Annotated in this window: 52 protein-coding genes and 1 pseudogene; 8 read left to right on the forward strand and 45 right to left on the reverse strand. The window is 54.7% G+C overall.

Annotation, left to right across the window (positions count from 1 at the left end; translation table 11 throughout):
• The 18 genes from PEL01S_RS21250 to PEL01S_RS21335 form a co-directional block, all read right to left on the reverse strand.
• Positions 1-2,073: glycoside hydrolase family 2 TIM barrel-domain containing protein (locus PEL01S_RS21250; RefSeq protein WP_127461732.1), on the reverse strand; the 2,073-nt coding region annotated here is incomplete at its 3' end.
• A gap of 134 nt (positions 2,074-2,207) precedes the next feature.
• Positions 2,208-3,017 (reverse strand): carbohydrate ABC transporter permease, encoded by an 810-nt coding sequence (locus PEL01S_RS21255; protein ID WP_127461733.1) that lies wholly within the window; start codon positions 3,015-3,017, stop codon positions 2,208-2,210.
• A complete protein-coding gene (locus PEL01S_RS21260; RefSeq protein WP_063185983.1) occupies positions 3,014-3,973 on the reverse strand; it encodes a carbohydrate ABC transporter permease in 960 nt (319 codons plus the stop codon). Before PEL01S_RS21260 ends, PEL01S_RS21255 begins: the two co-directional genes overlap by 4 nt.
• Positions 3,974-4,007: 34 nt before the next feature.
• Complete coding sequence (locus PEL01S_RS21265) at positions 4,008-5,291, reverse strand: ABC transporter substrate-binding protein (protein WP_127461734.1); 1,284 nt, start codon at positions 5,289-5,291, stop codon at positions 4,008-4,010.
• Between the two features lie 165 nt (positions 5,292-5,456).
• Positions 5,457-6,644 (reverse strand): response regulator transcription factor, encoded by a 1,188-nt coding sequence (locus tag PEL01S_RS21270; RefSeq protein ID WP_127461735.1) that lies wholly within the window; start codon positions 6,642-6,644, stop codon positions 5,457-5,459.
• The gene (locus PEL01S_RS21275; protein ID WP_239551224.1) at positions 6,641-8,359 is read right to left on the reverse strand and encodes a sensor histidine kinase; all 1,719 of its coding nucleotides are present in this window, start codon (positions 8,357-8,359) and stop codon (positions 6,641-6,643) included. The genes PEL01S_RS21270 and PEL01S_RS21275 overlap by 4 nt, the downstream gene beginning before the upstream one ends.
• Positions 8,360-8,574: 215 nt before the next feature.
• The gene (gcvPB, locus tag PEL01S_RS21280) at positions 8,575-10,152 is read right to left on the reverse strand and encodes an aminomethyl-transferring glycine dehydrogenase subunit GcvPB (protein WP_127461737.1); all 1,578 of its coding nucleotides are present in this window, start codon (positions 10,150-10,152) and stop codon (positions 8,575-8,577) included.
• A gap of 33 nt (positions 10,153-10,185) precedes the next feature.
• Positions 10,186-11,577, reverse strand: a complete 1,392-nt coding sequence (gene gcvPA, locus PEL01S_RS21285) for an aminomethyl-transferring glycine dehydrogenase subunit GcvPA (protein ID WP_127461738.1) — start codon at positions 11,575-11,577, stop codon at positions 10,186-10,188.
• A gap of 22 nt (positions 11,578-11,599) precedes the next feature.
• Entirely contained in the window at positions 11,600-12,382 is a 783-nt protein-coding gene (locus PEL01S_RS21290; protein ID WP_063185992.1) for an SDR family NAD(P)-dependent oxidoreductase, read from the reverse strand.
• 45 nt (positions 12,383-12,427) lie between these two features.
• Positions 12,428-14,122 (reverse strand): amylo-alpha-1,6-glucosidase, encoded by a 1,695-nt coding sequence (locus PEL01S_RS21295; RefSeq protein ID WP_127461739.1) that lies wholly within the window; start codon positions 14,120-14,122, stop codon positions 12,428-12,430.
• A 474-nt stretch (positions 14,123-14,596) separates the two neighbouring features.
• Entirely contained in the window at positions 14,597-15,766 is a 1,170-nt protein-coding gene (locus PEL01S_RS21300) for a M20 family metallopeptidase (protein WP_127461740.1), read from the reverse strand.
• Positions 15,767-15,792: 26 nt separating this feature from the next.
• Complete coding sequence (locus PEL01S_RS21305) at positions 15,793-16,899, reverse strand: alanine racemase (protein WP_127461741.1); 1,107 nt, start codon at positions 16,897-16,899, stop codon at positions 15,793-15,795.
• A complete protein-coding gene (locus PEL01S_RS21310) occupies positions 16,883-18,547 on the reverse strand; it encodes a response regulator (RefSeq protein WP_127461742.1) in 1,665 nt (554 codons plus the stop codon). The genes PEL01S_RS21305 and PEL01S_RS21310 overlap by 17 nt, the downstream gene beginning before the upstream one ends.
• The gene (locus tag PEL01S_RS21315; RefSeq protein ID WP_127461743.1) at positions 18,522-20,276 is read right to left on the reverse strand and encodes a sensor histidine kinase; all 1,755 of its coding nucleotides are present in this window, start codon (positions 20,274-20,276) and stop codon (positions 18,522-18,524) included. The genes PEL01S_RS21310 and PEL01S_RS21315 overlap by 26 nt, the downstream gene beginning before the upstream one ends.
• 108 nt (positions 20,277-20,384) lie before the next feature.
• Positions 20,385-21,206, reverse strand: coding sequence for a carbohydrate ABC transporter permease (locus PEL01S_RS21320; protein WP_127461744.1), 822 nt, complete (start codon positions 21,204-21,206; stop codon positions 20,385-20,387).
• A complete protein-coding gene (locus tag PEL01S_RS21325) occupies positions 21,203-22,084 on the reverse strand; it encodes a carbohydrate ABC transporter permease (RefSeq protein WP_127461800.1) in 882 nt (293 codons plus the stop codon). The genes PEL01S_RS21320 and PEL01S_RS21325 overlap by 4 nt, the downstream gene beginning before the upstream one ends.
• Before the next feature lie 79 nt (positions 22,085-22,163).
• The gene (locus PEL01S_RS21330; protein WP_127461745.1) at positions 22,164-23,489 is read right to left on the reverse strand and encodes an ABC transporter substrate-binding protein; all 1,326 of its coding nucleotides are present in this window, start codon (positions 23,487-23,489) and stop codon (positions 22,164-22,166) included.
• 212 nt (positions 23,490-23,701) lie between these two features.
• Entirely contained in the window at positions 23,702-24,475 is a 774-nt protein-coding gene (locus PEL01S_RS21335) for a DeoR/GlpR family DNA-binding transcription regulator (protein WP_127461746.1), read from the reverse strand.
• Between the two features lie 157 nt (positions 24,476-24,632).
• Here PEL01S_RS21335 and PEL01S_RS21340 point away from each other — a divergent pair, with 157 nt between their 5' ends.
• Positions 24,633-24,965: a low molecular weight protein tyrosine phosphatase family protein gene (locus PEL01S_RS21340; RefSeq protein WP_174806985.1), complete on the forward strand. Its 333-nt coding sequence runs from the start codon at positions 24,633-24,635 to the stop codon at positions 24,963-24,965.
• A 142-nt stretch (positions 24,966-25,107) separates the two neighbouring features.
• On the opposite strand, the gene PEL01S_RS21345 is transcribed toward PEL01S_RS21340, so the two are convergent.
• A complete protein-coding gene (locus PEL01S_RS21345) occupies positions 25,108-26,067 on the reverse strand; it encodes a 2-hydroxyacid dehydrogenase (RefSeq protein WP_127461748.1) in 960 nt (319 codons plus the stop codon).
• Positions 26,064-27,212, reverse strand: a complete 1,149-nt coding sequence (locus tag PEL01S_RS21350) for a pyridoxal phosphate-dependent aminotransferase (protein ID WP_127461749.1) — start codon at positions 27,210-27,212, stop codon at positions 26,064-26,066. The genes PEL01S_RS21345 and PEL01S_RS21350 overlap by 4 nt, the downstream gene beginning before the upstream one ends.
• 168 nt (positions 27,213-27,380) lie before the next feature.
• On the opposite strand from PEL01S_RS21350, the gene PEL01S_RS21355 reads away from it, so the two are divergent.
• From PEL01S_RS21355 to PEL01S_RS21365, 3 genes are all read left to right on the forward strand, one after another.
• Entirely contained in the window at positions 27,381-28,484 is a 1,104-nt protein-coding gene (locus tag PEL01S_RS21355) for a UDP-N-acetylmuramoyl-tripeptide--D-alanyl-D-alanine ligase (RefSeq protein WP_127461750.1), read from the forward strand.
• A gap of 147 nt (positions 28,485-28,631) precedes the next feature.
• Positions 28,632-31,220: a tetratricopeptide repeat protein gene (locus PEL01S_RS21360; RefSeq protein WP_127461751.1), complete on the forward strand. Its 2,589-nt coding sequence runs from the start codon at positions 28,632-28,634 to the stop codon at positions 31,218-31,220.
• Entirely contained in the window at positions 31,204-31,911 is a 708-nt protein-coding gene (locus tag PEL01S_RS21365) for a DUF1266 domain-containing protein (protein WP_239551226.1), read from the forward strand. The genes PEL01S_RS21360 and PEL01S_RS21365 overlap by 17 nt, the downstream gene beginning before the upstream one ends.
• A gap of 90 nt (positions 31,912-32,001) precedes the next feature.
• Here PEL01S_RS21365 and PEL01S_RS21370 read toward each other — a convergent pair whose 3' ends face one another.
• The 16 genes and pseudogenes from PEL01S_RS21370 to PEL01S_RS21445 form a co-directional block, all read right to left on the reverse strand.
• A complete protein-coding gene (locus tag PEL01S_RS21370; RefSeq protein WP_127461752.1) occupies positions 32,002-32,709 on the reverse strand; it encodes a DUF1361 domain-containing protein in 708 nt (235 codons plus the stop codon).
• Positions 32,710-32,732: 23 nt separating this feature from the next.
• Positions 32,733-33,320, reverse strand: a complete 588-nt coding sequence (locus tag PEL01S_RS21375; RefSeq protein ID WP_127461753.1) for a TetR/AcrR family transcriptional regulator — start codon at positions 33,318-33,320, stop codon at positions 32,733-32,735.
• 103 nt (positions 33,321-33,423) lie between these two features.
• Positions 33,424-34,037, reverse strand: a pseudogene (gene yqeK / locus PEL01S_RS21380) (bis(5'-nucleosyl)-tetraphosphatase (symmetrical) YqeK).
• Between the two features lie 237 nt (positions 34,038-34,274).
• Complete coding sequence (locus PEL01S_RS21385; protein WP_127461754.1) at positions 34,275-34,754, reverse strand: GNAT family N-acetyltransferase; 480 nt, start codon at positions 34,752-34,754, stop codon at positions 34,275-34,277.
• Entirely contained in the window at positions 34,739-35,428 is a 690-nt protein-coding gene (locus PEL01S_RS21390) for an HAD family hydrolase (RefSeq protein ID WP_255320146.1), read from the reverse strand. The genes PEL01S_RS21385 and PEL01S_RS21390 overlap by 16 nt, the downstream gene beginning before the upstream one ends.
• Positions 35,385-35,909 (reverse strand): GrpB family protein, encoded by a 525-nt coding sequence (locus tag PEL01S_RS21395; protein ID WP_127461756.1) that lies wholly within the window; start codon positions 35,907-35,909, stop codon positions 35,385-35,387. Before PEL01S_RS21395 ends, PEL01S_RS21390 begins: the two co-directional genes overlap by 44 nt.
• A 63-nt stretch (positions 35,910-35,972) precedes the next feature.
• A complete protein-coding gene (locus tag PEL01S_RS21400) occupies positions 35,973-37,106 on the reverse strand; it encodes a C45 family autoproteolytic acyltransferase/hydrolase (RefSeq protein WP_127461757.1) in 1,134 nt (377 codons plus the stop codon).
• Positions 37,107-37,228: 122 nt separating this feature from the next.
• Entirely contained in the window at positions 37,229-37,825 is a 597-nt protein-coding gene (locus PEL01S_RS21405) for a DUF3238 domain-containing protein (RefSeq protein ID WP_127461758.1), read from the reverse strand.
• 20 nt (positions 37,826-37,845) lie between these two features.
• Positions 37,846-38,820 carry a hypothetical protein gene (locus PEL01S_RS35335; RefSeq protein ID WP_164824303.1) on the reverse strand — a complete coding sequence of 325 codons (975 nt, stop codon included), beginning with the start codon at positions 38,818-38,820 and terminating at the stop codon, positions 37,846-37,848.
• 267 nt (positions 38,821-39,087) lie between these two features.
• On the reverse strand, positions 39,088-40,128 hold the full coding sequence (locus PEL01S_RS21415; RefSeq protein WP_108531864.1) for a zinc-dependent alcohol dehydrogenase: 1,041 nt from the start codon (positions 40,126-40,128) through the stop codon (positions 39,088-39,090).
• Positions 40,129-40,152: 24 nt separating this feature from the next.
• Positions 40,153-41,391 carry an aspartate aminotransferase family protein gene (locus PEL01S_RS21420; protein ID WP_127461759.1) on the reverse strand — a complete coding sequence of 413 codons (1,239 nt, stop codon included), beginning with the start codon at positions 41,389-41,391 and terminating at the stop codon, positions 40,153-40,155.
• 122 nt (positions 41,392-41,513) lie between these two features.
• Positions 41,514-42,722 (reverse strand): MFS transporter, encoded by a 1,209-nt coding sequence (locus PEL01S_RS21425; protein ID WP_127461760.1) that lies wholly within the window; start codon positions 42,720-42,722, stop codon positions 41,514-41,516.
• Between the two features lie 48 nt (positions 42,723-42,770).
• Positions 42,771-43,433, reverse strand: coding sequence for an HAD family hydrolase (locus PEL01S_RS21430; RefSeq protein WP_204343484.1), 663 nt, complete (start codon positions 43,431-43,433; stop codon positions 42,771-42,773).
• 482 nt (positions 43,434-43,915) lie between these two features.
• A complete protein-coding gene (locus PEL01S_RS21435; RefSeq protein ID WP_127461761.1) occupies positions 43,916-44,314 on the reverse strand; it encodes an SRPBCC family protein in 399 nt (132 codons plus the stop codon).
• Positions 44,315-44,419: 105 nt separating this feature from the next.
• The gene (locus tag PEL01S_RS21440; RefSeq protein ID WP_127461762.1) at positions 44,420-44,839 is read right to left on the reverse strand and encodes a ribosomal maturation YjgA family protein; all 420 of its coding nucleotides are present in this window, start codon (positions 44,837-44,839) and stop codon (positions 44,420-44,422) included.
• Entirely contained in the window at positions 44,826-45,194 is a 369-nt protein-coding gene (locus tag PEL01S_RS21445) for a winged helix-turn-helix transcriptional regulator (RefSeq protein WP_063186043.1), read from the reverse strand. The genes PEL01S_RS21440 and PEL01S_RS21445 overlap by 14 nt, the downstream gene beginning before the upstream one ends.
• Positions 45,195-45,405: 211 nt before the next feature.
• Here PEL01S_RS21445 and PEL01S_RS21450 point away from each other — a divergent pair, with 211 nt between their 5' ends.
• The gene (locus PEL01S_RS21450; RefSeq protein ID WP_127461764.1) at positions 45,406-45,966 is read left to right on the forward strand and encodes an NAD(P)H oxidoreductase; all 561 of its coding nucleotides are present in this window, start codon (positions 45,406-45,408) and stop codon (positions 45,964-45,966) included.
• 18 nt (positions 45,967-45,984) lie between these two features.
• On the opposite strand, the gene PEL01S_RS21455 is transcribed toward PEL01S_RS21450, so the two are convergent.
• A complete protein-coding gene (locus tag PEL01S_RS21455) occupies positions 45,985-47,238 on the reverse strand; it encodes an alpha/beta fold hydrolase (protein ID WP_163767761.1) in 1,254 nt (417 codons plus the stop codon).
• Positions 47,238-47,768 carry a PadR family transcriptional regulator gene (locus PEL01S_RS21460; protein WP_127461766.1) on the reverse strand — a complete coding sequence of 177 codons (531 nt, stop codon included), beginning with the start codon at positions 47,766-47,768 and terminating at the stop codon, positions 47,238-47,240. The genes PEL01S_RS21455 and PEL01S_RS21460 overlap by 1 nt, the downstream gene beginning before the upstream one ends.
• Positions 47,769-47,969: 201 nt before the next feature.
• Here PEL01S_RS21460 and PEL01S_RS21465 point away from each other — a divergent pair, with 201 nt between their 5' ends.
• Positions 47,970-48,554 (forward strand): LysE family transporter, encoded by a 585-nt coding sequence (locus PEL01S_RS21465; RefSeq protein WP_127461767.1) that lies wholly within the window; start codon positions 47,970-47,972, stop codon positions 48,552-48,554.
• 35 nt (positions 48,555-48,589) lie between these two features.
• Here the strand turns inward: PEL01S_RS21465 and cyoE are convergent, their stop codons facing one another.
• From cyoE to PEL01S_RS21485, 4 genes are all read right to left on the reverse strand, one after another.
• Positions 48,590-49,456, reverse strand: coding sequence for a heme o synthase (gene cyoE / locus PEL01S_RS21470; RefSeq protein ID WP_127461768.1), 867 nt, complete (start codon positions 49,454-49,456; stop codon positions 48,590-48,592).
• Positions 49,457-49,484: 28 nt separating this feature from the next.
• Positions 49,485-50,168, reverse strand: coding sequence for an MOSC domain-containing protein (locus PEL01S_RS21475; RefSeq protein WP_127461769.1), 684 nt, complete (start codon positions 50,166-50,168; stop codon positions 49,485-49,487).
• A gap of 99 nt (positions 50,169-50,267) precedes the next feature.
• Positions 50,268-52,337, reverse strand: a complete 2,070-nt coding sequence (locus PEL01S_RS21480) for a HelD family protein (protein ID WP_127461770.1) — start codon at positions 52,335-52,337, stop codon at positions 50,268-50,270.
• Between the two features lie 242 nt (positions 52,338-52,579).
• A complete protein-coding gene (locus PEL01S_RS21485; protein ID WP_127461771.1) occupies positions 52,580-53,302 on the reverse strand; it encodes a carbon-nitrogen hydrolase family protein in 723 nt (240 codons plus the stop codon).
• Positions 53,303-53,410: 108 nt separating this feature from the next.
• Between PEL01S_RS21485 and PEL01S_RS21490 the strand changes: the two genes are divergently transcribed.
• On the forward strand, positions 53,411-53,743 hold the full coding sequence (locus tag PEL01S_RS21490) for an antibiotic biosynthesis monooxygenase family protein (RefSeq protein WP_127461772.1): 333 nt from the start codon (positions 53,411-53,413) through the stop codon (positions 53,741-53,743).
• Positions 53,744-54,340: 597 nt separating this feature from the next.
• Here PEL01S_RS21490 and PEL01S_RS21500 read toward each other — a convergent pair.
• The 3 genes from PEL01S_RS21500 to PEL01S_RS21510 all read right to left on the reverse strand — a co-directional run bounded on the left by PEL01S_RS21500 (position 54,341) and on the right by PEL01S_RS21510 (position 56,910).
• Positions 54,341-54,751, reverse strand: a complete 411-nt coding sequence (locus tag PEL01S_RS21500; protein WP_127461804.1) for a RidA family protein — start codon at positions 54,749-54,751, stop codon at positions 54,341-54,343.
• Positions 54,752-54,764: 13 nt separating this feature from the next.
• Positions 54,765-55,253 (reverse strand): cysteine hydrolase family protein, encoded by a 489-nt coding sequence (locus PEL01S_RS21505; protein WP_127461773.1) that lies wholly within the window; start codon positions 55,251-55,253, stop codon positions 54,765-54,767.
• Between the two features lie 73 nt (positions 55,254-55,326).
• Positions 55,327-56,910 carry a hypothetical protein gene (locus PEL01S_RS21510; protein WP_127461774.1) on the reverse strand — a complete coding sequence of 528 codons (1,584 nt, stop codon included), beginning with the start codon at positions 56,908-56,910 and terminating at the stop codon, positions 55,327-55,329.
• Between the two features lie 148 nt (positions 56,911-57,058).
• Here PEL01S_RS21510 and PEL01S_RS21515 point away from each other — a divergent pair, with 148 nt between their 5' ends.
• Positions 57,059-57,655 (forward strand): pentapeptide repeat-containing protein, encoded by a 597-nt coding sequence (locus PEL01S_RS21515; protein WP_063186066.1) that lies wholly within the window; start codon positions 57,059-57,061, stop codon positions 57,653-57,655.
• Positions 57,656-57,671 lie beyond the last annotated feature (16 nt).

The following is a 57,671-nucleotide window of genomic DNA, read 5'->3' on the forward strand; positions in this document are numbered from 1 at the left end:
GAGCCGGTACTCCGCGCCGGGCAGCAGGCGCGCCGGTCTGTGCAGCGGAAGCGTTAGCGGCGCTGTGCCGCCCGGCGGCACGTCCGGCAGCGGCGCGCTGCCGCTCACAAGCGGTGCCCCGTCCGCCGAGACAGTCCAGACAAGCTGCAGATGGCTCAGGTCGCGGAAATCGTACCTGTTCCGGATCGTAACCATCCCTTGCCCGACGTCAAACGCTTCTACCGTTACCGGTTCGATGATCTTTTTGTATTCCAGCAATCCGGGCGAAGGGGTGCGGTCCGGCGTGACCAGCCCGTCGATAACGAAATTGCCGTTGTTCGGCTCGTCGCCGTAATCGCCTCCGTAGGCATAGTACGTCCGACCATCCGCTGTTTTGCGGCTGAGGCCGTGGTCGATCCACTCCCATACGAAGCCGCCGACGAGCCGGGGATAGGTGCGGAACGCTTCCTCGTATTCGAGCAGCCCGCCGGGGCCGTTGCCCATCGCATGCGCGTATTCGCACAGCACATGCGGCTTTTCCTCGTTTTCGCGCTGTCCGAAGCCGATCATTTTCTCCACGGTCGAATACATCGTGCTGAATACGTCGCACACCTTCGCCTCACGGTCGCCTTCGTAGTGAATGAGCCGCGTCGGATCGGCGCTGCGGCACCAGGCGGCCATCGCCTCGTGATTGCAGCCGAAGCCGGATTCGTTGCCGAGCGACCAGAACAGAATGCTCGGATGATTTTTATCCCGCTCGACCATCCGGCGCATCCGCTCGACATAAGCTTCCTCCCACACGGGATCGTTGCTCAGCCGGTCGGCATCCCCTACAAGCTCGAAGCCGTGCGTCTCCAGGTCGGTCTCGTCCATGACGTACAGCCCGTACCGGTCGCACAGATCGTAAAACCGCGGATCGTTCGGGTAATGCGCCGTCCGCACCGCGTTGATGTTGTGCCGTTTCATCAGGATGATGTCCTGTTCCATCGTCTCCACCGTGACCGCCCGGCCGCGCTCCGGATGATGATCGTGGCGGTTCACGCCGCGCAGCCGGATCGGCTTCCCGTTGACAAGCAGCCTGCCGCCCCGCGCTTCCACCCGGCGAAAGCCGACGCGCGTCGGCACGACTTCGAGCGTGTCGCCGTCCGCCGTCTGGAGTGTGAGCAGCAGATCGTACAAAGCGGGCGTCTCCGCCGTCCACGGGCGGACGTCGCTCAGCTGCGCCTGGAAGTGCACCTGCGCTGCGTCCCCCTCCTCGCTCCAGCTCTCCACGGAACAAACGCCGGAAGCGGCCTCCGTTCCTTGTTCCCCGTCCATCAGCCGCCACTCCAGCACGACGTTTCCCGTCGTCGTCCGCTCTTTAGCGACCTGCACCCGCACATGGAGCAAACCGGTGCGGCCGTCTGCATCCAGATCGGCGACGACCGTGTAATCTTCGAGATACGTCTTCGGCTGAGCAACCAAGACGACATCGCGAAAAATGCCGCTCAGCCACCACATATCCTGATCCTCCAAATAGCTGCCGTCCGACCATTGATATACCTGCACCGCCAGCACGTTCTCGCCCTCGCGCACAAACGGGGCAACCGCGAACTCCGACGGCAAGCGGCTGCCTTGGCTATAGCCGACATAGCTGCCGTTCAGCCAGACGTGAAAAGCGCTGTCCACGCCTTGAAATTGCAAGAACACGTTCCGGGACAGCCAGCCCTCCGGCAGCGCAAATGTCCTCCTGTACGTTCCGGTCGGATTATCTGCCGGCACCTCGGGCGGACAGACCGGGAACGGATAATACAAATCCGTATAATGCGGCGCGCCGTACCCGTGAAACTGCCAGTGGCTCGGCACGACGAGCCGATCCCAGCCGCTTTCGTCGAATTCCGGCATGTAGAACGAAGCCGGAGCCTCCTCGGGGCGTCCGGCGTAATGAAACGCCCACTCGCCGTTCAGCAGCATGAACCGGTCCGAGCTGCCCCGGTCGTACGTCAGCGCCGTCTCCGCAGCGCGGTACGGAACGAACGAGGCGCGGGCAGGCAGCCGGTTCCGCTCCAGCACGTTCAAATTTTGCCAATCCCGTCTTACCAGATGGTCGCTCATGATAAACCTCCTAGTATATACACCTGATTACTTTGTTTTATTGATGCTGTGCGGCAGGGATCAGTGTTGTTTCTTTCACTGTGGTATAGAACGGAGCTATTTCCTTCCCTGCCGCATTCCTCGCAGCCGTCCCGCTATTTTATCCCCGTCTGCGCAATGCCTTCCACGATGTACCGCTGCGCGCCGAAAAATACGAGTAGCGGCGGCAGGCAGATAATTGACGTCACCGCCATCACGGACGTCATATCGACGCCGTGCACCCCTTTGAACTGGGCGAGTCCTAGCGTCAGCGTATATTTGCTGGAGTCGTTCAGGAAAATGAGCGGCCCGAGATAATCGTTCCACGTATCAAGCATGTTGAACACGCTCACGAGAATCAAGGCGGGCAGCATCAGCGGGACGATCACCCGGATGAAAATGCCGAAATCGCTCGCCCCATCGATTTTCGCCGCCTCCTCCAGCTCGGTCGGAATCGTCATAATGAACTGCCGCAGCAGAAAAATATAGAACGCCGATCCGAACCAGGCCGGGACGATCAAAGGCTTGAGTGTATTGATCCAGCCGAGAAAGTTGAATTCCATATACAGCGGAATCATCGTCACGTCCCACGGAATCATCATCGTCGCCAGCACGATCAGGAACAGCGCGTCGCGTCCCGGAAACCGGAAGCGCGCAAAGCCGTACGCCACCAGCGAGGAGGAAATCAGCTGCCCGATATTGCACAGGATCGTCACGGTCAACGAATTTTTCAAAAACGTATTGAACGGCTGAATCGTCCAAGCTTTGACGAAGTTGCCCCACTGAATTTCCGACGGAATCCATTTGGGCGGGTACATGTAGATTTCATTCGGCGCTTTCACGGCCGTCGTCACGAGCCAGAAGAACGGCATCAGAAACAGCAGCGAGAATAAGACGAGCAGTGCGTACGTGAGCGTTTTTTTCATCTCCGGTCCCTCCGCTTGCCCGCCCGTTTTGCCTTCACTTCGCCCTCGTAGTACACCCACATGCCAGTCGAGCGGAAGACGAGCATCGTCAGCGTCAAGATGATCAGGAACATGATCCACGCATTCGCTGCGGCGTAGCCCATATGAAAATACTTAAAGGCGTTTTCATAAACGTACATCGCGTAGAAATACGTCGAGTTCGACGGCCCCCCGCCGGTCAGCGTCAATGCCAGCGTCAGCTGCTGGAACGCGCCGATGATCGAGGTGACGAGGTTGAACAGCAGCGTCGGGCTAAGCATGGGCAGCGTGATCCGGAAAAATCGGATGAACACGCCGGCCCCGTCGATGGAGGCAGCTTCGTACAGATCGCCCGGTATGTTCTTGAGCCCGGCCAAAAAGATCAGCATCATCGAGCCCTGCGCCCATAGGCTCGCGCCGACCATCGCCGCCAGCGCCCAGCCCGGCTCCCGCAGCCAATCCGGTCCGGAAATGCCTACGAGCGATAAAAAGTAATTCAGGATGCCGTACTCGCCACTGTATACCCACGCCCAGATCATCGCGAGCGCGACGCCGGAGATGACGGACGGCAAATAAAAGATCGTGCGGAATATCCCGCTTCCCCGCACCTTTTGATTCAGCAGCACGGCGAGCAGCAGCGCTACCGACAAATTCAGCGGCACAAAGATCGCGGCGAATTTCAGCGTGACGCCCAGCGACTCCCAAAAAAGCGGATCGTCGGTGAACATCCGGGTATAATTTTGCAACCCGACAAACGTACGCTCTCCTGCAATCGGCCAGTCGTACAAGCTGATCACCAGCGAGAACAGCAGCGGCCCCAGCGTGAAGGAAACGAAACCGATCATCCAAGGAAGGACGAAGAGGTAAGGCGTGAGCCAGCCTCTTCGTTTCAGTCGGATGCCCGGCCTGGCTGCCTGTTGAACGGCGGTCGTATCCATAGGTCCATCCTTCTTCCGTTTTTCGCCTGCCGGCTTATTTGAAAAATTTCTCCGAGTCCTTGACGGCCTTATCAAGCGAATCCTTCGCATTCTGGCCGAGCATAATCGTATTGATCGCCGACGTAAGGTTGCGGTTCACTTCGTTCCATTTCGGATTCAGCAGGAACGCCGGCGTGTCGTCGCAAGCCTCCAGCATTTTGTAGAACGATTGGTAGAGCGGGTCTTGGTCGAGCTTTTTCTCGGCAACGACGCTTTTGCGCACCGGCAGGTCGGAGGTCCGCAGCTTGATCGCCTCGTCGGACGCGTAGTATTTTACAAACTCCCAAGCCATTTCCTTATTCTTGGACGATTTGGAGATCGAAACCGCCGATTCGGCGATGACGCCCTTGAGCTTCTTGCCCGGGAAGGCCGGCATGACGACCGTGCCGACGTCGATTTTGGCCTCTTTGAAGCCGTCCAGCGGCCATACGCCGCTTTCCCACATGGCGATTTTGCCGGCTTTGAAGACGTCGTCTCCGGACTGCTGATTTTTGCCGCCGACGATGACGGCCGTTTTATCCTTGACGAGGCTGCCGAACATTTGCAGCACGTCCGCCGTTTCTTTGCCGTTCATGAACCCGTCAATCGACTTGCCGTCCGGGCTGATGAAGCTGCCGCCGTTGCTCCAGATGAAGCCCTGCAGATCGTACGGATCGTTCTCCGCCCGGATGCCGAAGCCGTACTGCTTCTTGGCGGGGTTCGTCAGCTTCTTGGCCGTTTCCTTGAAGTCGTCCCACGTCCAGCCCGCTTTCGGGTACGGCACGTTCGCTTCGTCGAACAGCTTCTTGTTATAGTACATCACGCGGGTCGTAAACCCGGCCGGCATGCCGTACGTTTTGCCGCCGATCTTCACGTAATTGAACAGCCCGGGATAAAAATCGTCCGGCTTGAGGCCGGCATCGGCGGACATCATCGCATCCAGCGGTTCGAGGTTCTGCGAATAGGTCGGAAAATCCCACATGTACATCACGTCAGGCGCATTGTTTGCCCCGATTGAAGCGGCCAGCTTCTGGTCGAAGCCATCCCCGTACGCCTCCACCTGCACCTTGACGCCGGGGTGCTTCGCTTCGAATTGCCGCGCGATCGTCTCCTGGATTTTGAGCAGATCGCCCGTATCCCACGTGGCAAAACGCAGCGTCACCTGCTTGCCCGGTTCGGACGATGGCGTCTGTGCCCCAGCCGCGCTGCTTTGAGGCTCGCTTGCCGGCTTGCCGCATCCGGCGGCCAGCAAAGAAACGGAAAATATCGCTGTCGTAGCAAGAAGCATCCTTCGTTTCATTTCGAATTCCCCCTGAACGTCTGTTAGTTAACCGCTTACATGCTTATTGTAACGGGAGTAAAGCGCATACAAAACGGAGGGATGTTCGGAAAATCGTGCATCATCGGCTGCACGAACGGCCTCTGCCGGGCAAAGGTGTCTTTTCGTTCGATGATCGCCGTGTTTTTAGATGACGCTCCTTTCCTCGCGCCGCTCGCTGCGGTATTGGCTCGGCGTTTTGCCGGTGCAGCGCTTGAACCATTTGCTGAAATACTTGGCGTCGGGCATGCCGATTTTATCTGCGATCTCTTGAACGGTAATCCCTTGGGCGGCAAGCAGCTCGCAGGCGATTTTCAGCTTCGCCCGGTACGTGAACGAGACGAAGCTTTCGCCGACCGTCTTCTTGAACAGCGTGCTGAAATGGCTGCGGCTCAGCCCCACCTCGTGCGCCACCTCGGATACGGACAGTTGGGTATCCGTATGCCGGACGATCAACTGCACCGCTTCGGCAATCGGAGTAGGCCACTGCCCGACGCTGATGCGGTACCGCTTCTCCAGCTCCATCTGCCCGCGGGCTTTGCGCACAGCATCAATCCACGCCTCGCGCCCGGCCAGCGGCGCCAACCGGGACCAATGCAGCTCCGGCCGCTCGGCCTTGCGCTCGCTCAGCCGGCTGTCCCATTCGCGCTGCAAGACTTCGGGCACAAACAGCAGCAGGTGCCCTTCCCCGAAGGGCAGCACCTCGCAGGGCTCGCCCGACGCGCAGCCGCGCAGCTCATGCTCCAGCGTCCCGCCGCATTTGCCGGGGGCGGAGATCAGATACAGCGCGGTCGGCGCATTCATCCAGTTCCACGCTCCTTGAAGCAGCCGGTCCAGCTCGGCCGGAAACCGGTCGCCGACGCCGTAAAGCCATTCGAACAGCAGCCCGGAGATCGCGGGAGCGGTGTGATTGGCGGCGGCGTGCAGCGGAGTCTCGGTGCCGTTCGCGCCGAGCTCCTGACGAAAAGCGGCCAGAAACTCCTCCAGCTCCTCGTCGTTGAACGACGTTTTCAGCAAATAGCCGGAAGCGCCCAGCTTGATCCCCTGCTGCGCATATTCGAAGTCGCGATGGCAGCTGAGCAGCAATATTTTGGTCCGGGGCTCACATGCCTTCACCTTGCGGGCAAGCTCGATTCCGTCCATCTCGGGCATCACGATGTCGGTGATAACAACATCCGGCCGGTGCTCCAGAAACGCTTCCCAGCCCCGCCTGCCGTTGGGCACGTCCGCTACGACGGTCATCCCGTACTTATCCCACGGCACCGTCGAGATCAACCCCCGGCGGATGATCACCTCGTCGTCGGCAATCAACACTTTAATCGGTTTGGCATTCATGCGATCCCCTCCTTGGTTTTGATCGGCAATCGGATAACGATGCGGGTCCCCGCTCCCGGCGCGGACTGAACGGACAGCCCGTAAGCTTCGCCAAAATGCAGCTTGATGCGCTCCTCCACATTGCGCAGGCCGATGCTCCGGCGTTTGCGGACGCCGTCCAGGTGCGGCTGAAACAGTTGCTGACGCGTATGCTCGCTCATGCCTTTTCCGTCGTCGATCAGCGAGACGAGCATGTCCGCGCCGTCCGCTTCGATGCGCAGCGCGATCGTCCCCTCCCCGTCCTCAAACGCGTGAAAAAATACATTTTCCACCAGCGGCTGCAGCGTCATCCGAGGAATGTCCACGGCGGACAGATCAACTCCGGCGGCTTCGATCCGGTAGGCGAACACGCTGCCGTACCGCAGCTCCTGCAAATTCAAATAATGATCGATCACCTCAAGCTCCCGCTCCAGCGTGACGACCTCTCGGTCGACATTCAGGTTGCCGTCCAACACGTTGGTTAAATGATAAATCATTTTGTTGACATCGGCGGCTCCTGCCAATCTGGCCTTCCATTGAATGGAAGCGAGCGTGTTGATGAGCAAATGCGGGTTGATCTGATGATGCAGCGCGCGGAGCTCGGCTTCTTTTTTCTGGCGTTCGACTTGTTTCATCTCGTGAAACAGTGTTTGAAGCTGCCCCACCATCCGGTTGAAGCTGTGGCCCAGCAGCCCGAGCTCGTCTTCGGACTCCACGTCGATTCGCGTATCGAGCTTCCCGAGGCTGACGCGGCGGATCGATTCTTTCATTTTCTTGACCCGCTTGAGCAGCGGGGCCGAACACATATAGGCCAACACGAACGCCAACACAATCGACAGGCTGACCGCAGAGAACGTAAAGGTGCGGATCAGCAGCGACGGCTTGTAAAATTGCTCGTACGGCGTCCGCACCTCAATCGTCCAGTCCGTCTCGTCGGAATGCTTCGTCCAGACGACATCGTCGTCCCGTTTAACAAACGAGCCCTGCGTCTGGTAAACGGTTTTGCCACCGCCGGTAATCGTCAACTGGGAGCCGGTGTCCTGCTCGAATTCGCGAAACATCCGCAGAAGCTTGTCGGCATTCGTCTCGATCAAAATGCTGCTGTTTTCCAGCACCCCCACCTGATTGCGGATGCGGAACAGCAGGCCGATCACTTTTTCCCCGGGAACGCGGGCCGTGTCATTGTAATGCTTCGGCTCATACAGGTCGAAGCGGTAGCCGTCGGCATCGTCGCGAAACCAAGGCTCCGCCTGAAGCAGATCGAAGCGGATAATCCGTTCGCCGTAATAGTAGCCCGATTTTGTAATCAGGAAAATGCCTTTCATATCCAGAGATTTATGGGCTTTCAAATACTGTTCAAGCTGCTGCTCCTCCTGGAAGCCCTTGTACGTCGTCGGCACCTCTTCATGCAGCACCGTAAACTTCGGATCGAGCAAGTACGACAAAATGTCGCTGACCGTGTACTTCATTTGTCCCAAGGTGGAATCGATCTGAAATTGCAGCTGCGAGGCGGAGTTTTCCCCATAACGGCCGAATTGCTCGTTGATCGTTCCCGACGATTTGTGATACAGCACGTACCCGAGCGTCAGCAGCGGAATCGCTGCGGCAAGCGCAATGAGCAGCATCAGCTTGGTCTGCAGGGTGCTACGGAACCCCCGCGGCAGCTTCAATCCGTTTCTTGGCAGCATGGATAGCATGGACATCCCCCGCAAGCAGTTGTTGTTTTCGCAATCGCGTAAGCGCTTTCCACGTTTATTATACCACGCCCCCAAGACCGCCAACATCAAGCGCAGGACCTGCATCCGCCGGAAACTTTACCCTTTGCGGCCCGCGTCTTATGAAGCAAAAAGCCGGACTCCAAGGCGGATTCCGGCTGCTGCTCACATGGTCGGGATTCCCCGGCTTTATTGGCTCAAGACTCGATACCGGCCTCAAGCGGGGCGGTCTTTTTGAGATAAGCCCGCCAAGTGATGCACCACTTCGCCGGGTCGTCGAAGCTCGATTCGTCGATCCGGTGCACGGTGCTGTTGTGCGGGGCGCTGCGGACGATGTCCGGCTGCTCGTAGGCTTCCTTGGCGATCTGCTCCAAGGCGTTCACGTATTCGTCCAAGTCTTCCTTGGAATACGACTCAGTCGGCTCCAATGTGAACGGCTGCGGCACGATGTACGGATGGTGGCTGGTCCAGTAATGGAGCCCGAAGTCGCACATGCGGCGCTGTACGTCTTCCGTCGTAATGCCCGTTTCCTTGGTCAGCCGCTCCCAGCTGTAGCGCACCTGCTCTAGCCTTCCGCCCTCCACATACGGAGCGCTGGCGCCCGGGATTTTCAGGATGCGGCTGTACAAATAGTTGTTGTTCAGCACCGCCACCTTGGCCGCGTCCAGCAGCCCATCCGGCCCCAGCGCGCGAATCCAAGCGTACGAACGGAGCACCGTCTGGGCCACGCCTTGGAACATACGGACTTTGCCGATGCTTTGAGCGGGCGAATGGTTCAGCGTGTAGCGGGTTCCGTCCGTTTCGACGAGCGGGCCGGGCAGGAACGGGGCCAACCGCTCCGTCACGCCGAGCGCTCCCGTCGCCGGGCCTCCGCACATATGAGGCGCGGCAAACGTTTTGTGCAGGTTGAAAAAGCACATGTCGAAGCCCGCTTCCTTCGCCCGGGTGATGCCGAGCAGTCCGTTCGCGTTTGCTTGGTCATAATAGCATATCCCGCCTGCGGCGTGCACGAGGTCGGTAAACTCGCGAATCCGCGGGTTGAAGATGCCCGTGTCCTCCGGGTTGGCTACGACGAAGCCCGCCGTCCGCTCGGAGATCGCCCCCCGCAGCGCTTCCAAATCCGGGAATCCGTCCTTGTCAGGGTACAGCGTAATGATTTTATACCCCTTTACGGCAGCGGTCGCCGCTTGCGATGGGTGGGAAAATATGGTGGTTATGATTTCGTCCCTTATGTCGCCTTCCCCGTTCGCCTCATGATAAGCCCGCACGATCGACGCCATCGCGAACAGTGCCTGCGTCCCGCTCCCCGGCTGGAACGTGAACCGATCCATGCCCGAAATCTCGCGCATCGCGAGGTCTAGGCGGTGGTACACCTCCAGCATCCCCTGCACGGTCGACTCGTCCTGCAGCGGGTGCAGCTCGGTCATTTTCGGATTGCGGATCAGCATTTCGTTGACCCGCGGAATGTATTTCATCGTGCAGGTACCCTGCCCAATCTCGACGTTGAAATCCGAGCCCAGCGTCTCCTGCGACAGACGCAGATAATGGCGCAGCACCCGGGCTTGCCCGATCTCCGGTAAAGCCGGAGCTTGGCTGCGCAGCATGCCTTGCGGCACGCAGGCTTCGGCGTCCCCCACGGCCGCTGCCACTTCCTCGCTGACGGACGGCGGGATGACGCCCCGCTCGCCCGGCTGATGCAGCTCAAAAATGACCGGTTCATCCCATTTGGCCTGATGAAATAGACGCACGTTCCGGTTTCTAGGTATCCGTTTCATAGGTATTCGCATGGCTCCCTTCTGCCCTCGGGCTTACAGGACCGCCTTCAGAGCGGCCGCAAGCGCGTCGATATCTTCTTTCGTATGAATTTCGGTGACGCAGTAGAGCGCGCATTGGCCCCACGCCGGAAACTCCCCGGACAAATCGTTGCCTCCGAAGATGCCGTGCTCCAGCAGCCGCTTGTTGATGTCGCTCACCGTGCGCCCCGTCCCGTTGAAATCGACAACGAATTCTTTGAACGACGACGCCTGAAACCGAATCCGCACGCCCTCCAGCTCCACCAGTCTATCAGCCGCATAGCGTGCCTGCCGGATGATCGTTTCGCCAACCTCGCGCATGCCGTGAGGCCCCATTAAGGCCAGGTAGACGCCCGCCGTGATTCCCCACAGCGCGGTCTGGGTCCCGACCGATTCCTTCCCCTTCTCCCGCTTGGCAAAAGAAGTCCGCTCATAAGCGACGTCCCCGAAACCGTACTCGCCTTCGACCGTCGTCGGAGCAATGCCGAACAGGCGGGACGGATATTCCATGACGAATTGCTCCTCGTCGCGCGTGGCGATAAAGCCCGCTTGACCGCCACCGTACTGCATGCGGATGCCGAGCGGCTGCAGGTCGCCGCAGACGATGTCCGCGCCGTACCGGGACGGCGGCTCAAGCAGTCCGAGCGAGATCGGATCGACGCCGACGACAAAGAGCGCACCCGCCGCATGCACGAGTTCGGCGATTTCGCGGCCCTGTGTCTCGATATGCCCGATGTAGGACGGATTCTCGATATACACGGCGGCCGTATCGGCGGACAGCTTCGCCTTCAGGTCGGCCATGTCGAGGAGGCCGGTGCCGGGCATGTAATCGACAAGCACGCAGTCCATCTGCGGCGACAAATAATTGCGGATGACCCGGAGCCGCTCGGGATGCATCGTCACCGGAAGCAGCGCCGTACGGCGGCCGGTGATGCGGCCCGTCATCCGCAGCGCGGTGGAAGCGGCCTGCGCCCAGTCGAACGTCGGCACGTTCACGACGTCCATGTCGACCAGCTCCGCCAGCAGGCTCTGGTACTCGAACAACGCCTGGAAGCGGCCATGGTCCTCGTAAGGCTCGCCCGCATACGCGGTGACGAACTCCGAGCGCTGGTTGATTTCGTCGCAAACGGCCGGCACGAAATGCTGCCAGCAGCCCGCGCCGAGAAAGCTGATCGTTTCCTTCGCGCTCCTGTTGCGCTCCAGCAGCTGATCGACGTGACGCTGCAGCTCGTACTCGGACAGCGCGGGCTCTACCTTTAGCGGGCCCGTTAGCCGAAGCTCCTTCGGCACCATTCGGTACAGCTCGTCGATATCGGAGACGCCGATTTCCTCAAGCATCGCCTGCTGGACCTTGGGCACGGTATTAGGGATATACGGATGAGACGTTGTTTTTTTAAGCGTAGCCATGCGTCGCAATTCCTCCTTTTCGTTATGCCAGTCCGCCTCCGTCAACGACAAGCACCGAGCCCGTCACCCAGGAAGACATGCCGCTCGCAAGAAACAGTACGGCGTTGGCAATGTCGTCCGGCGTGCCGATGCGCTTCAAAGGCCGTTCGAGCGCCGATGCCTGAACGAACGACTGCTCCTCCCGCTGAAGCTGCTTCGCTTCGTCCCGCAGCAGCGGCGTATCCGTATCTCCGGGACAAACGCAGTTGACCCGGATCTGCTGTCCGCCGTGGTCGATCGCCATCGCCTTCGTCAAATTGACGATCCCCGCCTTGGCCGCGCAGTAGGCGGCCGCCCGGTCGCCTCCCTTCAGTCCCCAGCCGGACCCCGTGTTGATGATGCTGCCTCCGCCGCTTTCTGCCATGAGCGGAACAGCGTATTTCGAGAGTAAAAAAGCGCCCTTCAGCGAAATATCGACTACGGCGTCCCACTCTTCCTCCGCCATTTCAACGACGGTGCGCCGCCGGATCACCCCGGCGTTATTGAACAAAATATCCAACCGGCCATATTCCCGGCGTATCGTTTCTACCGCCGCTTCGCAATCGGCCGCAGAGGTTACGTTGCAGCCGACGAAGCGGGCCGCAAGCCCTTCGCTCCGAAGCTCTTCTGCGGCTTGGCTGCCGGCCATCTCGTTCACGTCGAGGATGACGACGGACGCCCCGTGTCGGGCCAGCTTCCGAACCGTGGCGAGTCCGATCCCCGAAGCGCCTCCAGTGACCGCAGCCACTTTTCCATCCAATGCCAGCAATTGTTCTGTCGTTTGCATCTCCCTTGTTCCCCCTTATCCTCGGACAAGCTCAGTTTGATCGGTTTACGCCCCGTATTCCCGGGCCAGCAGCAGAAAGACGCTGGACGTCCACGTGAACGCCCGGTCCCGCAGCCCGTGCCCTTCGAGCGCGTCGAAGTTTTCGGCCATGCCTGCAGAAGCCGCCATCCGGCAAAAACGCCTCGCAACTTCGGCCGCGAACTGCTCCTCGCCTGCCTCCTTCAGCCCTTCCACAAGCAGCAGCATGACCGGGGCCCAGATCGGTCCCCGCCAATAGCCGTCCGGCGCGTACAACGGACTTCTGATACTTTCGGTAGCGAAGCCGTGCGCCGTCAGAAATCGCCCTTCCTCGCGCAGCCCTTCGACCAGCTTGCGCAGAATCGGCTCCGGCAAACGCTTTCCCAAAACAACGGGCAAATACGCCATCAGGCTGTCGCCCTCGTCGACTCCGGCATGCGTGCCGGATTGTACGGCTTGAAAGCGGTCACCGCGCCAAAAATGCTCGATCATCCGCGTCAACAGCTCCTGCGACCGGTGCTCCCATTGCTCCGCTTCCCCGGCGCGTCCCAGTCTGGCCGCCACCGTGGCAAGCGCTTCCATCTGCAAAATAAGAAAGGCGCACAAATCGGGACTTTCCACGGGAATCGCCGCCAAAAAGACCGTACTGTTGTCCCACCCGGAGTCGTTGCCGTGATTGTACTGCGGCACGCCGTCGCGGTCGTCGTCGCGGTAATCGAACCACCACTGCGTCCAGCGGGCCAGCGGCTCGTAAATTTCCGCAAGCCGCTCCGGCGTAACCGCTTCGGAACGGTTCATCAACCACCGCAGCGTCCAGCCGTGGATCGGCGGCTTGCAGCAGTTCCACAGCGCATATTTGTCGTTCATAAAATCCGGCAGCATCCCGCTATCGTCCTGCCGGTCAAAAAAGATCGCAAACTGGTCCCAAGCCAAATCGGGATCGGCCTCGGCAAGCGCCATCGCATTGAAGCAGTGGTCCCAGCTCCAAATATTCGTCATCCAGTTTTTGGACATATACATCGCCGGCCGGGGCAAATACCCGTCGGCCTGCACGACGCAGGACCAAGTAATATAAACGGCCAGCTCCTCCGCTTCGGACCAGACCGCGGCAACGGCGGGCATCCGGCTGCGCCACGCGGCGTACTCGCTGTGAACCTGCGCAAGCCCTTGGTCGAACGATCCGTGGCGCGGCGGGCGCGGAACGGTGCGGTATTCCTCCAGTGTAAGCTCCAGCTTCCCGTCGCCGCCCGGCACCCCGTCGAACGCAAGCCGCTGCGCTTTCACCCCGTCCCAGCGAACGTCCTCGCGAATCGACCCGGCCACAGGGGAAAGCAAAAAGCGTCGTTCCCGCACGAAGCTGTTGAACTCCCAGCCCCGCTCTCCAAGCGGAAACGCATAATCGTATACGCCGGGCGCACAGGTTAACCGCACGCCGACACCCTGCGAACGAACGCGTATAAAATCCGGCTTCGGTATGCACCACTCGACTGTCCCTTCCTCCGCTTCAAGCCGCAGTAACGTCGGTGAAGCGCTGCAAGTAAAAGGAACGGCGTAGCCATCTGCGAGCAGCTCGATTCGGAACACGGCTCCGATATCGTTATCCCCGCCCCGAACCAGCCTCAAGTACAGACCGGATTCCCTGTCGGGACGCTCCGGAAGAATCGAAAAGGCAAAATACGAACCGAAACGGCTGAACGGCACGGTATGAAGATCGAACAACATGCGGATTCCGATAGCCCCCTCGTTGTCTGAATATCGGCTCTCGCAAACGAAAAGAATAAGAGAGCGTTTACATGAATTATAAGTAAAAAGCGTTTCCCGCAAAACGGCTTTCTGTTCGCTGCTTCGTGTCTGTTTGCGCGTTTTTCCGCAGGGACATTCCTGAACCCCACAAGGGTGTCATTTTGTTCGCAGCGGATCGTCTGTTTATCCGGTAACGGGCGTTGGCCCGTTGACCGATGGCTTCACACAGTAAAGAACACCCTCAACTGCTCGAACTTTGGTGTGCTTGCCGTTTGAGCCTTATTTTATGGTGGATAAGTGGCGCGTAAACTTCGTGGAAGACTTCGGGGCCCTTTCATGGGAGAGGAGAAACCGGACAGGGCTTAAGGGAAGCAAAAGGTACTGCAACGACGCATCAAAAAAAGGCCTGAGTTCCGGTCGGACGCCGGACTCAGGCAATTTATTTTCCAAGCATTATTTCCCAAAAGTAAGCATCGTCTCCGCAATGATTTCCGCCGCCAGCACCACCTGCTTCAGCTCCACCCATTCGTCCTTCGTATGGGCTTGCTCGATCGAGCCCGGTCCGAATACGACCGAAGGGATGCCCGCCCGCGCCAGCTTGCTCGCATCCGTGCCGTAAGGCACGCCGAACGTTCGCACTTCGCCGATTTTCCCTGCAGCCGACGAAGCGACAAGCCCCACGACCTCGCTATCGGGGCTCGTATCCATAGCGTAATCCAGCACAAAGGGAGGATGAACGATGACGTTCAGCCCGCCATTCTCCGCCGCTAGTTGCTCCATCTCCGCCCGGATCTCGCGCCATACTTGCTCGCTATCCTCGCCGGGGATCGTCCGGCGATCGATCCGGATCACGCATCGCTCGGGAATCGTGTTCGGCGCCACGCCGCCTTGAATTTGCGACACGGCAAGCGTCGGCGAACCGACAAGCGGGTGCGCGGCAGAACGCAACAGCCGGGCTTGCATCGTCCCTTCGATATGGGCGACGACCTTCATCATGTCGCTTATGGCGTTGACGCCTTCCTCGGGCTTCGAGGAATGGGCGGAGACGCCCACCGTCTCGATCTCGCAGCGGACGACGCCCTTGTGCGCGACGACCGCCTGAAGCCCGGTCGGCTCCCCGACAATGGCGGCGGCATAATCGTATCCCGCCTCCAGCACGTCCAGCACGCCGAGATAATTGACCTCCTCGTCGACGGTCGCCGCCAGATGAACCGGCACGGGCGGCTTGATGCCGTTCTCGGCGAACCACTCCATAGCGGCCAGCATCGCAGCGAGCGACGCCTTCGTGTCGCAGGCGCCGCGGCCATAGAGCTTGCCATCGCGTATTTCCGCGCCAAACGGATCGATGGTCATGTTTGCGGTCTGCACCGTATCCATATGGGCCTCCAGCAGGAGAGCGGGCGCATCGTCGGCAATCCCAGGCAGGATGCCGATCACATTCGGCCGCTCCGGACGCACTTCCCTGCGTTCGGCCTTCAGTCCGAGGCGCGCGAAGAAAGCCTGGACGTAGTCGGCCATCTCTCGCTCCGGCACGCCGCCTTCGAAGCCCGGATTAACGCTCGGAATCCGCACCAAATCCTGCAGCAATCGGGCAACGCGCTGCTCGTCTATGATTACTTTCATCTTGCGGCTCCCTCCAATCGCTCGCGTTAATAATTGCAGCCCCGCGCATCGATCTTGATGCGTTCCGTCACGACGCCGCTGCGCACGCCGTAAATCGCATCGTTCAAATTCGGAATGACGCACGAATGGTTCGGGATAATGTCGATCCGCTCGCCGATGGACAGGGATACCTTATCCGGATCGAACCGCAGCATGCCGTGCTCTTCGTTGAGCGCGGCGATCGCAACGTCCGGCTTCCCGACGACGATGCCGAAGCCGTCGCCATGATGCGCCCGGTCGCTCGTCAGCGCCTTGGTTCCCGCGTCGATCGTCGCCATGCCCGGTAGCGGCAGGCTGACGACGGTAGCCGCAACCCGCAGCGCGCAATCCGCTTCCTCCGCGAGCCCCATCTGAACGGCTGATGCGTCGTTGAAAATATAGTTGCCTGCCCGCACCTCTGTCACGCCTGCGGCGTGCTCGCACATTTTGGCGGTAGGCGTGGAGCCTGAGCTGATCGTGTTGACCGCAACGCCCGCTTGGCGCAAGTCCGCTACGACCCGGCCAAGCGTTTCCGATTCGGCCTGCACCGCAGCAGCGACCGCATCCGGGTCTCCGCTCTGGTAAATCAGCCCGAAATAAGCCATCACGCCTTCGATGTCGATGCCAGGCAGCTCACGAAGCCGTAAGGCGAAATCGACAATGTCCTTGCCCGGCTGCCGGCCGCCGCGATGCAGTCCGCCGTCCAGCTCGATCAGGACGGGCAACCGCTTCCCGGAGCGGACCCCGACGGCGGAGAGGCCAACCGCCCCTTCCCAGCTGTCGACGGTAACGACAACCGTAATCCGGCGGTGCAGCCGCTCCAGCCGTTCGAGGTTGCGCTCCCCGATGACGGGGAAGGCGATCAAAATATCGTCGATGCCCAAATCCGCGAACGTTTCCGCTTCCGAAAGCTTCGCCACGGTAATACCGACCGCTCCGGCAGCGAGCTGCATGCCCGCGAAGCGCAATGATTTGTGCGTTTTGATATGAGGCCGATGCTTGATCCCGTATTGCGCCAACTTGTCGGACATTCGCCGGATATTTCGCTCGACCGTATCGAGATCGACGAATGCATACGGCGTGGCCGGATAAAGCGCTTCAGGTTGATATGTCATGACGTTTCACCTCGGATTCCGATTGTGGGAAAGCATACTTGTCCCGGTATTCCTGGGGCGTCAGTCCCGTATGCTTTTTAAATACGTTGATAAATGAATGCGCCCGCTGATAGCCGACGTCCGCCGCGATTTCGTAAATTTTGTCCGGGGTGCGCAGCAGCAGATGGACCGCCTTCTCCATGCGGAGCCGATGGACGTAATCGCTTATGTTTTCGCCGGTTTCGCGCTTGTAAATCTTGGAAATATAGACCGGATGCATATAAACATGCTCGGCTATCGCCGTCAAGGAAACGTCCTCCGCCAGCCGCCGCTCGACGAATTGCCGGACATCGGCGATCAGCTTCGCCCGAGAATGCTTCGTTTCGCTTTCGGTTTCGCAGCGCAGGCTGTTCATGAGCGCCACCGACCAGTCCTGCAGATGCCGGACGGAACGGTACGGCACGCCCTGCAGCAATTGGTCGTAGCCGGGCCCGATCAGCCCGGAGAGCGGCCGGCCGTTCTTGTGCGCATAAGAGGACGCCGCCGAGGCGATGGCGAAATAAGCTTCGAGAAGCAGCTCCTGAATGCAGCCGCTCCTCGTCTGCAGCTCGCCGAAAATACGCTCGATCCGCTGGTCCGCGGCATTCCATTGGCCGGCCTCAAGCAGCTGCACAAGCGACGGAAGCTCGTACAGCGAAGTGAGAGACCGCAGCTCCGTCCGTGCGAGCAGCCCGTCCGCCGCAGTCAGAATCAGGTCCTGCTCGTTGCCTACCCTTCTCCGCAAAGCAGACAATGTGCCGTCGTACAGCGCAGCCACATCCCCGGGAAACGTTCCTTCCCGGCTGATGACAATCGTCGCTTCGCCTTTCAAATACGCGTGGATCGCCTCCTGCAATTGCTCGGCCGCACGTTCGAGCGCCTGCTGCCGCTCCTCCTCCCCTTCGCCAGCTTCCGACGATACGGCGTATACCAGATAATCGTACGTGTCTTTGCCGGCCCAAAGCTGAAAGCCCGACGCGAACAGCTCCCCGGCAATATTGCCCACTGCGTATTCCACAAGCGCAAGGCCGCGTGGATCGTAGCCGTAGAACGGCTTTTCGAGGCGGACGAGCAGCAGCGAAACCGACCGCCCGAACAAATCGGGCACGCCGAGCATCTCCATTTTGTCCCGAAGGTCAGCCTCGGAGTAGCGTTTGCCGAGGAGCAGCTCGCCAAGCAGCGTGCTCCGCAGCTGCGGCAAGTTTTCGCGCAGCGTCCGGGCGATCCGCTCCTGGGAAATTACCGCGTTCCATTCCTCCCGAACCGTCTCCAGCACGCCCGAGACCGTGTTCATCAGCTCTTCGTCGGTTACCGGCTTGAGCAAATAGCTTGCGGTACCGTTAGCAATCGCTTCCTTGGCATATTCGAACTCGGCGTACCCCGAAAGCAGAATGCATTTCGTTTTGGGCCATTTGTCCCGGATGTGCCGGGAAAGCTCAAGACCGGTCATTCCCGGCATCCGGATATCCGAGATGACGATGTCGATCGCATGCGCATGCAACAGTTCGAGCGCTTCGAACGCCGAATAAGCCTTATACACGGCGGCGATGCCGATTCGCTCCCACGGGACGAGCTCGGCAAGACGTTCCACCACGTGGGCCTCGTCATCCACGATCAATAGCTGCGCCATCCTCCGAATCCCCCCTCCATGTCAACGTGACGCGCAGCCCTCCGAGTGGACTATGCGAAAGCTTGAGCCCTGCCCCTTCGCCAAAGACGTAGCGCAAACGCTGGTGAACGTTCCACATCCCGAAGCCCGAAGCGGCCTCCTGCGGCAGTGCAAGCTGCTGCTCCATGCGGACGATCGCCTCATCCGTCATGCCGACGCCGTTGTCGTCCACGACGATCCGATACGAGCCTTCGCACATGCTCCCGGATACCCGGATGACGGCTTCGCCCGGCTTGTTCTCGATGCCGTGAACGATGGCGTTCTCCACAATCGGCTGCAGCAGCAAGCGCGGGATATGCAGCTCCAACATCGTCTCCGGGACGTCCAGCTCGCAGCGAAGCCGTCCGAGCCGCAGGTTATGAATGGTCAAGTAATTGGCCACGAGCTTCATTTCTTCGCCAAGCGCCGCCGTTCGGTTTTCCATACGCGTGGTGTAGCGGTAATATTCGGCGAGATTATGCGCCATCGCCACGACCGACCTCGTATCCTCCAGCATCGCGGTATTGACGATAAAGAACAGGCTGTTATACAAAAAATGCGGATTGATTTGCGCCTGCAGCTGCTTGAGCGTCGCTTCATGAAGCCGGATTTTCTCAGCGTATACCCGCTGCACCAAATCTTGAATCTGCTCCGCCATCTCATTAAACCGGTCGATCAGGAAGTCGAACTCGTTATTCGGCCGGTAGCGGATGCGGGCGGACAAGTCTCCCTTCTTGAGCAGCCGCACGCCGTTCAGCAGCTTACCGATCGGCTTCTGGACGTTCCGGTAAAGCAAATAAGCGGCCAAAAAGCTCATGCCCAGCAGCAGGCCGAGCGCTGTGTAGAACAGCAGACTCGTCTTGCGGATCGGCGCCAAAATGCTGTCGACGGGCACGTAATCGACCAAGTACCAGTCAAGCTGTCTAGACTTGACATAGTACACGGCAACCTGCCGTCCTGTGACCGTCGCGACGAAATGACCGCTTTCCTCCAGCGATTGCTCGTCCAGCATTCGAACGATGGCCTGCACGGAGCCGTCGTTCAACGTAGCGCTGCCGATCGGGGAAAAGCCGCTCCGGTACAGAAACGGATCGCCTTTGCCGCCCGTTTTCACCTGATCGAGCATGGTGGAGATGTTCGCAACTGGAAAGCTGACCTGAATCATCGCTTGAATCTCGGATGGATCGATTGCCCCAAGCGGATCGACGATCTGGCGGGTGAAACGGGCCCCCGGCGTCCGGGCGTCACCCCGTGCGGTCCCGTCGTAAGTCCAACTTTTTAGCGGCGCGAATTTCTCGATATCCCCGGGGTCGTAGAACTTGAATATATTGGAAGATATGACAATCTGGTTTCTGGGCAAATAAACCGTCAAATCGTTCGTCCAGGCGGCGGAAACGCTCTGCAGACTGATTTTCTGCATCAGACGGGTCTGCTCCTTCAGCTTGTCGTACGGCTTGTCCGATCTGCGGTCGATAAATTCGCGCAGGTAAGGGTCTGAATTCAGAATAACGGGAAACATGGCGAGCTGTTCGACCGTCGAATCAAACTGCTGCAGGAAAAAGGACAGCCGGTTGAGACTCGACGACTGAATTTCTTCGCGCACGACGTTCACGCTGACTTGATTCGTATAAATGTACAGAAAGAGCACGGGCGTAAGCAGCAATGCAATGAGCACTAATACCTTGGTGAAGATCGTTGGCTTTCCCGTCATGATGTCACCGCTCCTTGCGGAATTGTAGTGTGCGCCAGCCATCCGATTCCGAACTTGATAAAAGCGCCGAGCGTCCGCCACAGCCGCCTCAGCCGTTGCCCGCAGGTACTATCCTTTCACCGCCCCCGCTGACAAGCCGCTGACGATATAGCGCTGTGCAAGCAAAGCAATGATAAGCACCGGCAGCGTAATGATGCAGGCTGCGGCCATGAGAGCCCCCCAATTGATTTCAGAATAGGACATAAAGTTGTAGACGGCGACGGGAAGCGTTTTCGTACGGTCGCCGGCCAAAATAATCGAGAACATAAAATTGTTCCATGAAAAAATAAAGGATAGCAGCGAAGAGGTAATAATGCCAGGCCCCGAGATCGGAAGCACGACGCGCCGGAATACTTGGGAGCGGGTGCAGCCGTCGATCAGCCCGGCCTCCTCGATTTCAGTAGGAAGCCCCTCAAAAAATGATATCATGATCCAGATGATAAAGGGCAGTCCTACCAACATATGGCTTAAAATGAGCGACGTAAAGCTGTCGACGAGACCCAGCTTCGAAAAAATGATGAACCACGGAATCAAAAACGTAATGCCGGGTATGATCCGCGCAACAAGAATGACGAGCCCGAGGCCTTGCAGGCGATAGCGGGCGATGGCGTAAGCCGCAGGCAGTCCCAGAAGAAGCGAGCCGATCGTCGAGCCCGCCGCAACGAAGAAGCTGTTCCAGATGAAGATCAGGAAATCGTATTGACCGAACACGCTGACATAATTTTTGCCGGTTGGCTCGAAGACGAAAAATTGGCCGGTCGACATGATCTGCGACTGCGTCTTGAAGGAAGCGAGCAGCATCCAGATGAACGGGAACGAGAACACGAGCACGACAAGCAGCGTCAAACCCGACAATACGGCGTTTGTGATCTTTTGTTTCTTTTTCTTCATGTCGCTCCCTCCAGACGTTTGCGGAACCAGATCATCAGCAGCGTGAATCCCATCACAAGCGCGAAAAATACGACCAGCAGCGACGAGGCCAGCCCGAGCTTGAAGTACTGAAAGCCGAGCGTATAGCCGTAAATGTTCAAAGTCTCGGATTTCATGTTCGGGCCGCCCTGCGTCGTGGAGTAAATGATGTCGAACGTCTTGAGCACGTCGATCAGGCGCAGCATGAAGGCGACCATAATCGTCGGGCGCAGCATCGGCAGCGTGAGATGAACGAATTTTTGCCAGGCCGTCGCCCCGTCCACATCGGCGGCTTCATAAGGCTCCGACGGAAGCGTCGACAGCCCGGCCATCACGATGAGCGCGATCATCGGCGTCCATTCCCAGACGTCGATCACGATGAGCGAAGGAATCGCCTGCGTCGGCGAAGCGATCCAGAGCTGCGGCTCCAGACCGAACGCCTTGAGCACATGGTTGGCGAGGCCGATGGACGGCTCGTAAATCAGCACCCAAACGAGCCCCATCGCGACGGGCGTCGCCACCATCGGCAGCAGAAACAACGTTTTGACGAAATTTTTGCCGCGAAAATCGCGGTACAGCAGCATGGCGATCGCGACGCCGAGCACCGTTTCCAGAAACAGCGCGCCGGCAGAGAACACGAACGTATTTTGGACCGCCTGCCAAAACCGGGTGTCGGAAAGCAGCGTCGCGTAATTAGCAAGCCCTACCCATTCCGGCGGCGTCGCCGACGACATGCTCCATTCGTAGAAGCTGATGCGGAACGTGTACAAAATAGGGAAAACCATCATCAGCAGGACGAACAAAACGGCGGGCATCGTGTAAATCCATTTCAGGTTCCGGTCGAACCAGTTCGTCGGCATGTGCATCATCCTTTCCACCTCGACTTGTCAAGCAAAAAGGATGCGCCCGCCAAATGGGCGCATCCTCCATTCCGCACGCTTATTTTCCTCTTTCCTTGTCGATCAGGGCTTGGAACTCCTTGTTCGCCTGCTCGGCTGCGGCCTTGATGTCTTCGCCGGTAATCGCCTTCTGAACGATGGCCCCGATGATGTCCCGCGCCTCGCTGACCTTGTCAACGGATGGCACGGAATGGTCAACACCTCCCTTTTGTGTTTCCTTGGTCACTTCGGCAAGCTCCTTCGGGAAGGCGGTGATACCTTCCGGACTGTTCCATACCGACATGCGCGCCCCCGGATTTCCTTTTTTCTGGGTGGCGGTCACGGTCTCCTTGCTGGTCGCCCATTGGATGAAGGCCCATGCGGCGTCTTTTTTCTTGGATTTGGCGTTCATCGCAAGGCTCCAGGAAGTAACGTTGAACGGCTTCGAGCCCTCCTTGCCCGCCGGGAAGCTGGCGAAGCCGACCTTGTCGGCGACCTTCGATTTCTCCGGATCGGTCGTGTTCTTGAAGAGCGAATTCGCGTCCGCGAAGAACGCGGCCTTGCCTTGAGCGAACACGCCGATCGCTTGCGGCCACGACATGTTGAGCACTCCGGGAGGGCCGAAGTCTTTCAGCAGCGTCGCGTAGGTGGTCATGCCCTTGATCGCTTCCGGCGTGTTGACGGTCGCCTTGTCGCCGTTCATAAAGTCGCCGCCTTCGGAGTAGATGAACGACGAGATTTGCGAAACGAGCGGAGAGCGCTGTCCGCGGGCGGCGAAGCCGTACAATTCGTTCTTCGGATCGTGGAGCTTCTTGGCGGCGGCGAGCAGCTCGTCCATCGTTTTCGGAACGGGGATACCCGCTTTTTCCAGCAGATCCTTGCGGTAGTACAAGATGTGCTGCTCCGTAATAATCGGGACGCCGTACAGCTTTCCGTTCACCGTATTGGAGCTGACGGACGCTTTGGAGAAATCATTGAAATCGTAGGCGGCGTCCTTTTTCAGGTAATCGTCAAGCGGGGCAATCCAGTCGTTCTTGACGAACATCCGCGCTTGCTGGAGCGGGCTCATCATGAATACGTCGGGCGTCTCCGACGCGGCCGTCAGCTGTACGGTCAGCTTTTGTGCCAGCTGGTCCTCGAAAAAGCTCTGCACGTCAACCTTCATCCCCGTGCTCGCTTCGAATTGCGGAAGCAGCTCCTTGATTGCGTCTCCCCAAGGGTGATTGGCGGTGACGATGGACAGCTTTTGCCCGGCGAAAGGCTTGTCCGCATTTTGTCCCGGCTTGCCCTCGCCCGGCTTCGCTTCTCCACCGCAGGCGGCAAGCAGCCCCGCGGACAGGACGGAGACAAGCCCGGCTTTCAGCGCGCGATTCATGGTTTGGTTCATGATATTTCGACCTCCCTTATCGTGTATATGGCGGCGGGATTCGTTCGTAAGCGCTATCAAAATAAGTTGTTCCCGCTATAGCTCAAGCCTAAACGATTTCCCGCGATGTTGAAATAACGCAGTTTAAGCATTCATAACGCAGGTTCAACAAATTGCCGTAATAAAAATAGAGCAAGCCGGCCGCTCGCTCTAGGTTCCGCACGATCTTACGTTTAGTCCTCCGCCATAAAAATCTCGATGCCTTTCTCTCTCAGCTGATGAATCCAGTCGGCCGGACATTCCCTGTCGGTGATGATCATCGAAATGTCCTGCAGCGCCGCAATGTTGGCGAATGTCGTTTTGCCGAATTTCGAATGATCGGCCAAGACGATCGATTCCTCGGCCCGCTCGATCATTTTGCGCGAGACGCTCGCTTCGTTCAAGTCATAGTCCGTGATTCCTTCGACGAGCGAGATGCCGCCGACGGAAATGAACGCTTTGTGCACCTTGAACTGCTGCAGCATCGCTTCGGTCAGCGTTCCCCCGACGGATTGCTGATTCACGTTGACCGCCCCGCCAGCAAAAATAATCCGGCCCTTGAACAGCTCCATCGCTAGCAGCAGCACCGGCACGGAATGGGTCACGACGGTCACGTCGGGCCGGTTCTGCAAATGACGGACGATCTCCATCGTCGTCGTTCCGTTGTCGATCATGATCGTCTCGCCTTCTTTGACCAGCGAAGCTGCCAGCTTGCCGATGGACGTCTTGGCGCCGTTGTTCATTTGCTCCCGCTGGATGAACGGCGGCTCCCAGCTATCCATGCGGGCTTTGACCGCCCCGCCGTACACTTTTTTGAGCAGACCTTCCTTCTCCAGCCTGTCCAGATCCCGCCGGATCGTTTCCGGTGACACGTTCAACTGCTCGGCCAGCGCATGCACCTGCACTTTTTCGTCCTGCAGCAGCTGCCCCATAATCGTTTTTTTGCGTTCCTCGAACGTTAATGACACCGCCGCCCCGCCCTTCTTTGATTTATGTTTATTGTTGAATGTTTGTGTTGTTTATTGTCTTATGGTAACGTGCCGCTGGGGGGATGTCAAACGATATGATATAGTAAGACGGGGACCATCTCCTCAAAAGACAAGCAGAAAAGGCAGGTTGAAACCGATAAAACTATTATTCGTATGCAGCAGAAACAAGTGGCGGAGTCTGACAGCCGAAAAAATCTTTCACCGATGTAACGGATATGACGTCCGGTCCGCAGGGACGGAGGAACAGGCCCGAATCAAGGTGACCGAAGGGCATATCGGGTGGGCGGAACTTATTTTTGTAATGGAGAAAAAGCATGCGGCAAGGATTCGCCAAAAATTCCCGCATGCCGCCTCAAGCAAAAAGATCATTTGTCTGGACATCCCGGACGAATACAAATATATGGACGAAGACTTGATCGAAATGCTCAAATCCAGAGTATCCGAGCACATCGAACTGCCGGACAATTGAGCCCGGGAGCGGCTTGGGCGAAAAAAGGGCCCGGGCTTTGCAGGCTTCCGCCGAAGCGGCACAATCCGGCACACGCGCACGATCAACCCGGTTAAGGCTTGCATTCTTGCCGTATGCCATGACGCCGGATTGCATCACGAGATTACTCGTTTGCCAGCCTCTTCGATGCCAGAAAATGCTCATTCACGATATTCCGCGGCATTCCGCTTATATATCCTCGAACGTTATCCAGCAATTCCGTCATATTGGCTTCCCGGGCGATGTCCGTATACCACGCCGTGCCGGGCGTAAAAACAACGTTATCGAGCTTATATAAGGGGTTGCCCGCAACCTGCACCAGGTCGTCAAGGCCCGCGCCGGCGATTTTCCCGTCCCGAAGCAGGGCGAACAGCGCAGCTTCATCCACCAGACCGCCCCGGCTCGTGTTGATGAACAGGGCCGTCCTTTTCATCGACGACAGCAGCTCCGAGGTGATCATCCCTTTCGTCCTGGCATGGAGCGGCACATGCAGGGAAACGACGTCGCTTCGCCGCATCACCTCGCGGATATCCGCCGCCTCCACCCCCGGGACGGCCCTTCCGGAACGGTTCGCGCCAATCACATGCATCCCGAAGCCCCGCGCGATCCGCGCCACCGCCTGCCCGATGCGGCCCGTGCCAATCAGTCCTAACGTCCGGCCTGACAATTCGCCTGCCAGGAAAGGGCCGTACACATGGCTCTCCCCCTGCCGGACAAGGCGGTCGGCCTGAATGATACGCCGATTCACCGCGAGCAGGAGCGCAAACACATGCTCAGCTACCGCCTGCGCCGAATACGTCGGGCAGTTCGACACCGAAATTCCTGCGGCTCCTGCAGCCTCGATATCGACCAGATCGTACCCTGTCATGACGAGGGCGATATGTTTGAGCCTCAGCAGCTTCCCGAACGCCAATTCCCGAAGCCGCGTCCACTCCACGATCGCAATGTCTGCCGTAGACAATCGCTGAATGGCGGTCGTTATGTCAGGCCGGTCAAAGTAAACTTCGAACTCCCCAAGCTTCTTCATTTCCCGCACAAACTCGTCCGGCAGGTAGGTCGGTTGATCCAGATAAATGATTCTCATGCCGAATCCATCCTGTCCGTCATGAGTGCCAATTGCAAAATTTCACAGGCCTCATTGAACATATCCGGGCAGCGGGCAAGCGCAATCCGGATGTATCGCTCCCCCTGTCCGTGGTCGTGCCAGTAGAAATGATCCCCCGGCAAAATCCCGAGCCCCAGCCGCTGCAGTCGGTCCACCATTTCCAGGCTGCGAACGTTGGAGTCGGTTATGCGAAGCCATTCGACGCTGATCGTCGAACCCGGATTGTCCAAGAGCAGCCCGGAGGAGCGAATGGCTTCCCGGAGCGTCCGGCGGTTCCGGTCAATCGTTTCCCATACGACGGTTTGCAATCCGTTCCGCGCGGTATCCTTCAAATATTCGATCAGCAGCTGCAAAATAAACGGCGAAACGTTCAGCAAAATATCGTTGTGAAGCTCCAGCACATCATCGGCCAAATCTTCGCTCATCGCCAGAATGCTGCATTTCAGATCTTGGGTCGGCCATGTCTTTCCCGTATCCTCCACCATCAAATAGCTGATATTCGACCTCTCCAGCAGCTCGTACTGATCCCATAAAGGCTTTCTCGAAAAAAATCGGAACGTGCAATCAACGATAAGCAGCTTGCCGTAATGACCGCACAGCGCAACAAGCTTCTCCCATTCTTCCCGCGACAGCTCGAAGCCCGTCGGATTGTTGGGAAGCGTAACGAACACCGCATCCGCCGCAAGCCCTGCGAACGTCTCTTCCATCCGGTCGAGCCTGAGCTCCTCCTCATGCAGCGGCGTCAAAGCTACGTTTCTTCTTTGCAGCAGCGTCGCCAGATTGTCGAAGCAAGGATGCAGCAGCGCGGTCGTCAACCCCCGCGAAGCCAAAAAGGTAGCGATCAAATCGGTTGACAACGAAGCCGAGTAACAGAACAGCGTCCGGGTAAGACCGGCAGCGGTCGGCTGTCCGGCCAAGGTGTAGAACAGCCGGCGGAATTCGTCCTCCAGCTCGGCCTGCCTCGCCGCTTCCGCCTGATTGAACAAGTCGGGCAGCCGCCCGATAATTTGTCGCTGCGTATCGGTTTGCGGCTGATGGGCATGGCCGTCGGCTACGTTAAACAGCTGATTGATGCCGATCGATTCATAACGCGTCAGATTCGGCATCCGCATCAATGATTTCACTCGTCTCACGCTCCACTCGCAGAATCAAGAGTCAGTCACCCTACACCATATGGGTGATCCTTGCCGCCGGACTCGTACAAATGCCCATTTTTCCCCATATACCCACTCCATCCGCTTACGCCCTGCGTAGACTAAAGCGTAGATTCGCTGTGAAAAGGTGGGATTATCATGCCGACTCGGAACATTCCCGTCATCGCCGTGACAGGCAGCGCGGGAAAAACGACCACGAAAGAAATGATCGCGTCCATCCTGCGGGGACGATGGACTATTTTTAAATCGCCGTCGAACTGGAATTTGCCGCCAAACACTCGAAAGCACGCCAAGCAGCTTCGCGCCGGGCACCGCGCGGCCGTGCTTGAATTCGGGATGCTTCGCAAAGGGCATATTCGCGAGCATTGCCGCTTGCTCAAACCAAGCTACGGTGTGATTACCAATGTCGGAACGGCGCATATCGGCAATGTCGGACACCGGGTCCAAGGCATCGCGTCCGCGAAATCGGAGCTGATTCGGCACATGCGGAAGACCGGAACGCTCGTCCTGAATGCGGATAACGCAAATTCGAGGCTGCTGTCCGTCAAAGGATTTCAAGGAAGGCTGCTAAAGGTCGGCATCCGCAACAAAGCCCATTACAAGGCGCGCGGCATCCGGTTTTTGGGCCGGGGGGTGGCCTTCCGGGTTCGGCTGAACGGGAAAGACGAGCGATTTTTCATTCCTTGTCTCGGGGTTCATAACGTGTACAATGCGCTGAATGCGATCGCCATTACGCACAGCATGGGATTCACGGCTGCCGAAATCCGCAAGGGGCTGGCGAAATATCCGATTCCGTACCGCCGCTTGGTCCGAACGGAGCTGCCGGGGCGAATCACCTTAATCGATGATACGTTCAGCTCCAATCCCGATGCGACCAAGGCCGCGCTCGACACGCTCGCTTCGGTAAGCCGAAAGCACAAAATCGCCATCATCGGCTATATGAAGGACATGGGAAAATACGCCGTCCGAGGTCACGACGAGGTTGGAAAATATGCTGCCCGAAAAAGACTCACCCGGCTCTACACAGTCGGAAATCTCGCGCGGCACATCGCGGCGGGCGCAAGAAAAGCGGGCTTCCCCGCAACCCGCATCCGCAGCTTCGCATCCAGACCGCAGCTTGAGCGGGCGATTGCCGGGACGATCAAGCCGGACACCGCGATCCTGGTCAAGGGCACCCATTTATTAAAGCTGGAGAAGACCGTTTCCTTCCTGAAACGCAGCTTGTCCCGCAAGCGGTCCTAAGGAAGATCCGGAAAATCCCGGGCCCTGAACACTTTTTTTGTAAAAAAATCTAAATTTTTTTAAAGGAGCGCCGATATTATAATAGATTAAAAATTGAAACATTTGGAAAAGTTTTCTCGACATCAAGGAAAGGTCAAGGACTCTGAAATGAACATTTGGGAATTACTAGGCATTTCTCCTACGCTTGAAGTCAGCGCCATTAAACGCGCCTATGCCACGAAGCTAAAGCTCTACCATCCCAAAGACGATCCGGACGGCTTCCAATGCTTGCGGGAAGCGTATGAACAAGCGTTGAATGAAGCGAAATATCTCAAGGAAGCGCAGCAGCCGGTGCGCTCCAACTCCGCGGGGCCGGCGAGCGATCCACATGACCAACCGGTTCGACCCGACGCATCGGATCGCGAACCCGCTTCATGGGTTGATTGCGATCCGGCAGTCCCCTCCCCCTCCGATTCGTTTGTCGAAGAGACGATGAAGCAGATCGAAGCTTTATATGCCAAACTGCCGACGCGGATCGATGTAAGCTTATGGAGAGAGCTGTTTGCTCAAGAAGAGCTATGGAATACGAATGTAAAAGCCGCTTTGCACGAACGGCTGTTAACGTTTCTGGGCGAGCATTGCCACCTGCCCAATCCGGTTTGGGCCCTGCTGAACGAGCATTTCTGTTGGACAAGCCAGGAAAGGGAACTATACAAACGTTACCCGGAGAAGTTCGTCGATTATTTGTTGATGGAAGTCACCAAGCCCTGGGAGCTGCGCTACGAATTTATTCCGGAAACGATTGATTATGACGCGTTTATCGGATACCGGGACGCCGCCCAGCATGCGCTGATGCACAACAATCTGGCGTCTGCCAGGCCGTACCTGGCCGCAGCCCGCGACTTGTTTGCGGATGATCCGGACCTGCTCCGATTGACCGGCCAGTATTACGTTCGCACAGGCGACTCAGAGCATGCGCTTCAGGCTTACAACCGCTTGATCGAACTCCATCCCGTGGATCTGGACGGATTTATCCACCGTGCCGCCCTATCGCTGGAAGCAGGGAATCTACGACAGGCGTTCTCCGATTACCAGCATATTTTGTCGCACACGCCTGAAGATTTGCAGGCCCTCAGCGGTCTGGCACGCTGTTACGCAGCCTACGACCGGTTGGCCGAAGCCAAGTCGCTGCTGGAGCTCATCATCGCGCAGTACCCGTACGACCTCGATTCGCGTATCCAGCTGATGGATGTGAACAAGCAGCTTGCCGGCAAAATACGCACGGAATTGATCTTTTCGCCGGAACGGGCCGAGCTGCAATTGGCACTAGCCCAAATTTATTTTGATTTGGAACAGTTTGCCCCCTGCTGCAAGTTGTTTGACAACATTCAGGGTCTGACCGCGCTGAACTCCGACATGTATTTGCTCTGGGCGCGCGCCTTATTCAAGCAGGGATCGAAGAACAAAGCCTTCGAGCTATTCGGGAAAGCATGGACCGCAGCGCAGAAGGAAGGCGTCAACGGCTACGAAATCCTCGTTTATCGGGGCGTGGCTTACCTGGAAGCGGAGAACACGAAGCTTGCGGTCCGCGACCTGTCTGCCGCGCTGCGGATGAACGAGTATGACGCCATGGTTCTCGGCCATTTGGCGAACGCTTGTCTGAAGGACAAGCAGCGGCACGAAGCAATCGGGTTCGCCGACCGCGCGATTTCCGTCGATCCGTCCAACTGGTATTTTTATTCCATCCGAGGCCTCTGTCATTACCATTTGAACAACAACCGGGAAGCACTCGACGACCATGCTGTGGTGGTGGAGCATGAATTTGATTTTGACGAAGCGTGGTTCCGGAAAGGGATGTGTCATCTGCGTCTGGGTCAATATCCCGAGGCGATTGACTGCTTTGAAACCGAAATGTCTTGGAGCGACGACGAGCGTTCTTACTATTATGTGGCCGGCGCCTCTTTTCGGAATCGCGATTACAAAGCCGCTCTTCAGGCGATTCGCAAATATAAACGGGCTTTTCCCGACGATTCAAGCGGCTATATGATCGAGGGCGATATTTTCCGTGCTATGGGCGAGGAGTCCAGGGCGAAGGAAATTTATTTCAGGGCGGCGGAATTGTTTGAGGACGATTATTACCCGACCCAATTGGCCCTGTATTACCTTTTGAAGGAAGGGGACCCGGAAACATACAAGCAGATAGCTTCCTTTATCCGCCGGCTTGCCGACGGCTGGCCGAACGATACATGGGTGCAGCTCGAACGTCTCAAATTTATCGTCAACACGAAATCATGGGGCGATGTCCCCAATTTGGTGCACAATTATTTTGTGCATTGCAGCGACGATCCTGCCTACGATTCGTTGATCTGGCTGTATTCCGGGGTGGCTTATTACCATGAGGGAAACTATGCAGAAAGCATCGAGAGCTTGACACGCGCGCATGAGCTTGGAGAGCGAACAAGTGCCAGCATCTACTTAAGCATGGCGCACATCAAGCAGGAACGGATGGCGGAAGCGTTGTCCTACGCCATGCAGGCTTGTCAGGAAGAACCGGATAACGAGGAGTATCGGTTATTTTATGACCGGCTTCTAGGTTCGACGGATAAAAAGTCGCTACGGGGACTCTTCGGTATCCAAACGAAGCCTCCCCTCCATATTCCGGAGACGCTTTTCCTGAAGCATCAGGATGTGAGCGACGTGCATGCCCTGCATTTTATGCTGGATGAAGATGAGGATGGGGATGAAGAAGATGAATAGGGACGGTCACAGCGCCTCCAAACGGACTGAACGATGGTGCGTCGCGTTAAGCGCCGTATTATACGAAATGAACGGGCTCGATCCCGGAAACGACTACGAATGGGAAGCCACCCCAAAACATATCGAAATGCATAAGCAGTCTCTTCAACGGGACTGGGGGATCGAGACCAAGGACGATTTGAGGAGGAATCTTCAATGGCTGGCCGAAGAGGGGCATCGCAAGTCGTTCCATAAGATTCGGTGCTTTCTGTCCGCATTGTCTGAAGCCGAACAAACGAAATATATCGAATCGATTCCGAAATCGACGAACCGGCACAGAGAGCATCAAATTGTAAAAGCGTATATGAACCGGCTCCCGGCTGCGGGGATCGCGGCTTGGGATTTCGGCAGATACGCGTATTTGATCCGAACAGGCGCCTTCATGGGCTACATTTCCATGGAAACATCGCTGGAGCTTGTGAAGCCGATGATTAGTGTTGCTCAACAAGCGTATACCGGCTGGCGCGAATACGGAACCGGCTATTTGGCCGGAAGGCAATTTTGGCGGGCGCAGCCCACGACGGCAAGCGCGCAGGAAATGGCGGGCTATATCCGCAACCTGCTCCTGAGTACCGACAGCCTGTGGAACCGGCTGGAGTGGGATATGCCGCTTGAAGAGGCTGCCGGGCTGCCGGCAAGCCAATTAGCATAACGAATTTCAATCCGCGAGCCAAGGCCGGACGCCACTGTCCGGCTTCTTCGCCGCGAAAACCAAAAACCGCCTTGCCGCAGCAAGCCGGTATCATAAGCGGTAGATCGATGGGGAGTTGCGGTCTTCCGCATGCCAGCCCCCATTCATCACAACATAGAACGTTCCATGAACGATCAGAATAATCACGCCGAACAACAAGCAGAACGGCACGGACTGCCCGTTCAAGCTTTCTCCGATGAGGCTCAAGAGCGCTTTCGCGTCGGTCAGCGCATCCCAACTGTTCAGCCGGTATTCGCGTCCGAGCAAGATCCCGTAGCCCCCCAGCATGGACACCGCAACCACAAACAGCCACGAAACGGCGCCCCCGAACCTTCTCATGACCTGATACTGTATCAAATAGGCGGAGCCGAATCCTAATAAAAATCCGTTCCACGAGATCAGCAGCATCACCAGAAAATCATACCAGTAGCGAAACGTCCACCGGCCGGCCTCGACATACCAAGCTTTCTGAAGCGTTAAATGGATAAGATCCGTAACGATATAGGGCGCATTCGGAAAAAACAGCAGCCAAGCCGCTCCCAAAACGGCAACGACGGCGGAACGAACCCCGCCGGCAGCCAGCCGCTTTCCGAGCTCCGCTGCGGCCACGGCAAGCAGCAGCGGAATCCAGGCCAGGAACAAATTCCACAAGAGGAAATCGAAATATGTCTTATCCCGGAACGCATAGTAAAGCGCAGTACAAATCAAGGACAACAGTCCCATGGAGAGGATAAACTTTCCAGAATGCAGCTTTTTCATCCGGCACTCCTTCACATTCCATTTTACTCTTCGGGCAGCATGCCGCGCATGAACAGCTCGACCACCTGGGCGGCCAGTTGCTCCGGTCTCCCCGTGCCTTCGGACAAATACGCAAAGGTCAGGCGCTCAAGCGTACCTACGAAGCACTGCGCTACGACGTCCATATCGAGGGTTGAACGAAAGTAGCCGGACCGCTGCTCTTCGAGCAGGTTGTCGCGAATCAGAGCGGCCAGCTCCGCTTTAATGCTTCCGGCCTCCGGTGCTTGGAACAACCCGATGCGCGTCAAGTGCGGGTCTTCCGTAAAAAACCGAAAAAGCGTCTCCAGCACGCCGAGCACCCGCGCGTTCACTTCACCCGGCTGCAGCCCCGATTCCAGGCGGCTCGACGTGACAAGCTCCTGCAGCCGGGACCGAAAGTGGCCGACCAGTTCCTCGAACACCGCTTCCTTGCTTTCAAAATAAAGGTAAAACGACGGCTGGGTCAGCCCGGCCTGAGCGACAATCGAGCTGATTTTCGTCTCGTAAAAGCCAAGTCCGGCAAACTGCTCCGCCGCCGCAGCCAGCAATCTCGCCCGGCTTTCTTGCCCTTTGGCTCCTTTGTTTCGCGCCATTCCGCCCGAACTCCTTATGTCAATAAAGTAAGGTATTGCATGATTGAAAAGCCTTATCTCGTATTATGTCCCAGTCATGCTTCACCGTCAAATCGCAGCGTTTCTATACCCGGTGCCGAAGCTCTTCATAGGCTTCCTTCAGCCACGGATGCACGACCTTCAAGGTCTGCTTTCGCTCCCACAAGTAATTGATGTAAGCGAACGCCCCATGAATCAGGGAACGGTTCAATTGCTCCTGCAGCTCGCGGATATACGGCGGTGTGCCGGGTTGATCCCATGCGACTTTATCCGCGACGAACAGCACTTTATCGAGCAAGGTGGAGCCCGCCGCAAAGTCGTGTGGCAGCCGACCGCATCGAGGATTACCGTATCGGTTACGCCAAATAGCTGCTGTGCCATCACCACCGACAGCTTCTGATGAACAATTATCGGGAACGCTTCTTCCTCCGGCAGCACCTCGATGCCAAGCTCCCGCGACACCGCAATTCGATCCCCGTTCGGGATGACCGCGCTGATGTCGTGCAGCCAGCCGGACGTCTCTGCCGCCTCGGGATCGGCTCCGAACCGCAGCGCGATACGCCGCGCCTCCGTCCCGACGTCCATACAGTGCTCCGCCGTCTTCTCGCATCCGTTCACGCTTAGAAAGCTCCGGATATCGTCCCGAAGTCGATTCGTCCGGGGAAACGGTTTCGTGTGTTCAGCCAAAATAGGGTGCATGCTTCATCCTCCGTTCGCTGTTGCCTCTTGCTTCATACCGGACACCCGCCGACCGGATAACCACTCCGAGTCCCGCTTCTAATAAAGCCTCTTCCATTGTAACCGCTTGTCCCGCGAATATAAAGCTTACGCAAAAAGTGCGGGACACCTGCCCGCACCCCGCACTTTATGATTCAACCTATTTTCACATCTTCCAGGCTTGCGTGCTTTTGCCATTTCTCCATTGGTTTACTATCGTTAGCGCGCACGATGCGATAAAACTTTTTCCAGATGCACTTCCTCTTCGTCTCTTTGAACTTCCACGAAGCCGTTGGCTTTATAAAATTGAATGGCGTCAAGCCATGACGCCGTCGTTTCCAGCACGAGCTTCGCATAGCCCATGTGCCTCGCCCTCCGCTCCAGCTCCTGCAGCATGCAGCGCGCGATGCCTCTTCTCCGGTACGGCTTCCATACGGACATTCTGGCAATTCTCCCGACGTCGCGCCCCTCTCGGATAAGCGCTCCCGTACAGACCATTTGCCCCTCAAGCGCTCCCGTCAAGAAGAGATGCCCCTGACCGGCATACCAACTCACGATATCGTCCAGGTCCTTGTTGTAGGACGGGTCCAATTCCCCGAGCCTTTCCTCCAGCCCTGCGCAAACGATCCGTCTTGCCTGCTCCTGCGTCTCTTCGGTCACTTCTGCCACGCTCAGCATAATGTTCATCCGTATATCCATTTCCGAACCTCCGAAATATGGTCGATTCTCGCGATCGGCCTAACCCCTTTATCCATCATCGCCTCTAGGCTTGTCCTATAGCTGATAAACGGAATGCCGGCTCCGGCCGATGCTGCACCGTCGATCCATGAATCACCCACCGATATCCATTCGTCCGCCGCGATGGCGGGGAATTGATTCAAGGCATAGATAAATCCGGAAGGGGACGGCTTCAGCGCCTCCATCTGCTCTCTGCCGATAATGGGGTCGAAATAAGACTTGATTCCCGTTACTTCGAGCGCCTTCAGGGCGGCGGACAGCGAATTGTTCGTGACCACGACCAATACGAACTTGCCGTGCAACGATTCGATCAGCTCCGGCACGCCTTTTTCCAGCCCCGCGCCTTCCATCCCGCGCACCTCATGCTTTTCCGCAATATTCAGACAGGAGAGGTATAAAGTGTGATCCATACCCGCTTGCTTGGCGTGTTCGAGCATGGTGGATGTCGTATGCTCATAGAGCGGGAACCGCTCCGTCAACATGCCGTGCCCGACCAAGTGGCGGAAGATGTCTTCCTTCATCGCCGCAAAATCGATGCGGGATTGCAGCAGCGTATTGTCCATATCGAAAATAATACCTTTGCATTTGCGGTCATCGCGCATCGAAGTTCCCCGCTTCCCGTTCAAACCATGCAAGCGCACGCTGCTCCATTTCCCGCACAAATGCTTTCTTTGCCGGGCTATATTCGCTTGTGTTTTCGAACCGTTGAGCTAATTCTTCCTTAAACCGGCTGTATCTCGCAACCTCTTCAGGATGAGCTCTCAAATAATCTCTAAATATTAAATGACGTTCAATTTGGGGGTTATCCGTTTGATAAAAATGAATATGATGCGTCCGGTTTTCTCCGCCTTTTCGGAATAATCTTCTTCCGGGGATGCCCCACTCCCCAGCCACGTCATAGCCGAGGGAATGCATTTGATCGTTAAACAAATCAACGTTATGAATGTCTTTTACAATACACATCATGTCGATGACCGGCTTCGCTTTTAATCCGGAGACCGAGGTGCTTCCAAAATGCTCAAAGCGTACGATTTCATCCTTAAATATGGTTTTTAAAAATTCAGCTTCATCATTAAAAAGCTTAGCCCAATTAAATTCACTCAGTCTAACCTGCATAATACACCTCCTACTAATAACCGACCTTTTCCGTATCCCCGGTACCGACTCCGCAGTAATCCATCAATCCATTTCTCTCCAAAATTGTTCCGGATCTTCTATTTCTACATTATCATATTTGCATACGATTTCTCTAAGCCCGATTGGGGCGTCCATATCAACTTCATACCATGGATTCAGATCTGGCGGACCAAAGCTAACCTTTACTTTCTTTTCCGATACATCAAATATCATACTTCTAAGCGTACCCATTCCACTGGAATAAAAATGGCAGCACGGACCATATGGATATGGAGTGGACATTAGCTTCCTCATCTTGTCGTCATTGATATTAGGCGCATCCCGCAATAACGAATTCCACACGGAAGAATAACGCATTTCGGAATGCCAAAAGTGAGGTTCATCGAACTCTTTCATTTCGTGACTCACATAATGATTTGTGGCGACCAATAAACCACCAAACGGTTTCCGCACAGACATTCTTTTTTTGTCTGATGAGAAGCTCGCCACCTCGAATACAGAAGCATGATTGGCAGCATCCGCTACCAGAAAATTTGCGTTCGTACATAACGGTATTTCTTCAAGCAGACACTGGGCTTCATAAACATCTTTACAACGGTCCAAAATGGCACGAATGGCAACCCAGAACTCGCATCCATCCCCAGCGAGAGGCTTCAAGTAGGCAGTACTGGACATGGAAACGACGAGTCCATATTCATTTATCCCATCCATCCTCCCCGCATTTTGCAGCGAAAAACCAATATGTTTTGGTTTTCCCGTTACGCGGGTGATGCATAAGCTTCTTTCATCTCTTACAAAATATTCATAGCTCCTTCCGACATAAAAATGTCCATCGCTCGTGTTTGAAGGAATCACTGCAAATTGACAGCAATGCTGGGAGTTGTGATAGGAGTTCGCATAGCATATCATTTTTTCCGGCTCTGTACCTACTTCATCAGCAAACCCTTGTACTTCATCCACAAAGCCGGGACTTATTTTGTCAATCAACATCATTCTCTTGTGAGCCGTTGCTGCTGATATATAATCCTGTCCTTCCATGGGGCTGATATAATAAGCGATATCCTCCGGGTAGTTCTCTTTTAAAGTAATGGCCCGCTGTTTACCCACCTCATAATGGCTTCCTTCAGCCACATGGATATCAAATATCATCGGTTCTTTGTTTTCGCTATTTCCCATATTCTCCAATCTCTCCCCTTACTGGTCAAGATGTCTTCTATATTCGTCGTCATCCTAACATATTAAAAAAATTAGGTCTATTGGATTATCGATATAGAAGAATACCTATTGGCCTCATCTTGTCAGGAGTGATTGGAGTGTTTTTCAAAATGATATTCCATCTCCCCAGCCATTGCGGCCGGTGTATCACCCGTCTTCCGAAAGTCATGGGCATACAGGAGTTGAAAATCTCCAAAATCCACTTGTTTATAGAACTCAAAGCAAGGAAAACCGTCATGGCTGCCCTTCACCTGCACGGCGCCATCCTTATACGCAGTAATCTGTAAAAAGTAGTCTACCGTCGGCGCATCCAGACGAAGCGGATTGCTTGCGCTCGCTCGCATGGTTAACGATACCGTATCCCCGTTCCATACTTCGTCTACAACGCGAATACCGTCTGTAGACGCTTTTCCTTGTTTGAATTCGACGGAACCGTCCGGCGCTGTTAATTTGAGCACGGTGACACCCGTATTGGCAAAAGATGTGATTCGTTGCTTCACGAAGTCGATGACGACTTCCTGCTCCACACGGCAGCGCCCGGTATTTACCGCGTGCGGAGTGAATTCCCTGGCATCCGCCTGATATTCGTAGATCATGCCTGTAGACGGATCTTGAATCGGGGGCAGATAGAGCATCCCACCGATAAACACACTGCCTCTAATTTTAATTAAATCTGCCATATTATAAACACCTCGCCTATTTAATTACCAAGCTCCTGTATCAACCGTTGAACTACAGAGAAAGCCAATTTCGGAGAATAATCATCCCGCATGATCCCGAATTGATGGAACAGATCCGGCTTCGAGCTATCCGCGTCACGCAGCCCGAATAGCTCGTAGTGTGTAATACGGAACTCCTCGCGTAATCGATAGACTGTGCGAATTAGAGTTTCAAGAACAACGGCCTGTTGGTCATAAGTTCTTTCCGTCCGGGTAAAAGGGTTCTCCCCCGTAGGCCACCCGTTCTCGGTAACTCGGATCGGTACGGAGTCGGGGATGCCTGCGGCAGCCAGGTTCTTTCTCAAGTTATGGAGTATCCGTTCAACCGAAGCCGTAATTTCGGTTAATTCGAGCGGCTCCTCAAATACGTCCACATAAAAATTATGACCGACAAAATCGACGGAGTTTACAAAAGTATTATCCTTGAGCTCAGCAAATCCTTCCCAGAAATGCGGCACCGATGCGGGACTCTCAGGAACGGACCCGAACCCGATTTTTATCGGATAGCCGCATTTACGGGCTTGCTGCTTTGCTGCGATGACCCCTTGAACTAAAGCTTGGCGCGTGTAAGACTTCGAGCCTTCCATAAACAATAAATTCGGTTCATTTGTAATTTGGAGGGACGACAGATAGGGGCCGTATTTTCTGACGATTTCGCGAATGAATCCAAGCCATTTGTCAATCACAATGTCTGCCGTCTGAATCCATCCGATGACCAGATCCCCTAACAAGCCGGAATGAAAAAGCCGATCGGCAAAAGAGAACAAGCCAGCCTCGGCATCGGACCTTGTATAAACGAGGTAAGCTCTTGGAGTTAACGTCTTCGAATCTCCCCGAAGCTGATGAAGTGCTTCTGTGATCTTGCCGTAGTCGTCTTCGGGGCCGATAGCCAAGCCAGTCGGCGTACCGGCTACGCCGAGCGGGTAAATCCCGAAGGTTAAACCTACTGAAGTCATTTCGTTCACCACTGTTCCTTTTCAACAATGTATTTATTCATATGGAAAGTTTCTCCTTATGATTCCGTTTTCCTGCCTATTCGCTTAACGAACCTGTCAATTAAAACGAGTTTTCCTCCATCCCGCCCACTCGTGCTTCTCTCCAATGTTCAGTCGTATGCCTACGGACGAGAAGCGGTCCGTCGTTCTTTCCAAAAAAAGAAAACTCTTCAACCTTGGCCGAAGAGCTTTCCCGTGTGGCAAATGACCGGCGCGCGAAGAATCGCGTTACGCCCCCGAATGAAGAATAACTTTGACCGCCGTGGAACTGGAAGTCAGCGCCCGTTTCTGCAGATCGCACCCTAGAGCACGGAAAGCTTCTTGATATTCCGTTAAAGGAAAACGGTGCGTGATCAGCTTGCCCACCGGAACGACCTTTCGTTCAATCATGTAATGTGCGGTGGCGAACGTGCCGAGCGAATCGATGGAGCCGATAATTTTCAGGCTGCGGTCTACAATTTCCTTCGGATTGAAGGTCGATTCGCCGTCCCGCAGACCGACCAGCATCAAATATCCCCCGTGGGCCAATGCGGATATGGCCTGCGTGGCCATGATACCGGTCGTGTCGACAATGATGTCGACCTGCCGATTGTCCGGGGACATCGCCGTCAAAGCGTCCTCCATCGAAGGGTAGACGTTCCAGCGCTCGGGCGCGATTGATGTGGCGATCTGCAGCCGGTGCTCCGATATTTCGACGATGCTTCCGCTCACGCCTTTGGACGCCAAAGCATAGCTGTACAGCATGCCGATCGGGCCGGCGCCGAGGATAACCGCGCGGAAATTGGGCAGCAGCCGCATTTGATCGATGCCCGTCAGCATGCAGCTTAACGGCTCGGTCATCGTCGCTTCCTCGTAGCTAACATGGTCGGCAAGCTTGTACAAGAAGCGGTCCTCCGTGACATAGTAGTCTGTGAACGTGCCGTCGCTGCTTACGCCGGTTTCCGTTTCGCCTTTGCGGACGCAGTGATTTTGCCTGCCTGTTCTGCACATCGCGCATTGTCCGCAATAATACGTCGGATCAATCACGACCCGGTCCCCGGGCCGAAGCGCGGTGACGTCTGGGCCGACCCGTACCACTTCGCCGGCGGATTCGTGACCGAGAATGGTCGAAGGCTTGGCGTGGTATTTTCCGCTAATAATGCCCAGATCGGTCCCGCAAATTCCGGTTGCCCGAATCCGGACGAGCACTTGATTATCTTTGAGTCGATCGGGGACGGGTCTTTCCTCCAAAACAACGTCCCAAGCGGATCGATAGACGAGAGAGAGCATGTTCCGGCCTCGCTTTCCTGATTTTTATCCAACCTTTTGCAAAACAGCGTCCAATCTTTCGACAATCTCCGCAATTTCGTCATCGGTGGCGACAAGCGCCGGTCTTACCTTCACGACATTGCCGTAACCGTATCGGGAACCGCGAAGAATCAAGCGCTGATCGGAAAAAGCGGCATCGATAATGGCATTGGCTTTTCGCACGTCGGGGGCGCCGTCTTCGTCGACGATTTCAATGCCCCACATTAAACCGACACCGCGCACGTCGCCGATGCTTTTATGCTTGGAGGGCAGCTCGTTCAACAAGCTTCCCAGAATTTCGCCTTTCAGCTTCACATCATCCAGAAATTCCGGCTGCGCCACGACATCCAGCGTAGATTGGGCGGCCGCCAGCGAGATCAGGTTGCTGCCGGAAGTAAAGGAATGCTCATGCTTTTCCAGTACGTTGAGCCGGGATTTCATCAGAACGGCGGCGACCGGGACACCGATTCCGCCCAACCCTTTGGCGAGCGTGATGATATCCGGTTGAATATCGAACAGCTCGCTGGCGAACATATAGCCGGTTCGGCCGATCCCCGTCTGCACTTCGTCGGCGATCAGCACCATGCCGTATTCGTCGCAGAGCTTGCGAAGCTGCTGAAAATAGCCCGGCGGAGGCACGATATTTCCCCCGTTGCCTAGAATCGGCTCCACGATCATGCAGGCGACGGAGCCGGAACTGCCGTATTGGATATGATCGGCGATCGCTTCTACGCACTGGAAGCCGCAGCCCGGATAAGACGATTTGTAATGACATCTGTAGCAGTATGGAGCGGGAACGTGAAGGTGGTTGGATGCCGTCGAATTCGGGAACCCTTTCCGCCGGAAGGCGTTGCCGGATATTCCGGTGGCGAATTGCGTCTGTCCGTGATGGGACAGGAACAGGCTGACGACATCGGTGGATTCCGTAGATTTTTGGGCGATTTTCACCGCGCACTCGTTGGCCGTGGAGCCGGTAATATCCCTCATCCAGCCCGTGTCGATTCCGGCTGGCGCCATATCCAGCAGACGGTCCAGCACCTCGCTGACGTAAGGCTCCGTAAAGGAAGATGACATATGGGATAACTGCCCGATCTGCTCCTGCACTTTTGCAACCACGACCGGATGATTGTAGCCAAGCGAAAGATTGAAGGTTCCGGAAACGCCGTCCAAATAGGCTTCGCCCGACTCGTTCACCAACGTAATTCCCTCTCCGTACTTAAACCTCGCTTGGGTTGCGATTGTCATCATTACTACCTCCCATAAGATGATGTGTTCAGCCTGTGTTTCCGGGTTCGCATTCTCCTATCGTTCTTGGATGTCATAGCAGCAGTGGAACTGGCATCACCCCCTCTCCGTTCTGCAGCACCTCATTCCATAAACCGGTTGCCGGCTTGCAACGAGGGGCTGCCTTGTGAGGCTTTCTTCCATTGGAAAGACAGCACGACGGACAAAAGCAGGATCAACGTAAAGCCCATGAGCAGCCACAAGGTCGATCCGGCGGACCAACGAGCCATGCTCCAGCCGATAAACCATTGCAGCACCGAGCCGCCTATCCCCCCGGAAGCGATGAGAATGCTCGTCGTTCTCTCCGTCATCCCGGGGATCAGAATATTTGCATGCACGAGCGCAATGGAGAACAAGCCCGACATGGCTAAACCGATGCCGAGGATGAGCGCCAGAACGCCGACAGGATGGGTCGTCATCGTCAGAGCTGTAATAAAAACGAGCGTCCCGATGGCGCTCCACAGCAAGAAAGGCACATAGCTCATCCTCTCCGCCACTTTGCCGGCAAACAAGCGTCCGACCACCATGGCGATCCAAAACGATGTAACCCCGAGCGATGCGGTAGAATTGCCAATTTGCATCGTCTCCACCAGGATCGAGGGCAAAAAATTCATAAGGCCCAGTTCCAGACCCATATACACAAAGAAGAAGACGACAAAGGCCGCAAGCGGCCTAAACTGTCCGCCGGTATAACGCTTCTTGACCGAGGCGCTGTTTGCCATGGCGGCATTCGGACTGCGCAGCCGTTCGGAGCTTCGGCCGGGCAAAGTCATCCACAGCGCCAGCAGCACGAAGGTAAAGGCCGAAGCCGTCAGAAAGGCATACGGCCACCATCCGGCTGCAATCAACAGGCTGATCGCAGCGGGCATCAACAAAGCCCCGACACCGAAATAAACGTCCAATTGGGTCATGGCAATGGCCTTGTTCTGTTCGGCGAATTCGATCGTAAACGCCCCGATGGTTGATTCGATGATTCCCGAACCGAACCCGACAAGCAACGTTAAGAGCATCATCCATAGCCAGCCGGGAAGAAAGCCCATGACGGCATAGGGAACGGCGATGCTGATCAGCGCAACGGAAAGCAGCCGGTGCTTGCCGATTCGGGCCGCCCACCCCGGCGAGGCAAGGACACCGACCAAAAATCCGGCGAATTGCAGAAAAAGCAGCGTCCCTCCATCGCCGTAACCGCGCTCGTAGTAGGGGAGCATTTCCGGGAGCAGCGGACCTGTCATAACGCTGGTGATACCGATCAGCAGGTAGAACAAGCAGCTTAATACAAAGAGACGCTTCATCGTGTCACCTTCCTTTGTGATCTGTTGACCGACCATCATGTTTCATGCTTACTGCAATTCTCCCCCGGTGATCTCGGAAAAATGCCGGATGACCCGATCCGCTCCCGATAAATCCTGATTCCCCGAATTGGGATTGTAAAATCCGATGCATTCCATGCCGGCCGACTTTGCGGCTCTTACCCCATTGCAGGAATCTTCAATAACGATGCATTCGCCCGCAGTCGCTTGGAGCAGGCTTGCCGCCTCGATGAAAATATCCGGCGACGGCTTGCCCTGCTTCACCTCTTCCCCGCTAACGATGACATCAAACATCGGCGTAAGCCGCAATCTTGCCAACACAGTTTCGATCAATTGACGCGGAGAAGACGATGCAACGGCCGTTTTTAACCCCCGATTCTTGATTTCACTCAACAATTCACGCAGTCCTTCCATGGCTTCGAACGGCTCTGCGGTGGAGAACTCGGCGATAAGTTGCTCTTTATGACCGGCGAGCAATTGCTCTTCAGAAAGGGTCAACGAATGCCGGGTGCGGATGAGCTTCCACATTTCCCTCATCGGTACGCCCACATACGCATGCTGCTCTTCTTCCGTTATGCGAAGCCCGAATTGGCGGAACAGCTTCTGTTCCACCAGAAAATGAATCGGCTCGCTGTCAATGAGGACACCGTCCATATCGAAAATGACTGCTTTAAGCTCCCTGTTTCGCATCATATCTCCGCCTCCAGTCAACATTTGGCCAAATACCGCTACTCTCACGTTTGTCTCCACTCCTCTTCCAGACTCTTCTTTTTTGAATAAGCATTATCTCTCCTCCCGGTTATACAACTAAGCTGTCCTTGTCATAAACAAACAAGCACAGCTGTTAAAAAAAGAACAACCCCGTTCCCTCTATCAGAGAAACGGGGTTGTTCTTAAAAACATAAAAGAAAATGTTCTAAGAAGCATAGCCCTTAAGTTTTTTAGTTCAAATTAGTATACAATCAATATATTATAGACTAAAGTATAGATCCCTATTTTTTCAAATTCAATATAAACCATAGTAATTTATGTAATTAAATGGGTATTTTATTGCAAATTAATACACACAAGATCATCATGCGACCATGCTCAACCCTATGCCTGACAAACAACAAAAGAAACCGCTCCTCGATGCATCGTACCATCGATTCGCGGTTATTTCCCGTTCGAATAAATTACTTTTCCATGATTCGCTTTAATGTCCGCAAGTCACTCTCGATCATCGCCGTGTCGTTCGCGAAGCTTTCCTCCGACACCCCGGACTGCCGGTACGCCGTGAAGACCACTTCGCAGCCGGAGCCGTTGGGGACGACCCGCATCGGATTCAGGATTGTTTGTCCGGTGGCAACGGTTACCCAATGATCCGCCACGCCGTAATCGTTATTGTCCACAAACTTGAGCGTGATCGGAGCGTCCGTCGTTTCGACGATCCATTCCTCGCCCGATCTCCGGATCGATTTCACAAAGGACGTTACCCATTCCGGAAAATTCACCGGGTTCGTCACATAAGCGTACACCTCTTCGGGCCGGCGCTCAATGGAAATGCTTAAGGTTTTGGAAGGCAGCACGGTCATGTATCGCGTTCTCCTTTCGGTTGGCGTCTAAGCTTAAACAAGCTATACCTGTATTATAAATCATCGGGCAGCCAAAAGATTGAATAATTCGGACATCTGCCAAAATCAAGTGCGCTTGCGCCAAGACCAAGCAACGTCGAGCAGGGAAGAGACGGCAATTCCCGCGCTGTACCGCACGAGGTCCGCTGTCAAAAAGCCTTTTCCCAATACCAACGACCCAAGGGTTGTGTCCCGGATCTGATTGATCCAATCAGCCTGATACAGCTGGCTGAACTCGATCGCAAAGCAAAACGCGAGGCTGCACCACAACGCGAATGAGATCTTCTTATGCGCAAAGCAGGCGCGAAAGCCGAAGTAGATCATGCAGGCCCACAAGGCATCGCCAAAATGCTCTGCCACAAACGCAGGCAGCCGGTCAGCGAACGCTCTGGTCCCTAACCCCAAAGCCATGGCGGCGAAAACGGCCGCGATATAGGCGACCCTGGCTCTCCATCGCCGCGCGGTGCTGTCGTTAAATATGCTCATAAGTTTCGTCCGGCCAGCACTCCAAGACGGCCGATCTGTCTCCGTACACTTTGTCCAAATGATTTTCTCCCCACAGACAGAAGCTGTCCAGCACCGTTTTCAAGCTCAAGCCGTATTCGGTAAGCTCATACTCCACTTTAGGCGGAATTTCATAGTAAACGGTTCGGTGGACGATGCCATCCTTTTCGAGCTCGCGAAGCTGCTGCGTCAGCACTTTTTGGGTGATGGCGGGAATTAATTTCCTCAGCTCGTTCGTTCGCTTTTTGCCGGTCGTCAAATGGTACAAAATGATACTTTTCCACTTTCCCCCGATAACCTCCAGCGTGACCTCCACACCAATGCGATATTTCTTCAAGGTAACACTCCCCCGACTTCCCAAGGTTATATGATTCAGTATAAAAAAGATACCACAGAACCCGGAAGTATCTACTGCACTTTGAAGTGCGTACTTCACACAATATTTGATATCACCCATAATAGCATCTGTAACCGGCCATTGACTACCGCGTCGAACAGTGATCCATAGAAGCCGCCGGGAATATGACACAAAGGAAGGTCGTTAACCTATGAAAGCTCTTGTCACCGTCACTCATCCCCGCAAAAATTCTCTTACGTACGCCGTGATGAACCGTTTTGTCGAAGGCCTGAAGCAGAACAACCACGAAGTGGATCTGCTGGATTTGGACCGCGACGGATTCAATCCTTTGTATACGGCCGAAGATGAGAGAGATTGGATCAATCCCGACAAAATCTACTCTCCCGAGGTTCGCAAGGAAATGGACCGGATTGCGGCGGCGGACACACTCGTGTTCGTGTTCCCGTTATGGCAGTACAACGTGCCTTCGATGCTTAAAGGGTACTTGGACAAAGTATGGAACATGGGGCTGTTCGGGAAAATGGGTAAGAAGAAAGTGCTGTGGATTTGCCTGACCGGCGGGGATCAGGAGCATATGTCAAAATACAACCGCGAGGGAACGTTGAAGCATTATCTCAATGTATTGGTGTCCGGCTACGCCCGAGTGCAGGAATCCAGGGTTGAGCTATTATACGACACCCTGTCGGAATCGAAGGAGCATATTGCGAGTCTGCTGGAACGCGCTTATCAGTTGGGACGCGAATACGAATAGTAAGAAAACCTTGCCCCATCAGGCAAGGTTCTTATGGAAAAAGGATAACACAGTCTGCCACGCTTCGCGGGCCGCAGCAGCCGCTGCTTTGGCCGGGACTCCATGCTCAGCGGTCACCGGCAGATTCGGAATGTCAATGAGATGGCCCGCCTCCGGAAAATGCTCGTGACGCACTTCCCAGCGGTATCCGCGTTTCTTCAGCCTTTGCAGCACTCCCTCTGCCATTTCGGCGGCCGGCCATGTCTCATCATGCGCACCCGTAATCAGCAGCGCCGGTGCGCGCATCGCTTCCACCGGAATTCGGGCCGCCTCCAGCTCCTCATCCTTGGAAGTCTGCAGCGCCTGCTCATGGAGCTTCCGCAACTGAGCAAGCTCGGCCGGAGTCCAGCTCTTCGGCCCGCCGGGGTACGGAAGATACGGAAGCGGCCGGCCTTCGTACGTCCAGGAGGATCGGCGGCCGGCAGGCGCCATGCTAATGCCTTCAAATACATGAGACGCGGTCGAATAGCCGACGACGGCCCGGATAGCCTGCGGGTACAGGGAAGCGTAGAGCAGCGCGAGCTCGCTTCCTTTGGAAAGGCCCATGACTCCGGTTCTGGCGGCGTCGATCCCCGGCTGCGCCTGCAGCCAGCGCATTGCGCGGTCTACCACCTCAAGCGGTACCTCCGCAAGCTGGTTCGGCAGACCCAAGCGGCCCTGCCAGTCGAAGTAGGCCAGCGCCAACGCCGCAAAGCCGTGTGCGCTCAGAAGAGCAGCCATCTGCTCGGACCACAGCAAGCCCCCGGCCGATCCTCCCAGCACCAGCACGGCAGGAAGCGGTCGTCCGCGATTCGAAGCCTCGGGGCAAAAATATTTGCCCGCGAACGGCTTCGTAATTTCCGATATCCGGACATCGCCGGATACAAAATGAAGGTCGACGATACGTTCGCCAAGCAAGACGCCGTCGGTGGACAACCGGAAGGTGACCGCGTGCGGCGCACTGCTGCTTTTCATAAAGTAACCGGGGGCGGAACCGTCCGGGCGCATTGACCAAAGCAAGCCGTTCGCATCGATCCCGTCGTACGTGCCCTCTTCGGGTGCCGTCCCCGCCGTATCTACCGTCCCCTGATCATCTGCCCGATACATGCCGAAGGAACGCCACACTTGCCCCAGATCGTCTTGCGCAGTTGCTTCCAACGTTATTTTTTGCCCCGGGGTTAACTGCCGAATCGCCATCTCCAAAGCTCCGTCGATCCTGTTCTGCGCCTGCCCGATGCTCCATACCGGCTCCATCATGACTCCTCCAAGTCCTGTTTAATTTGCTTCAATAACTGAAGGTCCAGCTCCATATGGGCGATGCCGTTGGCGAACACCTGCCGCACAAGCCGGGGATTGCCGGACAGCTCCGCTTTACCCGGCTCGCCCTTGTTCCAAAGCGCAATTTTGTGCTCAAGCCCTGCGATCTGCTGCTCGAGGCAGCGGATCACTTCCTTCTTCGGCAGCCGGTCCATCATGAACAGAGCCGCATAGAAGGCCGAGGGGAATTCGGTGGACGGGACGCTCATCACTTCCGCGATTAAGCCCTGTAACAGCTCGCTGCCTTGTGGCGTGATTTCGTACACCGCTCTCGTCTTATTGCCGCTTCTCTCCGTATCCCGGATTTGCACGCAGCCTTCCTTGGCCAGCTGCCGCAGCGCATGATAAATCGACCCCGGCAGCACGTTCGACCATAGGTCGACCCGTTCCTTTTCCAGCTGCTGTATCAGGTCGTAGCCGTGCATCGATTGTTTCGCCAGCATGCCCAACACGATTAAGCGGATCACCGCAGACACCTCAATTTTTATTCAAATTTGAATAAATAAATTTAACTAAAAAATAGCATGTACCGCGAAAAAACGCAAGCAAGCAAACTCTCTTGAAATGATGATTGTGCAACATCGCACTCTTATTGTATAATCATAACGCACGAACATATGTCATAACATACATATGTTTTACTATAACATACATAAGAGGTGCGAACGATGCTTATCCTTCCTTTCCTGTCGTACATCATTGCGACGAGTTTCACGCCCGGCCCCAATAACATCATGGCGATGTCCAATGCGAATCAACACGGGCTAAGAAAAACATTTCGGTTTATTTTTGGCGTCACCGTCGGATTTTTTGCCATTATGCTGTTGTCCAGCTTTTTCAATCTGGTTTTATACAACTACATCCCGCGGATTAAATTCGTGATGAACCTGTTGGGGAGTCTGTATATGGCTTACCTCGCCTTCAAAATTATGAAAACTAGTAAAACGGAAAATAAAGAACAAGCTAACGACACGTTAAACTCGTTCTTTACGGGATTTATTTTGCAATTTGTTAACCCGAAGGGAATTCTGTACGGGATTACGGCCATCTCCACCTTCGTCATTCCGTTCTACAAGTCCGGTCTAAGCTTGCTGCTCTTTTCCGTGCTGCTTGCGTTTGTCGGATTCTTGTCCACGTTCATGTGGGCGGTATTCGGTTCGTTATTTCAAAAGTTTTTGTCCAACTACGAGCGGCCCTTTCATATCGCCATGGGGTTGTTACTGCTGTACAGTGCAATTTCGATCTTCTTATAGGCTGCGCGATCGAGCATTCGGGGCGACTCCGGCGGCTATCGCCAAGCCGATTCAACGATGATGATCAAAAACGAAAAAGTTAAATAGTACAGAGAAAACTTGAAGCTGGCTTTCGCCCAACCCCGGTCATCTTTCGTAAATAAGCCGCTCAGACATTGCAAAAACCAAATGCCGAGCAGCGCGGTAGAGGTCAGCAAATAAGCGGCACCGACGCAGTCGTGAGCATACAGCAAATAAGTAACCGGAAATAAAGCTGCGACATAGGGCAGCATTTGCCATTTCGTACGGCGGGCGCCTTTTACGACGGGCAGCAGCGGATAGCCCGCCGCCCGGTACTCGTCCTTCTTCAAGATCCCAAGCGCCCAGAAATGCGGCGGCTGCCATAAAAACAGGACAAGAAATAACAGCCATGCCCCCAGATTCAATTCATTGGAATAGCTGCAGTAGCCGATCATGGGCGGCATCGCCCCGGAAATTCCACCGATGGAGGTGCTCCATGTCGACGTTGGCTTCAGCCATGCCGTATAGATCACGACGTAAACAAAGATACCGACGAAGCCCAGCGCCACGCTTAGCGGATTCACGAATACGTACAGCGTGACGAAGCCTATCAAGCCTGCTGCGGTTGCAGCCGCCGCAACGATCCGAGGGTTCAGCCGTCCGCCAGGCAGCGGCCGGTTTCTTGTCCGCTCCATGTGGACATCCCGAAACCGGTCCAGGACATTATTCGCCATCGATGCGGCCGCTAGGATCAGCGCCGTCCCAACCATCATGAATGCCAGGACAGACAAATCGAACTCCCAGCGCGAAGCAAGACAATACCCGGCAAATGCGCAAAACAGGTTGGAGGTCATAATCCTCGGCTTTATCACAGAAACCCAATCTTTCATAGCGGTCGCCAATCCCCGTTGCGCCTCCTTTTCAAGGATATCATGCATGGCCGGTCAGTCTTTCCGTCGTATCCGTCGCGATCCCGTCCAGGCGCTTCGCAAATGTCTTCCTCCAGTTGACGGATAGTTCTTCCACCTCCAGTATCTTCTTGATGCCTTCGACATGATCCTTGTCACGGTGCATGATCCGGTTGGCGTAGGACACGGTAATTCCTTTCGGATGGGAGAAAATGCGAGTCAGTCCGTCACACCGGGACACGACCCCTTCTTTCAGCACGCGGAAATAAAAGCCGGTGTATCCCGTCTCCTGAAGCTTCAGCGGCATGTCGGGCAATCCGTACCGTACAGACAGCTTGTAACAAGGCTGACGCGGTTGACTGATTTGAACGATCGCTTCGCCAAGTTGAAACACATCGCCGATGCAAACGTCCTCCTCCAGCAGACCTCGGACTGTCAGATTTTCCCCGAATCCGCCGTATGCCAACGTTCTCTGCAATTCCTTCTCCCAGAACGGATAATGCTCGTAGGGATAGACGCATACCGCCTTCTCCCGGCCTCCGTGATGAACAAGATCAGCCTGTCCGTCCCCCTCGAAATTCACCCACGATAAAAACAGCTCCCCGTCAACCGGTGTCTTGAAGATGCCGGTCGAGACGTCTTTGCTGTTAAACTGCACCTCTTTCGGCTTGCCCGTATTGATCGAAAGGATTTCCACAGGCTTCATTTGAACCACCCCGACTTTCACCTTGCTGCATGATTCGAGTATAATCCCGCCCGTTCCATCTATCAATTCAATTGTTATTATAAAAACCATAGATATAACCTATGGTTTTAGAAAAGGAGTGATGGCTCCGGCGTAGGTCACCGTCAATCTATGCATGGCCCGGGAGCAAGCGATATAGAGCAAGCTTTTATCCAGCTCCGTCCGGTATGTCGATGCGTCAGCGAACGGCACAATGACTTGATCGAACTCCAAGCCTTTGGCTAGATGCACATAGGTAACTACGATGCCTTCGTGGAACTGCTCGCTGTTGAAATCCAGCAAATGAATTTTATGCCCTCTATCCTTCAGCTTCGCGTATACTTCTTCAGCTTGGGCATGCGTCTTGCAGATGATCCCGAGCGAATGAAGTCCGGTCGCCAGGAAATCGCTGGTCAGCCTCCTGACTGCGTCCATTTCATCCCTTGGACTGTGACACGGTAGGATGAGCGGCTCCTCGCCATGCCGTTCGATCGGAATCAGCTTGCTGTTAGGCTTTAACCTCTGGGCAAACGTTGTAATTTCAACGGTCGAACGGTAGCTTTTTAGCAGCTCGACCGTATCCGCCTCGGGGAATACTTTCTTAATCTCGGCTAGCGAAGAAGAAGAATATGGATTCACGGATTGGCTGCTGTCGCCCAGAATCGTTTTCTTGCATTTGAATAATTTCGATAAGACCGCGTATTGGATCGGCGTATAATCCTGCATCTCATCCACCAGCAGATGCTTGACGAAATCGAACGGCGCCGCCCCCTCAAAATAAATCTTCAAATAAAGGAGCGGAAACACATCCGAATATTCCAGCTTCTTGCCCTGCTTTAGCTTGAACAGGTCAGGCTTGCCCAAATATCGATAAAATTCCTTGTACAAGGAGAGGACGTCTTGGCATTTGAACATTTTTTTGACGGCCGTCTTGATCTTTTTGGATGCCGATGCGGGGACTCGATTTCCGTCTACGTCTTTGCAGTTGGCCATAACCTGGGCTGCGGTCTTCTCCAATCTCGATTTGACGGGCAATCTTCCGGAAGCCAGATAACTGCTGAACAATGCCTCTTTGGAAATCGTCACCTTATCGATGGCAATCTCCTCAGGCGAGAAGTAATGCTCATCCGCATATTGGATAAAAGCATCTATCTGACCGATAAATTCGGCGGAAGCTTTATACTTGATCCGTTCGATCACGCTATCGTCCGTTTCATCGTCAGGATCACCCAGCAGCTCCGACACCTGCTCGTAAAACGTCTGAAACTTGCCGATTCCCGACAGCCCCTTGGCCGCCAGCTCCTCCAGGCTCACTTCCATGATCTTTTCTTCGCCCAGCTCGGGCAGCACGTTCGAGATATAATCGGAGAACACTTTGTTGGGAGAAATGATCAGGACGTTCCTGGAGTTTAACGTTTCCTTGTACCGATACAGCAAAAAGGCGACTCTGTGCAAAGCGACCGACGTTTTTCCCGAACCGGCGACGCCCTGAATGATCAGCTCGTGAGCCGCTTCATTCCGGATGATGGCGTTCTGTTCTTTTTGGATCGTCGCTACGATATTTTTCATTCGCTCGTTCGAAGGGCCGCTGAGCTCTTTTTGGAGGACATCGTCATGGATCGTCATCGAGCTTTCGATCATGTATTCCATTGCGCCTTGATTGATTTTGTACTGCCGCTTTAAGCCGATCTCGCCATGCACCTCTCCGACGGGCGCCGAATAGAACGCTTGACCGACCTCAAAATCATAAAACATGCTGGCTACAGGGGAGCGCCAATCGTAGATTAAATTATCGTGGCCGTTTTCCTCGGTGAAGGAATGTACCCCGATATAGAACGAATCCGGTTTCGTTTGTTGTCCTTCCTTGAAGTCCACCCTCCCAAAGTAGGGCGATTGCAGCAATTTCTGAACCCGCCTGCGCTTGGCGATCGTCTTCTCCCCCAAATCGATCGCGAGCGATACGTCCACCCGGTTCGCCGCCCGCTCCGCCGGGTCCAATGCAGCCGCATTGTCCCACAGGTATTTCTTGGCTTCAATGACCGCTTCGTAAGTGTACGATACTTTATCGTCCATCTCCTTGAGGGCTTGATGAAGCTTGGCAACAATGACTTCCAGATATCGTCTTTCTTCCGCTTCCGTACCGTTAAACATCCGTGCAGCCTCCTTTTGAGTCGTTAGCCTAAGCAGAGCTTGAGCTTGCGAGCTGCCCTGCAAAAGCGGTATATAGAATATAAAAGATCGCGCAAAAAAAGAATAGACTTTTTCTTTCCGATGAGTTATTCTGATGATAGAGTACGCCCCACGGACCATTTACTAAAAATTTCCATTTTTCAATGAATTATAATAAATAAACCGCCCTCCAAGGCGGTTTTTTCGCATCGAAATTCAAGACTCTATTTTTTCGTTACTTCCTGTGTTGTTGAATCATAAATGATGATTCCTTCATTCGAATCGTCCAGTTCCCCGACTAATCTTCCTTCATTACTCCATACCGCAGATTTGCCTACACTTTCAAAATTATCACAATGCCCAATACAATTGGCCATCAGAACCGTCATGGAATACTTGCTTGCCATATGCGGATAATGACTCCATGCTTTGTTTATCTCGTTTTGAGACTTGGCTACACTCGCAATATAAACTTCGGCCCCCAGCTTGCTGGCATGATCGGCATGGTCAATCTGTAAGGACTCATAACAAATTGCAGGAGCAATCTTTACGTTATCCATTGTCAAAATCATTTGTTCATGGCCGCAAACGAAATACGGGAATTCATCCGAATGTAATTTTTGTTTGGAATATGTTTGTCTTGGTTTGTTTGGTTGAAAGATAATCATGCTGATTCGAATTCCGGAATCGGATTTCGTCGGCACACCAATCCCAATGGTGATACGATGTTTGTCGCTTATGCTCTGGAAATCATCGAATCTTCCATCGTTCTCGCTGGTCGCTAAATCCTTCGCAAGACTAGGTTCATAGCCTGTTACAGAAAGCTCCGGGAAAAATAGGGCGTCCGCATGATAAGAAATTGCAGTCGCTATCATGTTTTTGTGTTTCTCGAGATTTTCCACAATATTTCCCTTTTCGGGTCTCATTTGAGCCGCAGCTATTCTCATGATTATACCTCCGCTTCCTTGTGCAATACATAAATTAGATTTATTTTAACGCCAAATGTATACTTTTTACGAATGAAACTTTCTTATGTAGAAAAGGAGAACGTGAAAATGACACCATTTGCAAAAACACCACAGCCGCCTTATTACGCCGTGATCTTTTCAAGTCAGCGTTCGGAAGGGGATCGCGGGTATGTGAACATGGCAGAAAAAATGGTATCTCTGGCATCTAACCAGCCAGGCTTTTTGGGAGTAGAAAGTGTTCGGGATGATGATGGTTTCGGGATAACTGTTTCATACTGGGAATCCTTGGACGCCATTCGAAATTGGAAAGCAAACGAAGCGCATTTGGGGGCGCAGGAAAAGGGGAAAACGATCTGGTACGACAATTATATAACCAGAATCTGTCGAGTTGAAAGAGAATACAGCCTGAAAGAAGTATGATTGAAACGCTACGCAAGACGGTTTAGGAGGGGGCGGCTAGTCCCCCGTCCCTCACATCATCGTACTTACAGGTCCGCATAACGCGAAATGTCCACTCTATACTCAGGAAGGATTCCGCTGCAGTAGAATAAAGCCGCTAATGCTTGATGTAGATCTGCTTACAACGATGAAGAATCGATTTCTAGTTAAACATCTTAGGGCATTGACAAGTAAGCGTCCGGGGACCAATAGCGCGGTACAAGGTCGGGCGCTGCCGATCACGCGTGATGTGATAATCCTACGCGGGGAGCCTGGGATAAGCGCATTTCGCGACCAACTGATCAGTACGAGGTCCGGTTGACGCACAGCCTTTGCTTTAGCCAATACAATCACCTCTTTTCTTTTAGAGTCTCTATAGCTAATGCAAAGCATCCTTAATGCGTACTGGTCGATAACCGGACAAATTTCAAAAACAATTAAAAATCCGCAAAGGGGAAGTTGGAGCTAAGCGCAAGGAAACGGGCGCTGGGACCACGAAATATCGGCGTCTGGGCAAAAAAATCCCACGCCACTGTTAAAGTGCGGCGCGGGATCTGTATGCTTTTATCTCAAGCTCTTCTAGCGGAACTCTCCTACGGCTATCGCTTCGATCTCAATCAAGAAATGATCATTCACCAGTTTACTTACTTCAACGGCCGAACTGGCAGGCGGATTTGTCGTATTCACATACCTGTCCCGAATGTCCCTCACGATCTGGATCTGGGAGATGTCCGTTAAAAAGAAGGTCAATTTGACAACATCATTGAAGCTTACGCCGGAAGCCTCCAACGCAGCTTTGATGTTCTCGAATACTTGCCCGGTTTGTGCCGCCAGGTCTCCCGGACCGACCAATTCTCCTTTGTGGTTCACGGCCACCTGCCCGGAAACATAAATTGTTCTTCCGTTCCGTACTTCCACAACCTGCGTATAACCATTTGCAGGCGGCATCGTTTGCGGATTCCTGAAAATGATTTGCTTATCGTTTTGCATAATATTCATAGCTTCAGCTCCCTACGAAAGATTCGATGACCGGATAGGAGATGATATTTCGATCCCGGTACGTCGCTTCAACCGCAGCATCCCGCTCACCGACGATTCCGTTTTGCAGGATGACCGTCTTAAAGCCTCTCTCCCTCGCCCCGTTGTACGTGAACAGCACGCAGTGCTCTGCCGCAAATCCCGACACGATCACAAGACCGATTTCGTTCTCCAATAAAAGCTGTTCCAGGTCCGTTTTCCAAAAAGCATTGGAGAATACTTTGGTAACTCTCTTCTCCTGCTCTTCCGCTTTAATCTCGGGGATGATATCGAATAGCTCCTTATTCGACTCCTGCCGTCCCTCAATGTCTTGAATATGGACAATGAGATGCCCCTTTGACCGCAGCAGGTCTGCCGTATAATTGATGTATTCGCACGCCTTTTCGATGCTCGATTGTTCTTTATCCTTCAGAAAGACGGTTTGCATATCGACGATTAATAAGGCTATTTTCATAGTTTTTCGACTCCTTTGTTTATGAAATTCCTCACTTTTGCTTGATCGGGATCAGGAGGGCATCAGCTTCAGCTTATTGAAGGATACAGCCTCTAGCCAGCAATGACCCGGGTATTGCCGGGAGAGCCGGGTATTCGTCATCGTCCTCAGAAGGAGAAAACAGCGAATCTTGCTGGCCCGAAGTCGAATGCGACACGCCGATTTCGATCATATCTTGCAAAGAAAGAGAACCCTTTTCCGAAGCGTCCGTCGGGTTCACCTTCTTTGGTGCCTCGTATCGAACCCCTTGACCAACTAAATCCTCGTAGAAACCCCACCATTTTTCAGCCCATGATTTCCAATTTTCTCTCGTTGGATTCTCTCCAATATCACGAAGTTCAAAGACGGGAGCATATTTTTCTTGATCGGAATTCCCTGCACGTACATCGCCTTTTCCTGAAAAAACCCCCATTCCCTTAAGCTTCGGATTATTCTGTTCCGTCAAAAGATCGTTTTTCGGAAGCTTATGCAGCCAATTTGCACGCTTTAGCTTAATCTCGTACGGTTCTTCTCCTCCTTCCCCGAACGTTTGCGGCAGCAGCGGGCCGTCCCAGATGTCGGCCCATGTCTCTTGTTCTTTCCCTTTCTTCTCTGCACTGGTTACATGGTTGCCCAGCGCTCCTTCCAGAAACCAAGAGATCCACTCCGGTTTCATATGGCCCGTATTGTCTCGTATAGCGTTGAGTTCATGATCGGGGAGAAGTTCGAACATTAGATGAAAGGGTGTTTTGGCAAGCACTGGGAACAGCGCCTTAGGAAATTGGCGTTTCAGATTTTTTCGATTTTCCATCGGCACGAAGCTGCTTCGCAGGTAATAAGCGATCATGGTGGAAAGGCCCGTAAGCTGAGGACTCATCTTTTTTACATGGTTAAGTCCGAGCTTTTTATGTCTTTTCTCAAACGTTTTTTCCATCGTTTTCAATCTATCCCTTAGCTTTACGACAGGGCCTGCATAGTTGGAAGTCTTCAGGTTCTCTTGTTTGTTTGCCAACATATCGAACATGGTTGCGATCTTTCCTAGCGGAACGCTCATCGTGACTTGGACATGAGGCGAGAATTTCCCGGTCTTTGGATTGATATTGGCCGAGTTCACCTGTTTATATGGCTCTACCTCGCCTGAATTACCGGCTTTGCCTAGCACGTTCTCCAAAACAATAGGCTCATTTTCGTTTACACGATGGCTTTCCAATTGCCGAGCCAGCTCGTCCATGCTTTGGACGGCACCAAGAAAAGCCTCTTTGTCCGGATGAGCATCGGATACAAACTCAAGGTTCGAGCTTCTTCCTGTAGGCATCAAATATTCATCCGCTGACAACGTGAAGCCGTTCTCGTCATCGCGAACCAGCGGCGCATACTTCTCGAACGCTATACCTTCCCGAGTTGTCGTTTCCCAATTCGAATCCTCTAATTCAACCCCAATAGCTCGCTGAATGACGGTGCCTTGTCGCGGTATTTTCGAAAAGCCGGAAATCAGGTACCGTTGAAGAGCCTGATTCCCTACGGTCTTCGACATGTTGAAAAACCAATCCGGGCCAGCCGCTCGGGGGCTCGTCATGCAACGTTTCGATGACGCAGCTATGGAGGCAGGAACCCTCTGTAGTATTTTGCTCTCTCTCATGAACGCCCCCCTATATATTCCTATTTAAATACTATATTATACTTTTTACTCTTAGCCACAAAAAGAGCCGTCTGCTTCAGTTGGATTAAAGTATGGTATACTGGGAAAGAAATTATGATCCAAATACCTCTAAGGAACGTGATGCGTTTTGTTTATAGAAGAAGAATATTACGACGAGCACTTTGTGGAGGCTCAATACTCGCAGCAGGAAGTAACCTCGGTCCGGTTCTACGATTGCACATTTACCAAATGCGATTTCAGTGAGACGGTCTTTAAAGACTGCAAATTTTCGGGATGTACCTTTGAAAACTGTAATTTAAGTTTAATTCAAGTGCTCGACTGCGATTTCTCCCAGGTTTCTTTCACCCATTCCAAATTGATCGGCATCAATTGGGCCGAGATGGCTCCGCCCCGAAAAGTCGGGTCCGGTCTGCTGCGGTTCGAAGAATGTACCCTAAGTCATTCCACTTTCATCGGATTGACGCTGCCGAAGAGCGTAATCACAAAATGCACGGCAAAGAACGTAGATTTCAGGGAATCCGACCTTACGGAAGCGGACATGAGCTATACGGATTTCTCCGAAAGTCTGTTTGACCGGACGAACTTGACGGCCGCGGACTTCTCTTTTGCAACCAACTACATGATTGACCCGGGGCTCAATCCAATCCGGAAAGCCAAATTTACGCTGCCCGAGGCGATATCTTTACTCTATTGCATGGATATCCAATTGATTGACGGGGACTAAGCGTATCCTTTGTTAA

Origin of the sequence: Paenibacillus elgii NBRC 100335 (genome assembly GCF_004000865.1) — a bacterium.
GTDB classification, from domain to species: domain Bacteria; phylum Bacillota; class Bacilli; order Paenibacillales; family NBRC-103111; genus Paenibacillus_G; species Paenibacillus_G elgii.

What these genes read in the sequence shown, in the direction of transcription:
- PEL01S_RS21310 (WP_127461742.1), bottom strand. Translation starts at nt 18,547, where the DNA reads ATGGCGCAGCTATTGATCGTGGATGACGAGGCCCACGTGGTGGAACGT.
- PEL01S_RS21420 (WP_127461759.1), bottom strand. Translation starts at nt 41,391, where the DNA reads ATGACAATCGCAACCCAAGCGAGGTTTAAGTACGGAGAGGGAATTACG.
- PEL01S_RS21355 (WP_127461750.1), top strand. Translation starts at nt 27,381, where the DNA reads ATGCCGACTCGGAACATTCCCGTCATCGCCGTGACAGGCAGCGCGGGA.
- PEL01S_RS21395 (WP_127461756.1), bottom strand. Translation starts at nt 35,909, where the DNA reads ATGCAGGTTAGACTGAGTGAATTTAATTGGGCTAAGCTTTTTAATGAT.
- PEL01S_RS21400 (WP_127461757.1), bottom strand. Translation starts at nt 37,106, where the DNA reads ATGGGAAATAGCGAAAACAAAGAACCGATGATATTTGATATCCATGTG.
- PEL01S_RS21455 (WP_163767761.1), bottom strand. Translation starts at nt 47,238, where the DNA reads ATGGAGCCGGTATGGAGCATCGGGCAGGCGCAGAACAGGATCGACGGA.
- PEL01S_RS21270 (WP_127461735.1), bottom strand. Translation starts at nt 6,644, where the DNA reads ATGAATGCCAAACCGATTAAAGTGTTGATTGCCGACGACGAGGTGATC.
- PEL01S_RS21260 (WP_063185983.1), bottom strand. Translation starts at nt 3,973, where the DNA reads ATGGATACGACCGCCGTTCAACAGGCAGCCAGGCCGGGCATCCGACTG.
- PEL01S_RS21330 (WP_127461745.1), bottom strand. Translation starts at nt 23,489, where the DNA reads ATGAACCAAACCATGAATCGCGCGCTGAAAGCCGGGCTTGTCTCCGTC.
- PEL01S_RS21440 (WP_127461762.1), bottom strand. Translation starts at nt 44,839, where the DNA reads ATGAGCATATTTAACGACAGCACCGCGCGGCGATGGAGAGCCAGGGTC.
- PEL01S_RS21275 (WP_239551224.1), bottom strand. Translation starts at nt 8,359, where the DNA reads ATGCTATCCATGCTGCCAAGAAACGGATTGAAGCTGCCGCGGGGGTTC.
- PEL01S_RS21500 (WP_127461804.1), bottom strand. Translation starts at nt 54,751, where the DNA reads ATGCAAAACGATAAGCAAATCATTTTCAGGAATCCGCAAACGATGCCG.
- PEL01S_RS21490 (WP_127461772.1), top strand. Translation starts at nt 53,411, where the DNA reads ATGACACCATTTGCAAAAACACCACAGCCGCCTTATTACGCCGTGATC.
- PEL01S_RS21415 (WP_108531864.1), bottom strand. Translation starts at nt 40,128, where the DNA reads ATGCTCTCTCTCGTCTATCGATCCGCTTGGGACGTTGTTTTGGAGGAA.
- PEL01S_RS21315 (WP_127461743.1), bottom strand. Translation starts at nt 20,276, where the DNA reads ATGACGGGAAAGCCAACGATCTTCACCAAGGTATTAGTGCTCATTGCA.
- PEL01S_RS21365 (WP_239551226.1), top strand. Translation starts at nt 31,204, where the DNA reads ATGAAGAAGATGAATAGGGACGGTCACAGCGCCTCCAAACGGACTGAA.
- PEL01S_RS21405 (WP_127461758.1), bottom strand. Translation starts at nt 37,825, where the DNA reads ATGGCAGATTTAATTAAAATTAGAGGCAGTGTGTTTATCGGTGGGATG.
- PEL01S_RS21305 (WP_127461741.1), bottom strand. Translation starts at nt 16,899, where the DNA reads ATGACATATCAACCTGAAGCGCTTTATCCGGCCACGCCGTATGCATTC.
- PEL01S_RS21290 (WP_063185992.1), bottom strand. Translation starts at nt 12,382, where the DNA reads ATGCAAACGACAGAACAATTGCTGGCATTGGATGGAAAAGTGGCTGCG.
- PEL01S_RS21255 (WP_127461733.1), bottom strand. Translation starts at nt 3,017, where the DNA reads ATGAAAAAAACGCTCACGTACGCACTGCTCGTCTTATTCTCGCTGCTG.
- PEL01S_RS35335 (WP_164824303.1), bottom strand. Translation starts at nt 38,820, where the DNA reads ATGACTTCAGTAGGTTTAACCTTCGGGATTTACCCGCTCGGCGTAGCC.
- PEL01S_RS21475 (WP_127461769.1), bottom strand. Translation starts at nt 50,168, where the DNA reads ATGAAGCCTGTGGAAATCCTTTCGATCAATACGGGCAAGCCGAAAGAG.
- PEL01S_RS21295 (WP_127461739.1), bottom strand. Translation starts at nt 14,122, where the DNA reads ATGTTGTTCGATCTTCATACCGTGCCGTTCAGCCGTTTCGGTTCGTAT.
- PEL01S_RS21385 (WP_127461754.1), bottom strand. Translation starts at nt 34,754, where the DNA reads ATGGATATACGGATGAACATTATGCTGAGCGTGGCAGAAGTGACCGAA.
- PEL01S_RS21465 (WP_127461767.1), top strand. Translation starts at nt 47,970, where the DNA reads ATGCTTATCCTTCCTTTCCTGTCGTACATCATTGCGACGAGTTTCACG.
- PEL01S_RS21480 (WP_127461770.1), bottom strand. Translation starts at nt 52,337, where the DNA reads ATGTTTAACGGTACGGAAGCGGAAGAAAGACGATATCTGGAAGTCATT.
- PEL01S_RS21300 (WP_127461740.1), bottom strand. Translation starts at nt 15,766, where the DNA reads ATGAAAGTAATCATAGACGAGCAGCGCGTTGCCCGATTGCTGCAGGAT.
- PEL01S_RS21435 (WP_127461761.1), bottom strand. Translation starts at nt 44,314, where the DNA reads ATGACCGTGCTGCCTTCCAAAACCTTAAGCATTTCCATTGAGCGCCGG.
- PEL01S_RS21510 (WP_127461774.1), bottom strand. Translation starts at nt 56,910, where the DNA reads ATGAGAGAGAGCAAAATACTACAGAGGGTTCCTGCCTCCATAGCTGCG.
- PEL01S_RS21265 (WP_127461734.1), bottom strand. Translation starts at nt 5,291, where the DNA reads ATGAAACGAAGGATGCTTCTTGCTACGACAGCGATATTTTCCGTTTCT.
- PEL01S_RS21375 (WP_127461753.1), bottom strand. Translation starts at nt 33,320, where the DNA reads ATGGCGCGAAACAAAGGAGCCAAAGGGCAAGAAAGCCGGGCGAGATTG.
- PEL01S_RS21505 (WP_127461773.1), bottom strand. Translation starts at nt 55,253, where the DNA reads ATGAAAATAGCCTTATTAATCGTCGATATGCAAACCGTCTTTCTGAAG.
- PEL01S_RS21370 (WP_127461752.1), bottom strand. Translation starts at nt 32,709, where the DNA reads ATGAAAAAGCTGCATTCTGGAAAGTTTATCCTCTCCATGGGACTGTTG.
- PEL01S_RS21325 (WP_127461800.1), bottom strand. Translation starts at nt 22,084, where the DNA reads ATGCCGACGAACTGGTTCGACCGGAACCTGAAATGGATTTACACGATG.
- PEL01S_RS21425 (WP_127461760.1), bottom strand. Translation starts at nt 42,722, where the DNA reads ATGAAGCGTCTCTTTGTATTAAGCTGCTTGTTCTACCTGCTGATCGGT.
- gcvPB (WP_127461737.1), bottom strand. Translation starts at nt 10,152, where the DNA reads ATGAAACGGATACCTAGAAACCGGAACGTGCGTCTATTTCATCAGGCC.
- PEL01S_RS21485 (WP_127461771.1), bottom strand. Translation starts at nt 53,302, where the DNA reads ATGAGAATAGCTGCGGCTCAAATGAGACCCGAAAAGGGAAATATTGTG.
- gcvPA (WP_127461738.1), bottom strand. Translation starts at nt 11,577, where the DNA reads ATGGCTACGCTTAAAAAAACAACGTCTCATCCGTATATCCCTAATACC.
- PEL01S_RS21430 (WP_204343484.1), bottom strand. Translation starts at nt 43,433, where the DNA reads ATGATGCGAAACAGGGAGCTTAAAGCAGTCATTTTCGATATGGACGGT.
- PEL01S_RS21345 (WP_127461748.1), bottom strand. Translation starts at nt 26,067, where the DNA reads ATGAGAATCATTTATCTGGATCAACCGACCTACCTGCCGGACGAGTTT.
- PEL01S_RS21450 (WP_127461764.1), top strand. Translation starts at nt 45,406, where the DNA reads ATGAAAGCTCTTGTCACCGTCACTCATCCCCGCAAAAATTCTCTTACG.
- PEL01S_RS21320 (WP_127461744.1), bottom strand. Translation starts at nt 21,206, where the DNA reads ATGAAGAAAAAGAAACAAAAGATCACAAACGCCGTATTGTCGGGTTTG.
- PEL01S_RS21360 (WP_127461751.1), top strand. Translation starts at nt 28,632, where the DNA reads ATGAACATTTGGGAATTACTAGGCATTTCTCCTACGCTTGAAGTCAGC.